This window comes from Actinocorallia aurea, from assembly GCF_054783995.1.
The window spans coordinates 1-56,236 of the sequence record NZ_BAAGPQ010000004.1 but is presented as its reverse complement, the minus strand read 5'-3'; the positions used below and the strand labels follow the sequence as shown (position 1 = coordinate 56,236).

The window sequence follows — 56,236 nt, the reverse complement described above, 5'->3', positions numbered from 1 at the left end:
CGTGTCGCCGCCGGCCGCGCTGACCACGCGGAACACCCGCAGGTCGGGGCCGTCGGCGAGGCCGGCGAGCGTGTTGCGCAGGGTGCCGTACAGGAGCAGGCTCAGCAGGTCCCAGCTGTGGCAGTGCCACAGCGAGGTGGTCGAGGGGGCCGGGGGAAGCTCGGGCGACCACAGGTGCACGCAGACGCCCGTTCCGGAGGTCCGCTCGACGGGCAGGCACAGGAACCCGAGCGGATGCAGGACCCCGTCGATCCCGCCCTCGGACGCGTCGGTGAGCACCCCGTGCGCCCAGCGCGCGATCTCCGGCGCGGAGCCCGCCTCGCACCGGCGGTGCAGCTCCGCGTAGCGCATCAGCGGTCCCGGGGGTACGGGTCGGCGGCGCGCAGCGCGCGGCGGGCGATGTCCATGACGTCCCGGTCGGTGAACGAGCGGGGCAGGGCGAGCCCGAGCGCCTGGAAGAGCCGCCGGACCTCCTCGATCGTCGGCTCGTCCGACAGCGGGGCGGCGCGGGCCTGCTCCAGCGGGACGCGGCGGGCCTGGTCGAGGCTGTTGAGCAGCTCGGCCGCGCACCAGTCGTAGGTGAACTTGCCCTTGTCGACCTTGAGGGCCGGGCCCGCGGCCTCCTCGCGGGTGATGATCACGCAGGACGCCGAGAGGTCCCAGCGGAACGTCGTCATCTGCCGGGAGAGCCCGATGACGACCTCCAGCAGCCGGAACCGCTCGGTGTACCAGCAGACGGCGAGGATCGTCGCGTAGGACTCCTTGCGGGTCCGCTCCAGGGTCCACGGCTCGGACCCCCCGGTGCTGTCGGCCCCGGCCCGGCGGAACCGGGCGTAGGTGTCGCACACGTCGCCGTCGGACGGGTCGATGATCTCCAGCCGGACGAGGAGGGTCCGGCCGCCCACGCGCGCCGAGGCCACCAGGTCGGGCAGGGTCACCGCCCTGATGTAGGTGCCGGTGCCGCCCTTGAACGTCCACCGGTCGGTGCCCTCGCGCGCGGTGGCCAGCGCCGCGGCCACCTCGGCGCCGCCGAGGACCTGGACCGCCGAGGACTCGTCCAGCGCGAGCCGGGAGCGGCGCACGAGCTGCTCGAACTCCTCGATCTGCTCCAGCCGCTCGGGCAGCACCGTCAGCCTGCCGAGGGACTCGCGGACCTCCTCCTCCACCGGGACGCGCCGGTAGCGGTCACGCAGGATGCCCGCCGACAGCAGGCCGAGGACCAGGAGGGTGGCCCCGGAGACCAGCTGTGGATCGGGGTCGTCGGTCAGCCCGATGACGGCCACGACGGCCGCGACGAGCAGCGCGATCGCGCCGTCGGCGTTCTTGACGAGCCAGAGGGCGAACCGTGCCAATGCGATCCCCGTACCTGTCGGCGGCCTGCACATCGTAAACAAAGAACCCGGGTCGGCGACAGCCTCAAGAATTCCCCAAAGAATGGCCCGGCGGTGAAGCCTGTCCTTTCTGGGGGGAATGAGCGATCTAGCGGTTCAGGACGACCACCGAGCTTCAGGGGAGCCATATATGGCGGGGGACGAGCGGGACGGGAGCGGCGGCGGCACGGGACGCGAAGAGCCCCGTCCGGGCGCGTTCCCGGGCAAGGGCGCCCCCGAGGGCTCAGGAGCCGAGGAGTCCGGCGCTTTCGGGACCGTGAGGGGGCCGAACGACCTGGGCCCTGAGGAGTCCGGCGCCTACGGCACCGAAAGGCGTGCCGCCGAGGGGGCGCGTGAAGGCGTCGCCGAAGGGGCCGCCGCGGCGGCCGGCCGGGAGGGGCGCCGGGAACCGCTCGGGACCGCGCGCGTCGACTCCGGCGCGACCGGGACCGACCGGGCCAAGGGGAACAAGGACTTCAACCCCGCGTGGCTGCTGGTCCCGGCCGCCGGCCTCATGCTCGGCGGGCTCGGCATCGCCAACATGTCCCGCGAGCCCGCCGTCCGGACCACCCCGACGGTGACGGTGACCGCCGTCGACCAGACCGTCACGGTCCCGGCCGCCCCCGCCCCGGCCACGACCGCCGCCGCCTGCCGCCTCGTTTTCACCGGGACGACCTTCGCCCCGCCCGTCGGCACGATCCGCAACTCCCGGACCGGGGTGAGCGAGAGCGCGCCCAACGGACAGGCGTACGCCGTCGTGAACACCACGATCAAGAACGACGGCGGGCAGCCGTGCTCGGCGACCGCGGGCTACCAGCGCGGCTACACCGGGCCGACCGCCTACTACGCGGGAAAGCGCAAGCTGGGCCTGCTCCTGGACGGCGGGCAGGCCCTGGAGACCGCCGTCGGCCCGGGACAGACGGTCCAGGGGTCGTACGTCTTCCAGATCCCGTCCCGGACCACTCTGAGGGAGGTGCGTCTCCGCCAGAACGGCGGCACCGACTGGACGACGGTCAAGGCTCGCTGACCGCCCGTTCCCGACCCAGCGATTTCGGAGCAGACACCATGAGCACACCGATGGACATCAAGAAACTGCTCGGCGCCCGGATGACCGGGCCCGGCGGCGAGGAACTCGGCACCGTCGAACAGATCTTCTTCGACGACGTGACGGGCAACCAGGAATGGGCGCGCCTGCGCATGGGCGGGATGCTCGGCGGCAAGGACAGGTTCGTGCCGCTGGCGGGCAGCGCCCTGTCGGGGCGCGACCTCGTGGTGCCCTATGACAAGAACCGCGTCAAGGACTCTCCCGAGTTGGCCGTGGACCGGCACATCACGCCGGAGCAGGAGGCGCGGCTGCGCAGCTACTACGGCCTCGGCACGACCACCACGACCCCGACGAGCATGTCCGGCAAGGCCACCTCGGCCGCCGCGGCGGGCGCCGCCGGGGCCGCGGGCGCGGCGGGCCGCACGAGCCGCACGAGCCGTTCGGACATCGCCCCGGGCGAGGCGAACACCAACATCGCCGGGGTCACGGGCAGCGCGCCCGGCACGTCCCGCGAGACCACGGCCCGCGACCTGGGCCGCGAGTCGGCCCGCGCCCGCGACTTCGAGGCGCGCCGGCCGGAGGAGCTGTCGCTCACCCGCTGCGAGGAGCGCATCCACTTCCGCACCGAGCAGGTGGAGATGGGCCGGGTCCGGCTGCACAAGTACGTCGACGTGGTGCCCGTGGAGGAGCGCGTCCGGCTCGTGCACGAGGAGTTCGACCTGGAGCGGGTCCCGGTGACCGAGTCGCACACGCCGGGCGCCGAGCAGATCGGCGAGGACACCGTCGAGATCGTGCTGCGGGGCCAGCGGGCCTTCGCCGTCAAGGAGACGCACGCGGTGGAGCGGGTCCGGCTGAACATCAAGCAGGTCCCCGAGGAGCGGGTCATGCGCGACGAGATCCGCCGCGAGCGGATCGAGGTCGAGCGGTTCGAGGACGGCGTGGGCCACCACGTCGGCCAGAATCCGGCCGAGACGACCCGCCGCGACTCGCCCATCGACCCGGGCGGCAGGCCCGACCGCCGGTAGGCGCGGACGGAGCAGCCGAGAAGGGGACCGGGACGGCCGCGCGGCGGCCTCCCGGTCCCCTTTCGTCCGCCCCCGGTCCGCGACCGGCGATTCTGTCGGTGGCGGGCCGTACGGTGGGGAGTGGACATGGGGGAGGTGGATCGTGGCGCACGAACTTCAGCGGAGACTCGATCTTCAGCGGATCCGCAAGCCCTTCGAGGTCGTCACCGAGATGACGCCGTCGGGGGACCAGCCGGGCGCGATCGCGGCGCTCACGCGGCGGATCGAGGCGGGTGAGAAGGACTCGGTGCTGCTGGGCGCCACCGGCACCGGCAAGACCGCCACGGTCGCCTGGCTGATCGAGAAGGTGCAGCGGCCGACCCTGGTGATGCTGCCCAACAAGACGATCGCCGCCCAGTTCGCCAACGAGCTGCGGGAGATGCTCCCGAACAACGCGATCGAGTACTTCGTGTCGTACTACGACTACTACCAGCCCGAGGCGTACGTCCCGCAGACCGACACCTACATCGAGAAGGACTCCTCGATCAACGACGAGGTGGAGCGGCTGCGCCACTCGGCGACCTCGTCCCTGGTGACCCGGCGGGACGTCGTGGTGGTCGCCTCCGTCTCGTGCATCTACGGCCTCGGCGCGCCCGAGGAGTACGTCAACCAGATGGTCAAGCTGAAGGTCGGCGAGGAGATCGAGCGGGACGCCCTGCTGCGCCGCCTGGTGGACATCCAGTACGCCCGCAACGACCTCGCCTTCACCCGCGGCACGTTCCGGGTGCGCGGCGACACCATCGAGGTGATCCCGAAGTACCAGGAGCTGGCCGTCCGGGTCGAGATGTTCGGCGACGAGATCGACAAGCTGTCCACCCTGCACCCGCTCACCGGCGAGGTCCTGGAGGAGCACGAGGAGCTCCACATCCTGCCCGCCACCCACTACGGCGCGGGCGAGGAGGGGATGCGCCTGGCGATCGAGGGGATCGAGGCCGAGCTGGCCGAGCGGCTCGCCGTCCTGGAGGGCCAGGGCAAGCTGCTGGAGGCCCAGCGGCTGCGCATGCGCACCACCTACGACCTGGAGATGCTGCGCCAGATCGGGTCCTGCTCGGGCATCGAGAACTACTCGCGGCACATGGACGGCCGCGCGCCGGGCACCGCGCCGAACACCCTGCTCGACTTCTTCCCCGAGGACTTCCTGCTGGTGGTCGACGAGTCGCACCAGACCATCCCGCAGATCGGCGCGATGTACGAGGGCGACGCCTCCCGCAAGCGCCAGCTCGTCGACCACGGCTTCCGGCTTCCCTCGGCCCTGGACAACCGCCCGCTCAAGTGGGAGGAATTCCTGGAGCGGATCGGCCAGACCGTCTACCTGTCGGCCACCCCGGGCCCGTACGAGCTGGGCCGCGTCAAGGGCGATGTCGTGGAGCAGGTGATCCGCCCGACCGGCCTGGTCGACCCGGAGATCGTCGTCAAGCCCACCAAGGGCCAGATCGACGACCTGGTGCACGAGATCAGGGTGCGCACCGAGAAGGACGAGCGCGTCCTGGTCACCACGCTCACCAAGAAGATGGCCGAGGACCTCACCGACTACCTGCTGGAGCTGGGCGTGCGCGTCCGGTACCTGCACAGCGAGGTCGACACCCTGCGCCGGATCGAGCTGCTGCGCGAGCTGCGCCAGGGCGAGTTCGACGTCCTGGTCGGCATCAACCTGCTGCGCGAGGGCCTGGACCTGCCGGAGGTGTCCCTGGTCTCCATCCTGGACGCCGACAAGGAGGGCTTCCTGCGCTCGGAGACGTCGCTGATCCAGACGATCGGGCGCGCGGCCCGCAACGTCTCCGGCGAGGTCCACATGTACGCCGACAAGATCACCCCGTCGATGGAGCGGGCGATCGACGAGACCAACCGGCGCCGGGCCAAGCAGGAGGCCTACAACGCCGAGCACGGCATCGAGCCGACGGCCCTGCGCAAGAAGATCGCCGACATCCTCGATTCGATCGTCCGCGAGGACGAGGACACCGCGGTGATGATGGGCGGCTCGGGCCGGGCCCAGTCGCGCGGCAAGGCGCCGGTGCCGGGCTTCGGCAGCCGGGCCGAGATCGGCAGGCACGCCTCCGATCTGGTCACCGACCGGCCACGTGAGGAGCTGGAGGGCCTGATCACCTCGCTCACCGACCAGATGCACCAGGCGGCCGCCGACCTCCAGTTCGAGGTCGCGGCCCGGTTGCGCGACGAGATCAAGGAGCTGAAGCGGGAGCTGCGCGATCTCAAAGAGGCCGGCATCTCCTGAGCAGCGGAATGACCAGGTTGTCGGCGAGTCGTCCGGCCGCCCCCGGGTCGGTGATCGGGTCGAGCAGGACCATCCGGTAGCCGAGGTAGGCGGGGACCGCCGAGAAGGCCAGGTCGACGTCCGCGCCCGGATCGACCTCGCCGCGCAGCACGGCACGGCCGAGGATGCGCCTGGCCACCTCGTTGCGCGGCAGGATGATCCGGCGCCGGTAGGCCCGGTTGAGGTCGGGGTCGACCGGCAGCCGGGCGGCGAGCGCGGCGAGCAGGTCGCGGTACAGGGCCTGCTCGCGCAGCAGCGCGGAGATGAAGGCGACGAGCTCCTCGCGCAGCCCCAGGTCGCCCGGGTCGGGCGGGCAGGGCAGGCACCCCGAGACCAGCGCCTCGACCAGGAGGTCGGCGGTCATCGGCCAGCGCAGCCGCAGGGCGGGCAGCGACACATCGGCGCGGTCGGCCACGGCCTCGTGGGTGAGGTCGGGGTCCGCGCGGAACGCCTCGATCACCGCGGCGTAGATCCGGCCCCGTGCGGCCGACCCCGCCGGGGTCTCCTGATTGGTCAGGATCACGCCCCCGCCTTCGCGCTCGGTTGCTCTTTCGTCACTCAGAACGGTGGAAAGTGTGGCAATACGGAGGTGGGCGCGGGGGGTGTTCTCCCGAAAAAGTTCTGACATCTCCTGCTGGGACGAAGAATCCTTCTACTGAAATGACCGCTTCAACCAGTTTTGCCCCGATCGAACCGGGCGGTCCAGCTCCGTCCCTCGCGGCCCCTGCGGCGCCGGGCGCGGACGATGAGCCGGGTCGTGACGGCCAGCAGGATCACCACGAGGATGACGCCGAGGAGCGGCGCGAGGATCGCGATGACGCTCAGGCCGAGCGAGAACACGTCCTCGGTGGTGCTGAGGACCGGCGCCGCAGTGCCCATCGTCCCGGCGTTGGCGATCGGCCGGATCGTGCTCTTGGTGCCGTGCACCGTCAGCGCCGTGAGGATGCCGACGACCCAGCCGATCCACGGCTGCTCGTGCAGCAGGCCCGCCCCCGTGCCGATCGACGCGTCGATCTTCTCCGCGGCGGTGCTGGCCGCCATGACGGCCCCGCCCGCGGCGGGCCGCACGAACGTCATCACCGTGTCGTTGACGCTGTCGACCAGCGGCACCTTGTCCAGCACGATCTCCGCGGCCAGGAGCACCCCGAGCGCCGTCAGCGCCCATCCGTTCTCCATCCACGAGAACTGCGACGGCAGCACCACCGCATCCCCGTACCGGGCGAGCACCCCCACCACGAGGATCGGGATGTAGGCGTTCAGCCCCGCCGCCCCGGCGAGCCCGAGCCCAGTCAGAAACGCAAGCATGTCTTCCCCTCCGGAGCGGGAGTTCCCCCGGCAAGGCCCGGCGGAACTCCCCTTCCGGTATTTAGGACGCACCCACCGCCCCCGCGGTGCCCACCGGCCGCCCGCCCGCGGGCGGCCGGGCCGGGAACCCTCCGAACGTGATCGGGCGCCCCCGCACCCGATCACCGCGACGCCGCAGGCGGCGCCGTCAGCGGGTGAGGGCGGACATCCGCTCGACGCTGTCCGCGAACTCCTCGACCATGTCGTAGACGACCTGCTTGGCCGGCTTCACCGTGTTCATGAGGCCGACGACCTGCCCGACGAAGTAGTTGGCGAGCTGCTTCGCCCCTTCGTTGCCGCTCTCGGCGTGCTTGACGATGTGCCGCATGGCCGCCTCGGCGACGATCATCTGCAGCGGCATCGGCAGGGCGCCGGGGGAGTCGGGGCCCTCCCACTCGGCGGTCCAGGCGGACTGGAGCTGGCGGGCGTGCTTGCCGGTGCGCGAGCGCGAGCGGATGGTGTCCTTGGCCGTCGCCGCCAGCATCTTGGCCTTGACCGTGGAGGGGGTCTCGGCCTCCTCGGTGGTGAGCCAGACCGAGCCGCACCAGACGCCGGACGCGCCCAGCGCGATCGACGCGGCGACCTGGCGGCCGGTGGCGATGCCGCCCGCGGCCAGGACGGGGATCGGCGCGACCGCGTCGACGACCTGGGGGACCAGGACCATCGTGGAGATCTCGCCGGTGTGCCCGCCGGCCTCGCCGCCCTGCGCGACGATCAGGTCGACGCCCGCGGCGACCTGCCGGGCGGCGTGCTCCACGGTCCCGACGAGCGCGGCGACGGGCACGCCCGCGGCCTTGGCCTTCTCGACCATGATGGGCGGCGGGGTGCCCAGCGCGCTGGCGATCATCCGGGTGCCGTGGCTGAGCGAGATGTCGATCAGCTCGGTCGCGCCGCTGCCCGTCACGGCCCGCGCCCCGCTGCGCGCGGCCTTGTCGGCGTTCGCGCCGCGGCCGAGTTCCGGCGCGGGGACGCCGTACTTGGCGAACAGGTTCTCCAGGAACTTCCAGTGCTCGGCGGGGATGGCCGCGAGGGGGTCGCCGCCTTCCCGCGCGGAGGAGTCGATCTTGCCGGGGACGAGCACGTCGACGCCGTAGGGGCGGCCGTTCGTCTCCCGGTCGATCCAGGCGAGTTCCTCTTCGAGCCGGTCGGGGGTGTAGGCGACCGCGCCCAGGACGCCGAGGCCGCCCGCGTTGGTGACCGCCGCGACGACGTCCCGGCAGTGGCTGAAGGCGAAGATCGGGAACTCGATCCCGAACATCTCGCACACGTCGGTCTTCATGGTGCTCCCTAGCAGGGTGGGGGGTCAGGCGGGCCGGAAGACGAGGAGGGGCTCGCCGTCGTCGGGCCGGACGAAGGCGGCCTTGAGGGCGAGGCCGGCGGCCGGGGCGGAGACGCCGTCGAGGGCGGCGCGCAGCCACGGGCCTTCGGCGAGCTCGGCGAACGCGATGTGCAGGGCCTCGCCCTCGCCGCGGGGGTGGACCTTCGCCCAGGTGACGAGGACGGCGTCGCCGGAGGCGGCGGTCCACTCCAGGGAGGAGCCGCCGCAGACGTGGCAGCCGGACGCGTCGGGGGCGTGCCAGGCCGCGCAGTCGGCGCAGCGCTTGATCACGAGCTCCTCGCGGCCGGCGGCGTCGAAGAAGGCGTCGGAGCGGCCGTCGCGGCGGATCGTGGGCTGGGTCATCGGGTCACCGTCCCGTCGGGCTGAGGATGAGGGTGCTGTGGTGGTCGAAGATGCCGCCGTTGCCGCTGACGAGGATCGTCTCGTTGCGCGCGACCTGGCGCTCGCCGCCCTGGCCGCGGGCCTGGATGATCGCCTCGGAGACCGGCGTCATGCCCCACATGTAGTAGCCGGACAGCTGGCCGCCGCCGGTGTTGGTCGGCAGCGCGCCGCCGGGGCCGAGTGCGCCGGACGCGACGAACTCGCCGCCCTCGCCCTTGGCGCAGAACCCGTAGTCCTCAAGGGTGATGAGGGTGGTGATGGTGTAGCAGTCGTAGAGCTGGCACATCTGGACGTCCGAGACGGTGATCCCGGCCATCTTCATGGCCGCCGCGCCGGACTGGACGGCCCCGGTCGTCAGGCCGAAGCCGCTGCCGCGCTCGTACCGGTTGCCGGGGTGGCCCTGACCCCAGCCGAGGATGTGCACGGCGGGCTGGGCGAGGTCGGCGGCCCGGTCGGCCGCGGTGACGATCACCGCGACCGCCCCGTTGGAGACCAGGCAGCAGTCGAGCAGGTGCAGGGGCTCGACGACCCAGCGCGACGCCTGGTGGTCGGCCAGCGTGATCGGCTCGCGCATCTGCGCGATCGGGTTCTTCGTCGCCCACGCGCGGGTGGAGACCGCGACCGCGCCGAGCTGCTCGCTGGTCGTGCCGTAGGTCTCCATGTGCCGCTGCGCGGCGAGCGCGTAGTAGGCGTTGACGGAGCGGAAGCCCTGTGCGGCGGTCATGCCGCCGTATCCGCGGAACTCGCGCGGCGCGCTGTCGTAGGCGGCCCCCGCCGACACCTTGGGCCGCAGCGGCGCGTCGGCGAAGACGCACGCGACGGCCGAGGCCGATCCGCTCTGCACCGCCATGGCCGCGTTCGCGATCATCGCGCCCGCCGTCGCGCCGAACGCGTTCATGACGGTCAGCAGCCGCAGGTCGCGCAGGCCGAGCGCGTCGGCCAGCTCGATCCCGGGCGAGCCGCCCATGCCGTGGCTGATCAGCAGCCCGTCCAGATCCTCCAGTGCCAGGCCCGCGTCCGCCGCGGCCAGCCGGACCGCGTCCGCGGCCAGCCTGCGCGCGCTGCGCCCGTACACCTTGCCCATCTCGGTCATGCCGAGACCGGCGATCGCCGCTCCCACCGAAGCCACCTCCCGCTTACTTTTGCGGACACCATACCGAACGGGATTCGGTCACGGGAGAACAAGGTGGCCGTAGTAGGACGACTTGATCGCTCTGGTAGGCCACCGGGAGTCCCCGGTGTGCTACCTTGTGCAGCGGTCGTAGCTGTACTTTCGCCTGATCGAGTGTCGATGCCCGCGGAGTTCATCTTCCGCGGGTTTTCTTCATTTACAGGGGGAGCTTTCGTGGCGACCACGGGCCCGCGCGGTGCGGGCCCGAGCGACAAACCAGGAGTGCAGTATGGCGCAGGGCACCGTCAAGTGGTTCAACGGTGAGAAGGGTTACGGCTTCATCTCCCAGGATGAGGGCGGCCCGGACGTGTTCGTCCACTTCAGTGCCATCCAGGGTTCCGGCTACCGGAACCTGGAAGAGGCCCAGCGGGTGGAGTTCGACATCACCCAGGGTCCGAAGGGTCCGCAGGCGGAGAACGTCCGCGGCCTCTGACGAGACGTGAGCCGAGGCCCCCGCGCACCGCGCGGGGGCCTCGTGCCATCTCCGGGGTCCCCAGGGGACCTCTCGGGACTCCTGCTAGCGCCCCTCAGAGGGCCGCCAGCAGCCTTTCGCTCTCCGCGGCCCAGTGGGCCAGTCCCAGCCGGACGTGGACCGCACGGGCCGCCTCGGCGTGCTCCCGGGCCAGGGAACGGTCCCCGAGCGCCGCGGCGAGTTCGGCGAGGACGCCGTGGACCGACCCCCACGAGGTGATCCCGATACCCGCGATCACCAGTTCGTCCCGGTGCGGGGCCAGCCGCCGGTAGAGCTCCGCGGGGTCGGGCGTGCCCAGCCGGGCCGCGATCCGCCCCCACACCGCGGCATGGAAGTCCTCGGTCCAGGTGCGGCGGATCTCCGTGCCCCACCGCGCCATCAGCGCCCGCGCGCCCGCCTCGTCGCCGGACTCCAGCAGCGCGAGGACCGCCGTGGGCCGGAGCGGCTCCGTCGTCTCGGCCTCGGCCAGCAGCCCGTCCAGGAGGCCTCCGGCGTCGCCCAGCGCGCGGCGGGCGGTCATGAGGCCGTTCCAGCGGCAGAACTCCAGACCGTACATCGTCGAGCCCTCCAGCAGGGAGGTGTACCGCTCCACGACCTGCTCCACCTCCGCCCAGCGGCCCTCCAGCGTCAGCGCCGCGGTCTCCGCGATCGCGGTCATCGCGTGGATGGCGCGGTCGCGCATCGCCTCGGCGAGGTCGGCGACCCGGCGCAGCTCCGCCCGGCAGCCCGGCAGGTCGCCGTCCCGGATCAGCGAGGTGGCCAGGAAGATCCGGGCGACGCACTCGGCCTGCCCGCCGAGCCCCGGGACCGCCAGCATCTCGCGCAGGGCCGCCGCGCGTTCGGCCTCCCGGCCCATCACGTAGAGGACCAGGACCTGGTTGTTGAGGGTCCGCGCCAGCAGCGCCGGATCGCCGAGGCGGCGCGCGATCGCCACCGCCTCGGCCGCCAGCGCCTCCCCGTCGGCGCGGTCGGGCCCGTAGTGCAGCTCCAGGGCGAGGGTGCCGAGCAGCTCGGCGCGCCGCGCGTCGGGCAGCGGCCCGGCCAGCAGCTCCCGCAGCAGCGCCACGATCCGGGCGTCGACCTCCCCGTAGGCGCGGAACATCCACTGGCTGTGCCCGCCGAACACCGCCAGGGCGCGGATCAGGGTGTCCCGGTCGCCGGCCTCCGACGCCAGGTCGATCGCGGTCTCCAGCGACGCCCGGGCCCCCGCCACGTCGCCGCGCGCATGGTGCGCCAGCCCCAGCTCCACCAGCAGCCCGCGCCGCCGCTCGGGGTCGGCCGAGCCGAGCGCGTCCAGCGCCCGCTCCCAGTGCCCGGCGGCCTCGTGGTGGGCGTGCTGGGCGGCGGCCTGCCGGGCGGCGGCCGAGGCGTACTCGACGGCCTTGGCCGCGCCGCCCACGGGCGCCGCCATGCCGTAGTGGTGGGCCAGGGCGGGCAGCCGTACGGCCCGGTCGAGGCCGGGCGCCGCCTCGACGGCGGCGCCCGCCCCCAGGTGCGCCCGCGCCCGCTCCAGGCGGCTCAGCCCCGAGTACAGCGCGTCCCGGACGAGGGGGTGCGCGAAGGCGTAGTCGAAGCCGTCCGGAAGCTCGGTGAGCAGCCCCACCGCGACCGCGGGCTCCAGCCGGGACAGCACGTCGGGCACCTGCGCGCCCGACACCGCCGACAGCATCTCGGGCCCGAACTCGCGGCCCAGCACCGAGGCGGTGCGCAGCAGCGCGCCGGTCCCCTCGGGCAGCCGCGCGACCCGCCGGGAGATGACTTCGCGGACGCCCGGCGGAACCCGCAGTCCGAGGCCCCGCTCGGCCGCGGGCAGCCGCAGCAGCTCGCCCAGGTAGAAGGGGTTGCCGCCGGTGCGCTCGTGCAGCCGGGCGGCGAGGCGCGGCCCGCCGGGGTTTCCGGTCCGCTCAAGGTAGGCGCCGACCTCCGCGACGGTCAGCGGCGGTACGTCGAGGCGGGTCACGCCCTGCTCGCGGGCGAGCGCGCCGAGGGCGTCGGTGAGCTGTTCGGGCGCCCCGCCCGGCTCGGGCCGCAGCGTCGCGACGACGAGCACCGGCCTGCGGTGCAGCTCGGCGGCGGCGAAGGTGAGCAGGCGCAGCGACGAGGCGTCGGCCCAGTGCAGGTCGTCCAGCACCAGCAGCCGCGGCTCGGGGCCGCCGGTGAGCGCCTCCAGCGCGGCCGAGTGCAGGGCGAACGGGGACATCCCTCCCGCGCCCTGTCCGAGCAGGAGGTCGGCGCCGGGCACGCCGAGGTCGCGCAGCACCTGGAGCCACGGCCAGAACGGGGGCGCGCCGGTGTCCTCCGCGCAGCGGCCCCAGGCCGTCCGGACGCCGAGTGCCGCGGCCTCTTCGGCGACGGCCCGGGCGAGCCGGGTCTTGCCGACGCCCGCCTCGCCCGCGAGGAGGAGCAGCCCGCCCCGGCCGGCCCGCGCCGCGGCGAGCAGCGCCGCGCCCGTGTCGCGTTCCGGGCCGCGGCCGACCAGTCCGTCCGAAGGGCCGGGCCCGGCCTCCGCCGGGCGGGTGGGGGCGTTTGCCGGAGAGGCGGGGGCGGGCGAGGCGGGGGCGGGCGAGGCGGGGGCGGGCGGGGCGTCGAGCTCGGGTGACTGCTCGAACACGGCGCGCTCCAGCGCGCGCAGCTCGGGGCCGGGCTCCAGCCCCAGCTCGTCGGCGAGCAGGGCCCGCACCCGGCGCAGCGCGCCGAGCGCCTCGGCCTGCCGCCGGGAGCGGTACAGCGCGAGGACCAGCAGCCCCCACATGCGCTCGCGGTAGGGGTGCGCGTCCACGAGCTGCTCCAGGTCCGCGACGCAGGACGCGGCGTCGCCGAGCGCCAGGCGCGCCTCGGCCCGGTCCTCCAGCGCGGCGGCCCGCAGCTCGCCGAGCCGGGCCCGGACGGGCTGGGCGAAGCCGAACCCGGCGAACTCCGCGAGCGGGTCGCCCTGCCACAGCGCCAGCGCCCTGTCCAGGTCGGCCAGGGCCGCCGCGTGGTCGCCGCCGCGCAGCGCCCGGCGCGCGTCCTCGGCGTGCGCGGCGAACCGGGCCAGGTCGACCTGACCGGGCCGGACCGCCAGCAGGTAGCCGGGCTCGCGGGTGAGCAGGAGCCGCGGCGGGGTGCGCGGCGGCCGGTCGGGCTCCAGCGCCCGGCGCAGCTGGGAGAGGTACGCCTGGAGCGTCCCCGTCGCGCTCGCCGGGGCCTCGCCCGCCCACAGCTCGGCGATGAGCCGGTCGACCGGGACCGCGCGCCCCGGATCGACCGCGAGCATCGCCAGGACCGCCCGCTGTTTGGGCGCACCGACCTCGACGGGCCTGCCCGCGCCGTCGATCACCTCCAGCGCGCCGAACAGGCGCACCGCCATCTCCGCCATCGCCCCTCGCCACCGCAGCAGAACGTCCGACCTCCGGTTGGACGTCATGCGCTCGACCCCGGGTTCTCGTGTCTTTCCAGACTTCCGCAATTCGCCCACAAGTCGGCGACAAATCCCGCACAAGTGGCGGGTCCCAGAGTGGGGCACGCGCCGCGATCGCGGCGCACGGGGAGAGGGCACGGCGACCGCCTGCCCCTCGGCGACGGGCCGCACGGGCGGCCCCGGGAACATGAGGACGGATATGACGGGGAACGACGCGCTCGGACGGGACCTGCGCACGGCGGTGCGGGGCCGGGTGCTGGCGCCGGGGGACGAGGACTTCGCGCGCGCGGCGCTCGGCTGGTCGGTCGGGGTGCCGCAGCGGCCGGCGGCCGTGGTGGAGGTCGCCGACGCGGCCGACGCCGCCGCGCTGGTCGCCTTTGCCCGTGCCGCGGGCCTGGCGCTGGCCGCCCAGCCGAGCGGCCACGGCGCGACCACCGCGCTGGACGGGACGGTGGTCGTGCGCACCGGGGCCCTGGACGGCATCGAGATCGACCCGGAGGCGCGCACGGCCCGGGTCGGCGCGGGCGTGCGGACCGGCGCGCTGCTGGAGGCGGCGGGCGCGCACGGGCTCACCTTCGCGGCGGGCAGCTCCCCGGTCGTGACGGTCGCGGGCTACACGCTCGGCGGCGGCCTCGGCTGGTACGGCCGCAGCCGGGGCCCGGCCTCGGCGTCGGTCCTGGCGCTGGAGATCGTGGACGCGGACGGACGGGCCCGGCGGATCACCGCGGACACGGACCCCGACCTGTTCTGGGCGCTGTGCGGGGGAGGCGGCGACCACGCCCTGGTGACCGCGCTGGAGGTCGCGTTGTTCCCGGCGCCCGGGCTGTACGGCGGCCGGATCGTGTGGCCCGCCGACAGGGCCCCCGAGGTGCTGGAGGCGTTCGCCAAGGCGGCGGCCTCGGCCCCCGAGGAGCTCAGCGTGTGGTGCTCCCTCATGCAGTTCCCGCCGTTCCCCGAGCTGCCCGAGCCGCTGCGCGGCCTGTCGGCGGTCGTCGTGGACGCCGCCCACCTCGGCGCGGCGGAAGAGGGCAGGGCGCTCCTCGCGGCGTTCGACGCGGTCGGCGGCGCGGTCTTCGACACCCGCGGCCCGCTGCCTCCGGCGGCGCTCGGGAGCATCTGCGCCGAGCCCGTCGACCCGATGCCGTCGCTGCACCGCGCCGAACTGGTGACCGACCTGGAGGCCGCCTCCGCCGTCCTGCGGGACCTGGCGGCGGCCGGGACGGTCCACCCGCTGGTCTTCGTGCAGCTGCGCCACCTCGGCGGCGCCTACACCCGGGAGGGCTCCGGCGCGCGCGGCCCGATCACCGCGCCGTACCTGCTGTCGATGATGGGCGTCGCACCGGGCGCGGAGGTGGCCGAGGGCGTCCGCGCGCGCATCGCGGCCGTCGTGGCGGCCATGGCGCCCTGCACCACGGGGGAGAAGCCGTACACCTTCCTCGCGGGCGGCGAGCGGGCCGCTGACGCGTTCCCGCCCGCCACCGTCGAGCGCCTGCGCACGGTCAAGCGCGCGCACGACCCGGAAGGGGTCTTCCGGAGCAATTTCCCCGTGCTGGACTGACGCCTCGACGGGCGGACGGGTGCGCGGTCCCGTCCGCCCGCCCGGGGATCAGGTGCGGAACGGGCCGGTGACGCAGTAGGTGATGCCGCCCGAGGAGGAGCCGGTCGTGCCGCGCTGCGAGGAGAAGTAGAGGCGGTTGCCGGCCGGGTTGAACGCCGGGCCGGTGATCTCCGACGACGACTGCCCGGTGATCCGCAGGAACACCGAGATCTTGTCGTCCGGGGTGATCATGTTGATCTCCATGTTGCCGCCGTCCTCGGCGACGTACAGGTCCCCGGAGGAAGACCCGGTGATGTTGTCCACGCCCGTCAGGGTCGGGGTACCGGTGACGAGGCCGTCGTCGTAGGCGAGTTCGTAGGTGTTGGTGAGCAGGTTGAGCTGCCACACCCGGTTGTCGCCCTTGGTGGTGAACCAGACCGTGTCGTTCGCGTACCAGCAGCCTTCGCCGCCGTTGAAGGACTTGGAGCCCGAGACCTGCGTCCGGGTGGTGGTGGGGGAGCCGTCGGGGTCGGGGATGTTCGTCCAGGTGAAGGAGCCGGACGTGGCGGTCCCGGCGACCAGCACCTGGAGGGTGCCCGCCGACAGGTCCCCCCACGTGGTCGGGACGAACCGGTAGAACCGGCCGTTGGTCTCGTCCTCCGTCAGGTAGATCACCTGGCGGACGGGGTCGGCCGCGGCGGCCTCGTGCTTGAAGCGGCCCATCGCCGGGCGCGCGACGGCCGTGCCGCCGAACGGGTAGGTCTCCCAGACCCGGCCGAGGCTGATCTCCTCGCACGACAGCCACGTGTTCCACGGGGTCTTGCCGCCCGCGCAGTTGGTGCTGGTGCCCGACAGGATCCGCGACGCGGCCGTCACGTTGCCGGAGGAGTCGAACTTGATGATGGAGGCGCCGCCGGAGCTCACCTCGGAGTTGGAGGTGTAGATCCAGCCGGTCCCGTCGGCGAAGCACGCGCCGCCGTCGGGCGCCTGATGCCAGGTGTAGGAGGTGCCGGACACGACCTGGCCGGTCCGGGCGACGACCTGGCTGGTGAACCCGGAGGGCAGTTGGATGCCGTTGGCGTCGGCGGCCAGAAGGGCGCCGTAGGGGGAGGTCGCGTTCTGCGCGGGCGCGGCGAGCGCGCCCCGCATCAGCGTGCCGGAGAAGGCGGCGGTTCCGGCGGCGAGCACGCTCGTCCGCATGAAGAGACGACGGTCCATCGGGGGTCTCCCTGTGAGAGAAAGGACTGTGCGCCCTCGGTTCTCTCCGCGCCCGGCGACGCGGAGGCCGCCCCCGGATGGCCGTCAGATGTCGATCACATGGCAGACATTTTCCGCATAGTGCGAAAGGGATGTCATTTTTGTGCGAAACGGTCGGTCGCCTCGATGAGGCGGTGCAGGATGCCCGGCTCGTCGAAGGCGTGGCCCGCGCCGTCGACCAGGTGGAACTCGGCCTCCGGCCAGGCCTGGTGCAGGTCCCAGGCGGTCGCGGCGGGCGTGCACATGTCGTACCGGCCCTGGACGATCACCGCCGGGATGTGCCGGATCTTGTCGATGTTCTCCAGAATCCACTCGTCCGACGAGAAGAACCCGCCGTTGGTGAAGTAGTGGTTCTCGATCCTGGCGAACGTGACGGCGTAGTCGGGGTCGGCGAACTGGCCGACGTGCTCGGCGTCGGGCAGCAGCGTGATCGTCGCGCCCTCCCAGGTGGCCCACGCCAGCGCCGCCGGGACCCGGACCGCCGGGTCGGGGTCGTTCAGCCGCTCGTGGAACGCCTCCAGGAGGTTCTCCCGCTCCTCTTCCGGGATCGGCGCGACGTACTTCTCCCACAGGTCGGGGAAGATCAGCGATGCGCCGTACTCGTAGAACCAGAACAGCTCGAATGGGCGCAGCATGAAGATCCCGCGCAGGACCAGCTCCGAGGTCCGCTCGGGGTGGCTGATCGCGTACGAGAGCGCCAGGCAGCTGCCCCAGGAACCGCCGAAGACCAGCCACTTCTCGATGCCGAGGTGCTCGCGCAGCCTCTCCATGTCGGCCACGAGGTTCCACGTGGTGTTGGCCTCCAGCGACACCTCGGGATCGGCCGCCGACGGCAGGCTCCGTCCGCAGTTGCGCTGGTCGAACAGCACGATGCGGTAGCGCTCGGGGTCGAACTGGCGGCGGTGGGCGGGCGTGCAGCCGCCGCCGGGACCGCCGTGCAGCATGACCACGGGCTTGCCCTGGGGATTGCCGCACACCTCCCAGTAGATCTCGTCGCCCTCCGGGGTCGGAAGGGTTCCGGAGTCATACGGTTCGATCGGCGGATACAGGGTGCGCGGCTCCATGATCTGACATTCTGTCAGCAGAGCCGAACAGCCGTGACGGTGCCCGTATGGTGGGACGGGGGAGACAGACCTGTTGCCCGGTCGTAGAGTCTCTCTCTAACGACGTCGTGATGATCCTCTGATGGAGTCTTTACCGTGAGTGACCTCAACGGAACAGGCGGCCAGCGCCCCGCTCAGCCAGGCGGCCTGTCCTGGTCGCCTTCCCCCGCGCAGGCGCCCCGGGAACTCCTCACCGCGCCGCCGCTGCCCGCGCCGGTGGGCAAGTCCCAGCCCCCGACCGATCCGACCCTGGCCGCAGGCTGGGATCTCGTCGACCGGCTGAAGCAGATGGCCGAGCTGCTCGGCGAGGCGCTCTCGGCCGGCGAGCGCCGCATCACCGACGTGCAGACCGAGGCCCAGGCCCAGCTCGCCGCCGCGCAGAGCGAGCGGGAGAAGTCCCAGCGCGACGCGGCCACCGCGTGGTCCGAGGTGCAGCGCACCCGCACCCGCGCCGAGGGCGCAGAGCGGCGCGTCACCGAGACCGAGGCCGCGATGCGGCAGCTCGTCACCCAGCACGACAACATGCAGTCCGCCCGCGACGACGCCCTGCGCGCGGTCGAGGAGACCTCCAACGCCCGGCGGGCCGCCGAGGAGCGGATCGCCGAGCTGTCCCGGGCGATCGAGACGGTCCGCGCCGAGCTCGCCTCGGTCCGCGCCGCCCTCGCCGACGCCGAGAAGACCTCCAAGGCGCTCCAGGTCGCCGCCGGCAACGCCGCGCAGGAGGCCGACGAGGCCCGGCGCCAGGCCGGCGAGGCGGGCCGCCAGGCCGCCGAGGCCGCCCGCCAGGCCGAGGACGCCCGCCGCCGCGCCGACGCCGCCGAGAGCGAGCGCGCCAACGCGATGGAGACCGCCGCCCAGGCGCTGGAGCAGGCCAAGATCTCCGAGGCCGCCCGCGAGGCCGCCACGCAGGACAAGGCCCGCGCCGAGTCCGAGGCGACCCTGGCGCTGTCGCGCTCGGAGCAGCTCACCCGGGAGCGCGACGGCGCGATGAGCGCCGTCCGCCAGATCGCCACCGAGCGTGACGACGCCCTGGCCAAGATCAAGGAGCGGGACGCCTGGGTCGACCAGCTGGCCGAGGCCGTCACCGAGCAGCGCGCCCAGCTCGGTGCGCTCTCCCAGGAGCGCGACGCGGCCCGCAACGCCGCCGACCAGGCCCGCAGCCTCATCGACGAGCTCACCAGGCAGCTCCGCGTGATCATGCCGTCCTCGCCCCTGCACAACCACGCGGCCCTGTCGGAGGTCGGCATCACCGGTGCCACCATGACCGACCGCAACGGCTTCCCCGGCTAGCCGAACCACGTCGGAAAGAACGCCCCGGCCCTTGCGGCCAGGGCGTTCTCGGCGTCTCAGGGGGCTTGGGCCGCGGGCCCGGGAGCCCCGTCGCGACGCCGCGGCCTCACGCGACTGTTATCCTGGTACCCCGTGGACAGGTGGTCTTCCACCTGGTCGGCACCGCCAGAGCGGTGGGCGCAGCCCGCACCGCCGGCCCACCGCAAACCGCCGCACAACGACCACGGGAGTTCTTTTGCGCCTCGCAGATTCCTCGCGCACGACCAAGCACCTCTTCGTCACCGGCGGCGTCGCCTCCAGCCTCGGCAAGGGCCTGACGGCCTCCAGCCTGGGACGCCTGCTCACGCTGCGCGGCCTGCGGGTGACGATGCAGAAGCTCGACCCGTACCTCAACGTGGACCCCGGGACGATGAACCCGTTCCAGCACGGTGAGGTCTTCGTCACCGACGACGGGGCCGAGACCGACCTCGACATCGGCCACTACGAGCGCTTCCTCGACACCGAGCTGCACGGCAGCGCGAACGTCACCACGGGCCAGGTCTACTCGAACGTGATCGCCAAGGAGCGCCGCGGCGAGTACCTCGGCGACACCGTCCAGGTGATCCCGCACATCACCAACGAGATCAAGGACCGCATCCGCGGCATGGCGGGCCCCGACGTCGACGTGGTGATCACCGAGGTCGGCGGCACCGTCGGCGACATCGAGTCGTTGCCGTTCCTGGAGGCCGTCCGCCAGATCCGGCACGAGATCGGCCGCGACAACGTCTTCTTCCTGCACGTGTCGCTGCTGCCCTACATCGGCCCGTCCGGCGAGCTGAAGACCAAGCCGACCCAGCACTCCGTCGCCGCCCTGCGCAGCATCGGCATCCAGCCCGACGCGATCGTGCTGCGCTCGGACCGCCCGGTCTCGCAGAGCATCAAGCACAAGATCAGCCTCATGTGCGACGTGGACCGCGACGCCGTCGTCTCCTGCGTGGACGCCCCCTCGATCTACGACATCCCGAAGGTCCTGCACGCCGAGGGCCTCGACGCCTACGTCGTCCGCCGCCTCGACCTGCCGTTCCGCGACGTCGACTGGGGCGTGTGGGACGACCTCCTGCGCCGCGTGCGCGAGCCGAAGCACCAGGTCGAGATCGCCATGGTCGGCAAGTACATCGACCTGCCCGACGCCTACCTGTCGGTCACCGAGGCGCTGCGCCACGGCGGCTTCGCCAACGAGGCCCATGTCAAGATCCGCTGGGTCAAGTCCGACGACTGCCAGACCCCCGAGGGGGCCAAGGCCCAGCTCGACGGCGTCGACGGCGTCCTCATCCCGGGCGGTTTCGGCGTCCGCGGCATCGAGGGCAAGCTCGGCGCGATCCGGCACGCCCGCGAGACCAAGCTGCCGACCCTCGGCATCTGCCTGGGCCTGCAGTGCATGGTCATCGAGGCGGCCCGCGACCTCGCCGGCATCACCGACGCCGACAGCGCCGAGTTCGACGAGCACACCAAGCACCCTGTCGTCTCCACGATGGCCGACCAGCTCGACGTCATCTCCGGCGAGCGCGACCTCGGCGGCACCATGCGGCTCGGCCTGTACGCGGCCGACCTCGCCGAGGGCTCGATCGTGCGCGAGCTGTACGACGACGCCCCGCGCGTCTCCGAGCGGCACCGCCACCGCTTCGAGGTCAACAACGCCTACCGCGAGGACCTGGAGAAGGCGGGACTGGTCTTCAGCGGCCTGTCGCCCGACGGCCGGCTCGTCGAGTACGTCGAGCTGCCGCGCGACGTCCACCCCTTCTACGTGGCCACCCAGGCGCACCCGGAGTTCCGCTCCCGCCCGACCCGCGCGCACCCGCTGTTCGCCGGGCTGATCGCGGCGGCGCTCGACCGCCGCGCCTGATCAGGGGGAAGATGATCCGCATGGATCTGCGCGACATCCCCGAGCGGTGGCCCACCGTCGGGTCCACCGAGCACTTCAAGGGCCGGATCATCACCGTCGTCGAGGACGAGGTGGTGATGCCCGGCGCGGACGGCCCCGAGACGGTGCGGCGCGAGTTCGTGACGCACCCGGGGGCCGTCGGCACCCTCGCCCTGGACGGCCAGGGCAGGGTCCTGCTCCTGCGGCAGTACCGCCACCCCACCGGCCACCTCCTGTGGGAGGTGCCCGCGGGGCTGCGCGACGTCGACGGCGAGCCGATGTGGCGCACCGCCGAGCGCGAGCTGCTGGAGGAGGCGGGGTACCGCGCGGAGACGTGGCACACGCTCGTCGACACCTTCCAGACGCCGGGCATGAGCGACGAGCGGGTGCGGGTGTTCCTCGCCCGCGACCTCGCCGAGGTGCCCGCCGCGGAGATCGACTTCGTGCGCGTGCACGAGGAGGCCGACATGCCGCTGGCGTGGGTGCCGCTGGACGAGGCGGTCGCGGCGGTGCTCGGCGGCCGGGTGCACAACGCCTTGGCCGTCTCGGCGATCCTCGCGCTGCACGCCGCCCGGGCGCGCGGGTTCGCCGACCTGCGCGACCGGGACGCCCCGTTCGGCCCGCCGGCCGAGACCCCCGACCCCTGACCCCAGACGCCGCCCGACGCGGCCTGACGCCGCCCGACGCCGCCCCGGCGGGTAAAGAGTCCCCGGACCCGCCTCGGCGGCGACGGCGCAGGTCTACACTCGGGTGACGGACCGAGATCCGCGCGAGGCGTACGCCCCGGCGCACACCGGCGCCGCACTGCGCGGCCCCCGTGACTCCCGCGAGTCGTGTTGCCGCTGCCTCCCGTGGCGTCTTAGGCTCGCGACGACGACGGCGTGTCCGCGCCGTCGGGGAGGTTTGAACCTGATGCCAGACGCAGGCGCGGAAAGCGTGCTCTCAGCGGCGATCGCCACCGAGCCCGGAGGCGCGCTGGGTCCGACCCGACGGCCCGTCCCGACGTTCCCCGACCCGGAGCCGCTGGCCGAGCACGGCCCGGCCCGCATCGTGGCGATCTGCAATCAGAAGGGCGGCGTCGGGAAGACGACGACGACCATCAACCTCGGCGCGGCGCTCGCCGAGCAGGGCCGCCGCGTCCTGCTCGTCGACTTCGACCCGCAGGGCGCCCTTTCGGTCGGCCTCGGCCAGGGCGACCCGCGCCAGCTGGACGTCACCGTCCACAACATGCTGCTGGAGTCCGACACCGAGTGGGACGACATCCTGCTGGAGACGACGGTCGAGGGCATGCACCTGCTGCCGTCGAACATCGACCTGTCGGGCGCCGAAGTCCAGCTCGTGCACGAGGTCGGCCGCGAGTACATCCTGTCGGGCAAGCTGAAGTCGGCCGTCGAGCACTACGACTACGTGCTCATCGACTGCCAGCCGTCCCTCGGCCTGCTCACCATCAACGCCCTCGCCGCCGCCCAGGGCGTCATCGTGCCGCTGGAGTGCGAGTACTTCGCGATGCGGGGTGTGGCGCTGCTCATGGAGACCATCGAGAAGGTCCAGCAGCGGATCAACCCGACCCTGGTGATCGACGGCTTCCTCGGCACCATGTACGACTCGCGCACCCTGCACACCCGCGAGGTCCTCCAGCGGATCGTCCAGGCGTTCGGCGACAAGGTCTTCCATACCGTGATCAACCGGACGGTCCGCTTCCCCGACGCCACGGTCATGGGCGAGCCGATCACCACCTTCGACCCCTCCTCGATGGGCGCCAGCCACTACCGTGAGCTGGCCAAGGAGGTCATCCACCGCTGGCAGCAGCTGACCTAGCCGATGCCGACCTCCACTAGGCTCGCAGCCGTGGAGGAAGTGCAGAAGGAAGAGGAGACCGGCAAGGGCTTCCAGGTTCACCTGGACGTCTTCTCCGGTCCTTTCGACCTGCTCCTCGGCCTGATCGCCAAGCACAAGCTGGACATCACCGAGGTCGCCCTCCACAAGGTCACCGACGAGTTCATCGCCCATATCCGCACCATGGGCCGCGAGTGGGACCTCGACCAGGCGTCGCACTTCCTGCTCGTCGCCGCGACCCTCCTCGACCTCAAGGCGGCCCGGCTGCTGCCGTCCGGCGAGGTCGACGACGAAGAGGACCTCGCCCTCCTGGAGGCGCGCGACCTGCTGTTCGCGCGGCTGCTCCAGTACCGGGCCTACAAGTCCGTCGCGAAGGCGTTCGAGGCGCGGATGGCCGAGGAGTCGCGCCGCTTCCCGCGCCTGGTGCCGATGGAGCCGCGGTTCGCGAACCTGCTGCCCGAGGTGCTGCTCGGGCTCGGCCCCGCCGAGTTCGCCGCCCTGGCCACCCGGACCTTCCAGCCCAAACCCGCCCCGCCGGGTGTTTCGGTCACGCACATGTACACGCCGCAGGCGAGCGTGGAGGAACAGGGCGCTATCCTTGTGGCGATGCTGCGGCGCCTGCGGAAGGCCACTTTCCGGACGCTGACCGCCGATTGCGCCGGCACCTTCGAGGTCGTCGCCCGCTTCCTGGCCCTCCTCACGCTGTACCGCGAGAAGGCCGTGATGTTCGAGCAGATCGAACCCCTGGGCGAGCTGCACGTCACGTGGACCGGAAGCGAGGAAGGCGACATCGCGCTCGGCGACGAGTTCGAGGGCGCGCCTCCGGCACCGGATCAAGTGCCAGCCGACCCAGAAGCCCCAGATGACCCAGACGACCCAGGAGACAGGCCATGAGCGTCCCCATGGAGGACCTGCCGCCCCTCAAGGCGTCCCTTGAGGCGGTCCTCATGGTCGTCGACGAGCCGGTCGCCGAGATCACCCTCGCGCAGCTCCTCGAAGTGCCCACCGCGCAGGTCGCGGCGGCGCTGGCCGAACTCGCCGGGGAATACCGCGCGCAGGGCCGGGGGTTCGAGTTGAGGGAGATCGCGGGAGGCTGGCGGTTCTACACAGCCGAGTTCTGCGCCCCCGTGGTCGAGCGGTTCGTCACCGAAGGGCAGCAGACCCGCATCACCCAGGCGGCCCTGGAGACCCTCTCGGTCATCGCCTACCGCCAGCCCGTCAGCCGGGCGCGCGTCTCGGCGATCCGCGGCGTCAACAGCGACGGCGTCATCCGGACGCTCACGCTGCGCGGCCTGATCGAGGAGGCGGGGCACGACCCCGAGTCCCAGGCCACCCTTTACCGCACCACGGGCTACTTCCTGGAACGGCTCGGACTGCGCTCCCTGGAGGAGCTGCCCGAGCTCGCGCCGCACCTGCCCGAAGAGATCACCGACATCGAGGACGTCTCAGCATGAACACCACCGCCGACGCCGCAGACGGCGAGGGCGTCCGCCTTCAGAAGGTCCTCGCCGACGCGGGGATCGGCTCGCGCCGGGCCTGCGAGCAGATCATCTCCGCGGGCCGCGTCAAGGTCAACGGCAGGACCGTGAGCTGGTTCGGCGAGCGCGTCGACCCCCGCAAGGACGAGATCCAGGTCGACGGCCGCCAGATCGAGACGTGGAACGAGTTCCGCTACTACGCGGTCAACAAGCCGCTCGGCGTCGAGAGCACCATGGCCAAGGGCACGGGCAACCGCACCCTCATCGACTTCGTCGAGGACCTGACCGAGCGGATCTACCACGTCGGCCGCCTCGACACCGACACCGAGGGCCTGCTGCTGCTCACCAACGACGGCGAGCTGGCGCACCGGCTGACCCACCCGTCCTACGGCGTCACCAAGACCTACCTCGCCGACGTGCCCGCGCCGATCCCGCGCGACCTCGGACGGCGCCTTCGCGCGGGCGTCGTGCTGGACGACGGGCCCGTCCAGGTCGACGGGTTCAGCCTCGTCGAGCAGACCGGAAGGCGCGCCCTCGTCGAGGTCGTCCTGCACGAGGGGCGCAAGCACATCGTCCGGCGGCTGCTGAAGCAGGTCGGGTTCCCCGTGCGGCGCCTCGCGCGCACCGGCTTCGGCCCGATCCAGCTCGGCAAGCTCAAGCCGGGCGGGGTCCGCCAGCTGACGGAGAAGGAAGTGGCGGCGCTCTACAAGGCCGTGGGCCTGTAGCCCCCGAGCGCTGCGGTTTTTGTTGAGTCCAGGAGGAGAAGTGGCAGTACGCGCCCTGCGGGGAGCCATCCAGGTGGACGCCGACGACCGGGACCAGATCCTTGAGGCGACCACCGAGCTGGTGGCCGAGGTGATGTCCCGCAACGAGCTGACCACCGACGACGTCATCAGCGTGATCTTCACGTGCACCCCCGACCTGACCTCGGAGTTCCCCGCGCTGGCCGCGCGCAAGCTCGGGTTCAGCGAGGTCCCGCTGATCTGCGCCACCGAGATCGCCAAGCCGGGCGCGCTGCCGCTGGTGATCCGGCTCATGGCGCACATCGAGACCGACAAGCCGCGCTCGGCGATGCAGCACGTGTACCTGCGCGGCGCGACCGCGCTGCGCGTCGACATCGCCCAGTAGCGGCCCTCCACCCCGTAAGGTCCTTCCGTGAAGCAGAACCCGCGCGTCGTCGTGATCGGCACCGGCCTCATCGGCACCTCGGTGGCGCTCGCCCTCGCCGGCCGCGGCGCCGAGGTGCTGCTGTCGGACTCCGACACCGCCTCGCTGGCCATGGCCGTCGAACTGGGGGCGGGCACCCCGCTCAGCGAGGACTCCGGCGGCCCCGCCGACATCGCCGTCCTGGCGGTGCCCCCGGCGTCGGTCGCCCGGGTCCTGGCCGAAGCCCAGAAGGAAGGGCTGGCCCGGTACTACACCGACGTCGCCAGCGTGAAGGCCAGGCCCGTCATGGACGCCATCGAACTCGGCTGCGACCTGGGCGGGTACGTCCCAGGGCACCCGCTGGCCGGGCGCGAGCGCTCCGGCCCGGCCGCCGCCCGCGCCGACCTGTTCCTCGGCCGCCCCTGGGCGCTGTGCCCGACCCCGGCGACCGACCCGGCGGCCCTGGAGGCCGTCACGGAACTGGCCCGCGCCTGCGGCGCCGAGGTCCAGATCATCGACCCCGTCGAGCACGACAAGGCCGTCGCGCTGGTCAGCCACGGGCCGCACGTCGTGTCCGCGGCCGTCGCCGCCCGGCTGGAGCAGGCCCCCGACGTCGCCCTTGACCTCGCCGGCACCGGCGTGCGCGACGTCACCCGGATCGCCGCCAGCGACCCGGCCCTGTGGGTCGGCATCCTCACCGCCAACGCCGAACCCGTCGCCGAGGTCCTCGACGCCGTCGCCGCCGACCTCGCCCTGGCCGCGGCCATGCTGCGCGCGTCGTCGAGCGCGGGCCCGGACGTCGCCGAGGTGATCATGGCGAAGGTCGGCGACCTGCTCGGCCGCGGCAACACCGGACGCAGCCGGATCCCCGGCAAGCACGGCGGCACCCCGGTGACCGACGCGCTCGTCCAGGTCGTCATCCCCGACCGCCCCGGCGAACTCGCCCGGATCTTCGAGGCCGCCGGCGACGCCGGGGTCAACATCGAGGACGTGTCGATCGAGCACTCGCCCGGCCTGCCGGTCGGTGTGGCGGAACTCTCCGTCAAGCCCGAAGCGGCCGAGACCCTGGCGCTGGCCCTGCGCGAGCGCGGCTGGTCCGTGCCCGTACTTCCCTAGAAACCCCCGCGAAAGAGTTGAAGCACATGACGCTGATCATCGCCATGGACGGCCCGTCCGGCTCCGGCAAGTCCAGCGCGGCCAAGGGAACGGCCCGCGTCCTCGGGTACCGTTATCTGGACACCGGCGCCATGTACCGAGCCGTCACCTGGTGGATGCTCGACCAGGGCGTCGATGTCGAGGACGCGGCGACGGTCGCGCTGCGCGCCCCCGAGGTCTCCCTGGAGATCAGCACCGACCCCGATGCCCCCGGCATCGCCGTCGGCGGGCAGGACGTCACCGAGGCCATCCGCTCCGCGGAGGTCACCGGTGCCGTCAGCGCGGTGAGCCGGGTGCCGGAGGTGCGCGGGCTGCTGGTCCGTCTCCAGCGTGAGATCATGGCCGCCGGGGCCATCGTGGCCGAGGGCCGCGACATCGGCACCGTGGTCGCGCCGGACGCCCCCGTCAAGGTCTTCCTCACCGCCAGCGAGGAGGCCAGGGCCCAGCGCCGGGCCAAGGAGATCGCCGACCCGTCGGTCTCGGTCGAGGCCACGCAGGCCGACCAGGCACGACGGGACAAACTGGACTCCACCCGCGCCACGTCCCCCCTGACCAAGGCCGACGACGCCGTGGAGATCGACTCGACCGAGCTGGGGCTCGCCGAGGTGATCGACGCGGTGGTGCGGCTCGTGAAAGAGCGCGCCTAGCACCGGATGAGAAGTCCTCCGGCGCGGGCGGGACGCAACCGAAGAGGACATCATGACCGAGCAGGGCTTTTTCCCTGGAGACGACGCGTCGGAAGACGAGTTCGAGACCTACGACCCCGATGAGTTCGACCCGGCCGACTACGAGGAGATCGACGAGGCCGAGGAGGCCGAGCCCGCGCGGCTGCCGATCGTCGCCGTCGTCGGCCGCCCGAACGTCGGCAAGTCGACCCTGGTGAACCGGATCATCGGCCGCCGCGAGGCGGTCGTGGAGGACGTCCCCGGCGTCACCCGCGACCGCGTCTCCTACAAGGCGAACTGGAACGGCCGCGAGTTCACCGTCGTGGACACCGGCGGCTGGCTGCCCGACTCGCGCGGCCTGGCCGCCGCGATCGCCGAGCAGGCCAAGCTCGCCGTCGAACTCGCCGACGTGGTGCTGTTCGTGGTCGACGCGAACGTCGGCGCCACCGACATCGACGAGGCCGTCGTGGAGATCCTGCGCCGCGCCAAGAAGCCCGTCGTGCTGGCCGCCAACAAGGCCGACGACACCCGCACCGAGCTGGAGGCCACCGCGCTGTGGAGCCTCGGCGTCGGCGAGCCGATGCCCGTCTCGGCGCTGCACGGCCGCTCCAGCGGCGACCTGCTCGACCGGGTCCTGGAGTCGCTGCCCGAGCCCGCGCCGCGCGAGCGCCTCGGCGAGGCCCCCGGCGGCCCGCGCCGGGTGGCGCTGATGGGCCGCCCGAACGTCGGCAAGTCGAGCCTGCTGAACAAGCTCGCCAAGGAGAACCGGGCCGTCGTCGACTCCGTCGCCGGCACCACCCGTGACCCGATCGACGAGCTGATCGACCTCGGCGGTAAGACCTGGCGCTTCATCGACACCGCGGGCATCCGCAAGCGGCACCGCGAGAACCAGGGCGCCGACTTCTACGCGATCCTGCGCACCCAGTCGGCCCTGGAGCGCTCGGAGGTCGCCGTCGTCCTGGTGGACGCCAGCGAGCCCCTCGCCGAGCAGGACCTGCGCATCATCAACACGATCGTGGACGCGGGCCGCGCCCTCGTCCTGGCCTACAACAAGTGGGACCTCGTCGACGAGGAGCGCCGCTTCTACCTCGACCGCGAGATCGAACGCCAGCTCGTCGGCGCCCGCTGGGCCCCCCGGGTGAACATCTCGGCGAAGACCGGCCGCCACGTCGAGAAGCTCGTCCCCGCCATCGAGACCGCCCTCGACTCCTGGGGCTACCGCGTCCCCACGGGCAAGCTCAACCAGTTCTTCACCGACCTGGTCTCCAGCCACCCGCACCCGATCCGCGGCGGCAAGCAGCCCAAGGTCCTGTTCGCCACCCAGGCCGGCACCCGCCCGCCCCGCTTCGTCCTGTTCACCAGCGGCTTCCTCGAGCCCGGGTACCGCCGCTTCATCGAACGCCGCATCCGCGAGGAGTTCGGCTTCGAAGGCTCCCCGGTGACCGTCACCATGAAGATCCGCGAAAAGAAGAAGGACCGCGACCGCCGCTTCAGCCGCAAGCGCTGACCCCGCTCCGCCGAAGGCCGCCCCCCGGGGCGGCCTTCGCCGTCCACCGGGTTGCGGCGACCCGCCCCGGCGCGGTGGACTGGGCCGATGAGTGATCGCCGGGGAGTGCTGTACGTGATCGTCTGCGCGGCGGGGTCGGCCGCCAAGGCGCCTGATCTGCTGCGGCAGGCCAGGGGGAGGGGCTGGGACGTCTGCGTCGTGGCCACCCCCGCCGCGGTGGAGTTCCTCGACGTGGCCGGCGTCGAGGAGATCATCGGGCGGCCGGTGTACAGTCGGTACCGCAGGCCCGACGAGCCCCGCAGGATGCCGGACCCGGACGCGGTCATCGCGGCCCCGGCCACCTACGACACCGTCAACAAGTGGGCGCAGGGGATCGCCGACAACTACGCGCTGGGGCTGCTCGCCGAATGGGCGCCGGAGGTCCCCACGGCGGTCCTGCCGTTCGTGAACACCAGGCTCGCGGCCAACCCCGTCTTCGGGTCGTCGCTGGCGTATCTGCGGGCGATGGGCGTCCGGGTGGTCTACGGGCCGGGGGAGTTCGAGCCGGATCCGCCGCGCGGCCCCTGGGCGGAGCCGCCGTGGCACCTCGTCCTCGACGCCGTCGAACGCGGCCGGATCTGAGCTGGATCCGGTACGTATGCATTGGTGCTATCCTTGGACACTGACCGGCTTGGGTTCCGATGGGGCCTGAGCGCGCAAGTGGAGACTGCTCCCACCTGGTCGGCCCCTGGGGCTGATGGGTTATCGGTTCGGCGCAGGAATGCGCTGCGTTGCTTCCGTGTTGCATCGCATACTCTGGGATGTGTGCACGGAGGTCTACCGATGGTGGCCTCGCATGCGCGTCGTGCGGGGCTTATCTCATTTTCGGGGGCTCCTGCGACAGGTTCCATCCACGTAGTGAAGGCCCCGGGAGGTCCCATCAGCGCCGAAACGCGTTTCACCGAACCGCGCATCAACGATCGCATTCGCGTGCCGGAAGTCCGGCTCGTCGGGCCCAATGGCGAGCAGGTGGGCATCGTCCCCATCGCCAAGGCGCTCGACCTTGCCCGCGAGTCCGACCTCGACCTCGTCGAGGTCGCGCCGACCGCGCGGCCTCCCGTGGCCAAGCTCATGGACTACGGCAAGTTCAAGTACGAGTCCGCGATGAAGGCGCGTGAGGCGCGGCGCAACCAGGCGCACACGATCATCAAGGAGATCAAGCTCCGCCCGAAGATCGACCCGCACGACTACGAGACCAAGAAGGGTCACGTCGTTCGGTTCCTCAAGGGCGGGGACAAGGTCAAGGTGACGATCATGTTCCGCGGTCGCGAGCAGTCCAGGCCGGAGCTCGGCTACCGGCTGCTGCAGCGGCTCGCCCAGGACGTCGATGACCTGGGGTTCGTCGAGTCGAACCCCAAGCAGGACGGCCGGAACATGATCATGGTGATCGGGCCGCACAAGAAGAAGGCGGAGGCCAAGGCCGAGCAGGCCGAAGCCCGCGCCCAGCGCAACGCGTCGCGCGACGACGCCGACGAGGCGGAGTACGCAGCCCCCGCGGAGACCGCGGAAGCTGCCGAGACCGCAGAACTCGCGGAGACCGCGGAAGCCGCGGAGACCGCGGAAGTCGAGCCGGAGGCACCCGCGGAGGAATCCGCGCCTCAGGAGCCCGGCTCCGAGTGAGACCCGCCCGACCGGGGGTCCGCTGGAAGGCAGACCCCCGGTCGGGATGTACGCGAGAAAGCTGACCAGGCGTGCATCTTTCCCCTGCACGTCCGGTCAGTCACGCCTAGAAGAAAGAGGGAGACGGCCGCCATGCCGAAGACCAAGACCCACAGCGGTGCCAAGAAGCGCTTCAAGCTGACCGGCTCCGGCAAGGTGGTGCGCCGCCGCGCCAACAAGAACCACCTGCTGGAGCACAAGCCCACCAAGCGCACCCGTCGCCTGAGCGGCAACGCCGTGGTCTCCGCCGCGGACACCCCCATGATCAAGAAGCTGCTCCGCAAGTAGCGGACGCCTCCAAACACCCACGACACCGGTAGGGCCATGTCGGGCCCTGCCCCCACGAAGGAGTCAGTCACGTGGCACGCGTGAAGCGGGCGGTCAACGCCGCCAAGAAGCGTCGGGTCGTCCTGGAGCGTTCGAGCGGCTACCGCGGCCAGCGGTCGCGCCTGTACCGCAAGGCCAAGGAGCAGCAGCTCCACTCCATGACCTATGCCTTCCGGGACCGCAAGGACCGCAAGGGCCAGTTCCGCCGCCTGTGGATCCAGCGCATCAACGCCGCGGTCCGCCTGAACGGGATGACCTACAACCGGTTCATCCAGGGCTTGAAGATCGCGGAGATCGAGGTCGACCGCCGCATGCTCGCCGAGCTCGCGGTGAACGACGCCGACGCCTTCGCGGCGCTGGTGAAGGTCGCCAAGAACGCCCTCCCGGCCGAAGCCTGAGGACGCTGAGATGGCGGGCCTCGTCGAGCTGACCAGTGTCCGATCCCCTCGGGTGAAGTCCGCTCGCAGGCTCGCCAAGCGGGCCTTCCGGCAGCAGGACCGCAGGTTCCTGGCCGAAGGCCCGCAGGCGGTGCGCGAAGCGCTCGCCCTGGAGACGGCCTCCGGCACCGGCCTCGTGGAGCTGTACGCCACGGCCGAGGCCGCCTCCCGCCACGCCGACCTGGTGGACCTCGCCCTCAAGGCGAACGTCCCGGTGCTGCGCGTGAGCGGCGAGGTCATGGCCGAACTCGCCCAGACCGTCACCCCGCAGGGGCTGCTGGCGGTCTGCGCCTTCCTGGACGTACCCCTGGAGCGCGCCCTCTCCGACGCTCCGAAACTGGTGACCGTCCTGTCCCACGTGCGCGACCCCGGCAACGCCGGCACGGTCCTGCGCGCCTCCGACGCCGCCGGCGCGGCCTCGGTGATCTTCACGGACGCGTCCGTGGACCCCTACAACGGCAAGTGCGTCCGGGCGTCCGCGGGCAGTCTCTTCCATCTCCCGGTCGTGACCGGACCCCGCTACACCACCCTCATCCCGGCGCTGAAGGAGGCGGGACTGACGGTCCTGGCCGCCGACGGGGCCGGCGAGCACACCCTGGACGACCTGGCGGACGACGGCTCTCTGGCGCGTCCGACGGCGTGGGTGTTCGGCAACGAGGCGTGGGGCCTGCCCGAGGAGATCAGGGCGCTGGCGGACGACGTCGTCCGCGTCCCGATCCACGGCAAGGCCGAAAGCCTCAATCTGGCCACCGCAGCCGCCGTCTGTCTCTACGCTTCGGCACGGGCGCAGCGTCCCGCGCGCCAGAGCCGGCCTTGACTGAGTTCTCCTGACCACTCAGTCAGGGACGGAGGGTTGCGCGCGGACCCGGCCGGTTGCGGACCATGGCGCTCCGATGTCCGGATCGCCGGTACTGCGAGGATGACCATGAAGGCCCGGCCCGGGTGCGGGCGCGCGGCCGATCCCATTGGCCTACGAGAGGGAGTACATGCTCCGCCGACCGAGGTCCGAGCCGATGCGCTCAGGCGCCCTGCGCTGCCACGGAGCCGCGGACGACCGGGCGCTGCGCGCCGAACTGGTGGACGGCCGCGACGGGACCGCCGTGGTGCGGGTCGCGGGTGAGATCGACCTGAGATCAGCCCGCACACTGCGCGACCACATGTCCGGCGTGCTCCAGGCGGGTTTCACCTCGATCGTCATCGACTTCCGGGCCGTCACCTTCTGCGACGCCTCCGGGCTGAACGCGCTGGTGGCCCTGGCCAACCGCACCGCCGGCCACGGCGGCGGCGTCTGGCTCTACGGGGTGCGCCCCGCGCAGCGCCGCCTGTTCGAGATCACGGGGCTGGACCGGCGCCTGCCGATCGCCGAAGGTGTCGAGGACGCCCTTACCCTGGCCGCCTCGGGAGGCGGCCACCACCCCGGCGAAAGGCCGGAAAACCCTTATTCGTAAGGGGTTTCGCGCTCCCAAGACCCCCTCGCACGCGGCTAAGCTTGCGGCTGACGGCCGGGCGGGCCGCCTGCGGAGGGGGCCTTTTCATTGAACGGGGACGGGCGGATCACGGCGGTGGGGGGCCGGAGCCCGCGAGGCGTGCCCTCCTTCGGGGATGAACTGCCCGACGGCCTGCTCATCGCCGACGCGGGCGGGCTGGTCGTGGTGTTCAACCGGAGGGCCGAGGAGATCACCGGCCTGCGGCGCGACGCCGTCATCGGGCGGGCCGCGACCGACGTGCTGCCGCTGCACGACGCCGAGGGCCGCGACTGGTGGAAGGCCGTCGACCCCTACCGGGGCCTGTCGATCCGCACGAGGCACCCCGAATGCGGCCTGTACCTCCTGGACGGACGCGAGGTGCTCGTCACCGCGTCGTACCTGCGCGACAGGCTGCGCCGCCCGCAGCGCTTCATCCTGTCGCTGCGCGACGCCGCGGCCCGCGCCCGCAGCGAGCGGCACAGGGCCGACCTCGTCTCGACCGTCGCGCACGAGCTGCGCTCGCCGCTCACGTCCGTCAAGGGCTTCACCGCGACCCTGCTCGCGAAGTGGCACAGGTTCAACGACGACCAGAAGCTCGTCATGCTGGAGACCGTCAACGCCGACGCCGACCGGGTCACCCGGCTGATCACCGAGCTGCTCGACGTCTCCCGGATCGAGGCCGGCCGGCTGGAGATGCGTCGCCAGGTCGTCGACATCGTGGCCACCGCCCGCGAGGTGATCACCCGCAGGGTCGCGGCCGGCGACGCCGCGAACCGCTTCCGCCTCGATGTCCGGGGCACCCTCCCCGAGCTGTGGCTTGACCCGGACAAAGTCCACCAGATCCTCGGCAACCTCGTGGAAAACGCCGTGCGGCACGGTGCTGGTACTGTCACTATCGTGGTAGAGCCGGATACCGGGAGGGAGGGGGCAGCCGTGGAGCGGGTCGCAGTGTCCGTGCGCGACGAAGGCGAAGGCATCCCCCCCGAGGCGGCCCAGCGCGTCTTCCGCCAGTTCTGGCGCGGCAACCGCCGGCGCGGCACCGGTCTCGGCCTCTACATCGTGAAGGGCCTCGTTGAGGCGCACGGCGGCGCGATCGCCGTCCAGCGCGCGCCGGGCGGCGGCGCCGAATTCCGATTTACCCTGCCCGCCGGCAGCCCAGCGCACTAGCGCGAGGCGGCTCGGGCGGGCTTCCCAGGGTCCTTTCGCGCGCGCCGAGCGCAGCCCGCCGGACAGCGCGTGGCCACTAAACTCGACGGGATTCCCGTCTAGGAGACGTTGAGACCACATGTCTGCACCCAATAAGTCTTTCGACCCGGTGGAGGTCGCGGCGCTGGCGCCCGAGGCCCTCGACGCCGCGCGCGACGCCGCGATCGCCGCCTTCGCCGCGGCGACGACGCTGGAGGAGCTGAAGGAGGCGCGCCTCGCCCACCAGGGCGACCGCTCCCCGCTGGCCCTGGCCAACCGCGAGATCGGCGCGCTGCCGCCGCACGCCAAAGCCGACGCCGGCAAGCGCATCGGCGCGGCCCGCGGCGCCGTCGGGCAGGCCCTGAAGGCCCGCCAGGAGGAGCTGGAGGCCGAGCGGGACGCCCGCGTCCTGGTCGAGGAGACCGTCGACGTCACCCTCCCGTGGGACCGCGCCCCGCGCGGTGCCCGGCACCCGCTCACCACGATGGCCGAGCGCATGGCCGACGTGTTCGTCTCCATGGGCTTCGAGATCGCCGAAGGCCCGGAGATCGAGGCCGAGTGGTTCAACTTCGACGCCCTGAACTTCCCGCCCGACCACCCGGCGCGGGCCATGCAGGACACCTTCTTCGTCGAGTCCGAGGACTCCGGAATGGTCCTGCGCACGCACACCTCGCCCGTTCAGGTGCGCGCCCTGCTGGAGCGCGAGCTGCCGGTGTACGTGGTCGCCCCCGGCACCACCTTCCGCACCGACGAGCTGGACGCCACGCACAGCCCGGTCTTCCACCAGCTGGAGGGCCTGGCGATCGACGAGGGCCTGACCATGGCCGACCTCAAGGGCGCGATCTCCGCGTTCGTGAACGGCCTGTTCGGCGACCCGCTGCCGGTCCGGCTGCGCCCGTCGTTCTTCCCCTTCACCGAGCCGTCGGCCGAGGTCGACATGCAGTGCTTCGTGTGCCACGGCGCGTCCGTGGGCGACCCCGACGCGCCCTGCCGCACCTGCTCCTCGGAGGGCTGGATCGAGATCGGCGGCTGCGGCATGGTCAACCCGCGGGTGCTGGTCGCCGCCGGGATCGACCCGGAGCGCTACAGCGGCTGGGCGTTCGGCCTCGGCGTCGAGCGCACCCTGATGTTCCGCCACGGCGTGGAGGACATGCACGACATGGTCGAGGGTGACGTCCGGTTCACCCTTCCGTTCGGGATGGAGATCTGATGCGGGCCCCGCTTTCCTGGCTGCGCGAGTACGCGGCCCTGCCCGCCGAGGTGACCGGCCGCGAGCTGGCCGCGAAGCTGATCGCCGCGGGCCTGGAGGTCGAGACGGTCGAGGCGGCCGACATCACCGGCCCGATCGTCACCGGCAAGGTGCTGGCGATCGAGGAGCTGACGGAGTTCAAGAAGCCGATCCGCTGGTGCCAGGTCGACGTCGGCAACCCCGAGCCGCAGAACCTGATCTGCGGCGCTCGCAACTTCGCCGTCGGGGACACCGTCGTCGTGGTGCTGCCGGGCGCGGTCCTGCCGGGCGGGTTCGCCGTGGGCAAGCGCAAGACCTACGGCAAGCTGTCCGAGGGCATGATCTGCTCGCTGCGCGAACTCGGCATCGGCGACGACCACGACGGCATCCTCATCCTCCCCGAGGACACCGGCGTCGGCCATGACGCGATCGAGCTGCTGGGCCTGGCCGACGAGGTCCTGGACATCGCCGTCACCCCCGACCGCGGCTACGCCCTGTCCATCCGCGGCGTCGCGCGCGAGGCGGCCACCGCCTACGACGTGGCGTACACGGACCCGGCCGCGCTGGAGATCCCGTCCGGCGAGGGCCCGTCCTACCCGGCCTCCATCGAGGCGACGGACGCCTGCGACAGGTTCGTGCTGCGCCAGGTGCGCGGGTTCGACCCCGCCGCCGAGTCCCCGCTGTGGCTGCGCACCCGGCTGTTCCGCGCCGGAATCCGCCCGGTGTCGCTCGCGGTGGACGTCACCAACTACGTCATGCTGGAGCTCGGCCAGCCGCTGCACGCGTTCGACGCGGCCAAGCTGACCGGCGAGATCGTCGTGCGCCGCGCGCGGGCGGGGGAGTCCCTGGAGACCCTCGACCACGTCAAGCGCACCCTCGACCCCGGCGACCTCATGATCACCGACGATTCGGGCGTCATCTCGATCGCGGGCGCCATGGGCGGCCTGCACACCGAGATCGACGCGACCAGCACCGACCTGGTCATCGAGGCCGCCCACTTCGACGCGATCTCCGTCGCCCGCACCGTCCGCCGCCACAAGCTGCACAGCGAGGCGTCCTACCGGTTCGAGCGCGGCGTCGACCGGGAGCTGCCGCTCGCCGCGTCACTGCGCGCGGTCCGGCTGCTCGCCGAGCTGGGCGGGGCCGAGGTCCTGCCGGGCGCCACGGTCGCCGAGGCGCCCGTCGCCCCGGTGACGATCACGATCCCGGTGGCGCACCCGGCCCGCGTCGCGGGCGTGGACTACTCCCGCGAGACGGTCGTGCGGCGGCTGGAGCAGGTCGGCTGCACCGTGGAGGGCACCGACCCGATCACGGTCACGCCCGCCTCCTGGCGGCCCGACCTCACCGACCCCAACGACCTCGCCGAAGAGGTCATCCGCCTGGAGGGCTACGACGCGATCCCCGAGCGGGCGCCCCGCCCGTCCGCGGGCCGCGGGCTCACCCCGGGGCAGCGGCTGCGCCGCAGGGTCGGCCGGGTCCTCGCGGCGACCGGCCACACCGAGGTGCTGAGCTACCCGTTCACCTCCGCCAAGGACTGGGACGACCTCCAGCTGCCCGCCGACGACGCGCGGCGCAAGGCGCTGCGCCTGGCCAACCCGCTGTCGGAGGACGAGCCGCTGCTGCGCACGACGCTGCTGCCCGGCCTCATGCGCTCGGCCGCCCGCAACATCGGCCGCGGCCAGAGCGACCTCGCCCTGTTCGAGTCGGGCCTGGTGTACCGGCCCAAGGACGGCGCGGGCAAGGTCCCGGGCTACGGCGTCGACAAGGCGCCGACGGCCGAGCAGCTCGCCGCGATCGAGGCGGCCCTGCCGGACCAGCCGCACCGGGTCGCGGTGCTGCTCACCGGAGCGGCCGAGCCGGCCGGCTGGTGGGGCGGCGGACGTCCCGCGGGCTGGCAGGACGCGATCGAGGCGGCCCGGCTCATCGCCCGCGAGGCGGGCGTCGAGCTCACGGTCACCGCGGACCGGCACGCGCCCTGGCACCCGGGCCGCTGCGCCGCCCTGCACGTCGGCGACGTGCTCGTCGGCCACGCGGGCGAGCTGCACCCGCGCGTCGTCCAGGCCTACGGCCTGCCGCCGCGCGCCGCGGCCGCCGAACTGGAGCTCGACCGCCTCCTGGGCGGAGCCGCTCCGAAGGCTCCGCACGTGTCCACCTACCCGGTGGCCACGCGCGACGTCGCCCTCGTGGTCTCCGCCGGAACCCCGGCGGCGGCCGTCGAGGCGGCCCTCGTCGAGGGCGCGGGCGACCTCCTGGAGTCCGTCCGGCTGTTCGACGTCTACACCGGGGACCAGCTCGCCGAGGGCAGCAAGTCCCTCGCCTACGCGCTGCGCTTCCGCGCCCCGGACCGCACCCTGACGGCCGACGAGGCCTCCGCCGCCCGCGACGCCGCCGTCACCCTGGCGGCCGAGCGGACCGGCGCCGTCCTGCGCGGCTGACCCGCACGACCCGAAGGCCCGGCCCCCTCCTCGACGAGGAAGGGACCGGGCCTTCGGCGTGGTTCCGGCCTTGGTGTGCGGGGCGCATGGCGAGGGCCCGGCGGCGCACGCGCGGAGCGCTCGTGACGGCGCGCGCCGTCAGGAGGTCTTCGTCAAGGAGAAGGCCTCGCCTTCCCTGGTGAGGAGGTAGGGGCCGTTGGCGTAGGCCGCGCCTTCACGGGAGGCGGCGGTGCCCTTGGCGGTGGTGTAGACGAGGGACTCGTCCATGGTGGAGTAGGCGATGACGTCGTCTCCGGCGGTGAGGACGGCCTCGCCCTCGGGGAGGGCGTCCGGGACGGTCCGGGGGGCCCAGGTCTCGGTGTCGTAGACGGTCAGGGAGCCCTCGCCGGAGACGGCGAACGTGCCTTCCGCGGCCGCGTAGAGGCTCTCCTTCGTGGCGCCGGGGAGCTCGTGCGGCTCGGCGTCGCCGGTCTCCATGTTGACGCGGTCGACGCCCTGCGCGGTGCCGTCCTGCTGGAGGACGTAGACGAACGGGTAGGAGAAGGCCGCGGCGTAGCCCTCGGAGAGGGGGGCGGGCTCGTCGGCGCAGCCGCGCGCGCTCCACACCCGGCCGCCGGGGCTGCGGTCGGTCCACACCACGACGCCCTCGTCGACGTGGAAGCCGACGCCGGCGCGCCGGGCGACGCCGGTCGTGCCGAGCTGCACGGGGTCGCCTTCGGCGTCCTGGCACATGAGCTGGAAGCCGTCGTCGGTGCGCTCGGGCCAGACCGTCACCTCGGCGGACCCGGCGGCCGAGTACAGGCCGTCGGCCTTCGCGACGGGGACGGGCGCGGTGAGCAGGCCGCTGAGGTCGGTGCGCCACAGGGTGCGGTCGCTGCGCCCGTTCGGGCCGACGCCCATGCCGAGGACCGTGCCGTCGGAGCCGATGCCGAAGACGGTGAGGGTCTTGCCGGTGGGCAGGTTCCGGTCGAAGCCGCCCGAGGTGCCGGCGGAGGTCCAGCCGGTGACGTCGTCGGGGTCGGTCTCGCCGAGGGAGAGGTCGGGGGAGGCGCCTCCTCCCGAGCCGCCGTTCCGGGTGCCGGGCTCGGCGCTGCCGATCGCGATGGGGGCGGGGGTCGTGCCGTCGTCGGCGCCCGGCAGCAGCGACGGGAGGGCGAGCCCGCCCGCGACGACCAGGGAGGCCCCGGCGACGGTCCCGGCCGTGCGGCGGCGGCGCCGCACCACGACCTGGTGGTTCACCCGGCCGAGGACGCGCGCCCGTGCCTCCTCGGAGGGCTCGGCGCCGTCCAGGGACTGGAGCCGGCTCGCGACGAGCCGCTCAAGATCTTCCACGTCGGTCCTCCATGAGTGCCCGCTCGGGATCGTCCAGCATCCCGGCGCGCAGTTTGGCCAGGGCCCGGGAGGCCTGGCTCTTCACGGTGCCGCGCGAGCAGCCGAGGGCCCGCGCGGTCTCCTCCTCGCTGAGCTGCTCGAAGTACCGCAGGACGAGAACGGCCCGCATCCTCGGGGGCAGCGACTGGAGCGCCGCGTCGAGGCCGTCGACCTCGTGGACCCGGTCGAGGCCGGGGTCGTCCGCGGCGGTCTCGGGCACGCCGGGGACGAGGTGCTCGAGCTTGGGCCTGCGCCACCGGTTGGCCATGATGCGCGCCATCGTCGTGCGCACGTAGCCCTCCGGATCGTCTTTGCGCCGAACCCGGCTCCAGGCGACGCCGGTACGGGTGAGGGCCTCCTGGACGAGGTCCTCGGCGTCGTGCTGGTTGCCGGTGAGGACATACGCGTAGCGGTAGAGCGCCGGGAAGCGGTTCGCGACGAAGTCCTCGAACTGGCGGTCCGACTCCCCGCTCCGCATGAATGCCCCTCCCCTCTCAAGACACCCGCAAAGCCCCATTGGTTGCACGGAAACCGTGCGGGTCGTCCCGAATCCTCCCATGTCCACATGGTGAGAGGTTCCTTGATCCGGCTTGAATAGTCATCCGCACCAGTGCATACTTTTCCTATCAAGGAGTGAGGAGCGGGATCATGGGGTACCGGGCTGCGGTGGCGGGCGCGAGCGGCTACGCGGGCGGTGAGCTGCTGCGCATCCTGGCCGCGCACCCCGAGTTCGAGATCGGCGCGCTCACCGCGGGCGGCAACGCGGGGCAGCCCCTCGGTGCGCTTCAGCCGCATCTGAGGTCCCTGGCGGGCCGGATCCTGGAGGAGACCACCCCTGCGACCCTAGCGGGCCACGACGTGGTCTTCCTCGCCCTCCCGCACGGCGCCTCCGGCCCCCTGGCCGCACAGCTCGGCGAGGACGTGCTGGTCGTCGACTGCGGCGCGGACTTCCGCCTCGACGAGGCGGGGGAGTGGGAGCACTTCTACGGCTCGCCCCACGCCGGCACCTGGCCGTACGGGCTCCCGGAGCTGCCCGGCCAGCGCGCCCTCCTCACCGGGACCAAGCGGATCGCCGTCCCCGGCTGCTACCCGACCGTCTCGTCCCTGGCGATGGTGCCCGCCTTCACCGCGGGCCTCGCCGAGCCGGACGTCGTCGTCGTGGCGGCCTCGGGCACGTCCGGCGCGGGCAAGGCCCCCAAGACCAACCTGCTCGGCAGCGAGGTCATGGGCGCGGTGTCGGCCTATGGCGTCGGCGGCGTCCACCGGCACACCCCCGAGATCATCCAGAACCTCTCCAAGGCCGCGGGCGAGGACGTCATGGTGTCGTTCACCCCGACCCTCGCCCCGATGAGCCGCGGCATCCTCGCCACCTGCACCGCCAAGGCCAAGCCGGGCGTCACCTACGCCGCTCTTCGAGAGGCGTACGACGCCGCGTACGACGCCGAGCCCTTCGTTGATCTCCTGCCCGAGGGCCAGTGGCCGTCCACGGCGATGACCCTGGGCGCCAACACCGCGCTCATGCAGGTCGCCCTGGACGAGCGGTCCCGACGAATCGTGGTGGTCGCCGCGATCGACAACCTCACCAAGGGGACCGCCGGAGGCGCCGTGCAGTCGGCCAACCTCGCGCTCGGCATCCCCGAGGAGACCGGGCTGACCACCTTCGCCATCGCACCCTGAACCTCCCCACCTCGACAGCAGAGAGAGGGCGCATGAGCGTCACCGCACCATTGGGCTTCCGGGCCTCAGGGGTAGCCGCGGGAATCAAGGACAACGGAGACCGCGACCTCGCCCTGGTCGTCAACGACGGGCCGTCCCGCGCGGCCGCGGCGGTCTTCACCGCCAACCGCGTCAAGGCGGCCCCGATCCTGTGGAGCCGGGAGGTCGTCTCCGGCGGCCGCGTCCGGGCCGTCGTCCTCAACTCGGGCGGAGCCAACGCCTGCACCGGCGCCCCCGGCTTCCAGGACACCCACGCCACCGCCGAGAAGGTCGGCGAGGTCCTCGCCGACTCCGCGGGCGAGGTCGTCGTCTGCTCCACCGGGCTCATCGGCGTCCGCTTGCCCATGGACGCGCTGCTCTCCGGCGTCGACGCCGCCGCCGCCGAACTCACCCGCGACGGCGGCCTCAACGCCGCCGACGCCATCCGCACCACCGACACCGTCGCCAAGATCTCCTTCCGGCGCGGCGAAGGCGGCTACATGATCGGCGGCATGGCCAAGGGCGCGGGCATGCTCGCCCCCTCGCTGGCCACGATGCTCGTCGTCCTCACCACCGACGCCGACCTGCCCGCCGACGCCCTGGACCGCTGCCTGCGCGCCGCCACGTCGCACAGCTTCGAGCGGCTCGACGCCGACGGCTGCATGTCCACCAACGACACGGTCCTGCTCATGGCCAGCGGCGCGACCGGCGTGGTGCCGGGCGAGGCGGAGTTCACCGCGAAGCTCACCGAGGTCTGCCTCGACCTCACCCGCCAGCTCCTGGTCGACGCCGAAGGCGCCTCCAAGGCCATCGCGATCGAGGTCGTCGGGGCCGAATCCGTCGCCGACGCCGTCACCGTGGGCCGCTCCATCGCCCGCAACAACCTGCTCAAGTGCGCGATCAAGGGCGAGGACCCCAACTGGGGCCGGGTCCTGTCGGCCGTCGGCACCACCGACGCCGTCTTCGAGCCCGACCGCCTCAACGTCGCCATCAACGGCGTCTGGGTGTGCCGGAGCGGAGCGGTGGGCGAGGACCGCGACAAGGTGGACCTGCGCCCCCGGGACGTGGCCATCACCGTGGACCTGTCAGCCGGCAGGCACTCCGCGACCGTCTGGACGACCGACCTCACCGAGGAGTACGTCCACGAGAACTCGGCGTACAGCTCATGAACCGCAAAGAAGCCCTCACCAAGGCCGGCGTCCTGATCGAAGCCCTCCCCTGGCTGGAGCGGTTCCACGGCAGGACCGTCGTCGTCAAGTACGGCGGCAACGCCATGACCGACGAGGCGCTGCGCGAGTCGTTCGCCAGCGACATCGTCTTCCTGCGCCTCGCCGGCCTGCGCCCCGTCGTCGTGCACGGCGGCGGACCCCAGATCAACGCGGCGCTCGACAGGTTCGGGATCGCCTCCCACTTCACCGCGGGCCTGCGGGTCACCACGCCCGAGGCGATGGACGTCGTGCGGATGGTCCTCACCGGCCAGGTCAACCGCGAGGTCGTCGGCCTGATCAACGCGCACGGCCCCTACGCCGTCGGCATGTCCGGCGAGGACGCGCACCTGTTGACCGCCGAGAAGCTGCACGCGATCGTCGACGGGGAGCCCGTCGACATCGGGCAGGTCGGCGAGATCGTCAAGGTCGACCCGGGCGCGGTGCAGAGCCTGCTGAACGACGGCCGCATCCCCGTGATCTCCTCGGTCGCGCGCGGCGTCGGCGGCGAGATCTTCAACGTCAACGCCGACACCGCAGCCGCCGCGCTGGCCGCGGCGCTGGGCGCGGAGAAGCTGATCGTCCTCACCGACGTCGAGGGCCTGTACGCCGACTGGCCGAACAGCGACGAGGTGATCCGGCAGCTGACCGCCGCCGAACTGGAGGAGCTGATGCCGGACCTGTCGTCCGGCATGGTCCCCAAGATGGGCGCGTGCCTGCACGCGGTGTCCAACGGAGTGCCCCAGGCGCACGTCCTCGACGGCCGCGTCCCGCACTCGCTCCTGCTGGAAGTGTTCACCGATGAAGGAGTCGGAACAATGGTGGTGCCGTCATGACGTGGCAGGACGACTTCAAGGCCGCCTTCATGCCCAACCGCCCGGTGCCCCCGGCGCTGCTGACGCACGGCAAGGGCAGCACGGTGTGGGACGCAGGCGGCAACGCCCTCCTCGACATGTTCGCGGGCATCGCCGTCTCCTCGCTCGGCCACGCCCACCCGGCGCTGGTCGCGGCGGTCTCCGCGCAGGTCGCCAAGATCGCGCACGTCGGCCCGCTGCTGACGTCCGAGCCCGAGATCCGGCTCGCCACGCGGCTGCTCGGCCTGATCGGCGCGCCCGGCAAGGTGTTCTTCTGCAACTCGGGCACCGAGGCCAACGACGCGGCCTTCAAGCTGATCCGCAAGCACGGCGGGCCCGACAAGTACATCGTCGCCATGGAGAACGGCTTCCACGGCAGGACCATGGGCGCCCTGGCCATGACCGGCAAGAAGGCCATCCGCGAGCCGTTCGGCCCGTTCGGGGCGGACGTCCGGTTCATCCCCTTCGGTGACGTGGACGCGCTCAAGGCCGCCGTCACCGACCAGTGCGCCGCGGTCATCCTGGAGACCACCCAGGGCGAGGCGGGCGTCATCCCGGCCCCCGAGGGCTACCTGACGGCCGCCCGGCAGATCTGCGACGCCGCCGGCGCCCTCCTCGTTCTCGACGAGATCCAGAGCGGCATCGGCAGGACCGGCACCTGGTTCGCCCACCAGCACGAGGGCGTGCTCCCCGACATCCTCACCCTCGCCAAGGGCCTGGGCGGAGGCATCCCGATCGGCCTGACCATCGGCCTCGGCAAGGCCGCCGACCTCTTCGCGCCCGGGGACCACGGCGGCACCTTCGGCGGCAACCCCGTCGCGGCCGCGGCGGCCCTGGCCGTCCTGGACACCATTGAGGCCGAAGGGCTCCTCGCCCACGCGGCCGAGATCGGCGACCTGCTCGCCTCCGGGATCACCGCCCTGGACCACCCGCTGCTGAAGGGCGTCCGCGGCTCGGGCCTCTGGCTCGGCGTCCTGCTCACCGAACCCGTCGCCGCCCAGGTGCGCGACGCGGCGCAGAAGGCGGGATTCCTGGTCAACAACGTCCAGGCCGACGCGATCCGGCTGGCCCCGCCGCTGATCCTCACCGCCGAGGAGGCGCAGTCGTTCGTCGACGCGCTCCCGGCGATCCTGGACGGAGCGAAGGCATGACCCGGCACTTCCTGCGCGACGACGACCTCACCCCCGCCGAGCAGGCCGAGGTCCTCGACCTCGCGATCGCGATGAAGGCCGACCGGTACGGCCGCAAGCCGCTCGCCGGCCCGAAGTCCGTGGCCGTCCTGTTCGACAAGGCCTCCACCCGGACCCGGTTGTCGTTCGCCGCGGGCATCGCCGAACTCGGCGGCAACCCCCTGGTGATCGACGCGGGCACCAGCCAGCTCGGCCGCGGCGAGACCATCGCCGACACCGCCCGCGTCCTCGACCGGATCTGCGCCGCGATCGTCTGGCGGACCTTCGGCCAGGAGCGGATCGAGGAGATGGCCCACGCCTCGGCCGTCCCCGTCGTCAACGCCCTCACCGACGAGTTCCACCCCTGCCAGATCCTCGCCGACCTGCTCACCGTCAAGGAGCACAAGGGCGGCCTCGCAGGGCTGACCCTCACCTACCTCGGCGACGGCGCCAACAACATGGCCCACTCCTACCTGCTCGGCGGAGCCACCGCCGGCATGCACGTCCGCGTGGCGGGGCCCGAAGGCCACCTGCCCGACCCGGACGTGTGGCGGCGCGCCGAAGAGATCGCCAAGGCCACCGGCGGCTCCGTGGAGATCCTCACCGAAGCCCGCGCCGCCGCCACCGGCGCGGACGTCCTGGCCACCGACACGTGGGTGTCCATGGGCCAGGAAGGCAAGGACACCTCCAAGTACGAGCCCTACGCCCTCACCGAGGAACTCGTCTCCCTCGCTGCCCGCGAGGTGGCCGTCCTGCACTGCCTCCCGGCCTACCGGGACAAGGAGATCGCCTCCACCGTCCTCGACGGGCCGCACAGCGTGGTCTGGGACGAGGCGGAGAACCGCCTGCACGCCCAGAAGGCCCTGCTCACCTGGCTCCTGGAGCGGTAGCGATGACCACCCCGATGACGAAGACGGCGCGGCAGGCCCGCGTCCTGGAACTGTTGACCCGGCACAAGGTCCACAGCCAGGGCGAGCTCGCCAAGCTCCTCGCCGACGACGGCCTGGAGGTCACCCAGGCCACCGTCTCGCGCGACCTCGTCGAGATCGGGGCGGTCCGGCTGCGGGCCGACGACGGCAGCCTCATCTACGCGGTCCCCGGGGAGGGCGGCGAACGCATCAGGCTCGCCCGCACGGGCAACGCCGAGACCTTCGCGTCCCGGCTCGCCCGGCTGGCCCAGGAACTCCTGGTCTCCGCGCAGGCCTCGGCCAACCTCGTCATCGTGCGGACGCCTCCGGGCGCGGCGCAGTACCTGGCGTCGGCGATCGACCACGCCGAATGGCCGTCGGTCCTCGGCACGGTCGCGGGAGACGACTCGATCCTCGTCATCTCCCGCGACCCGCTCGGCGGCGAGGCCCTGGCCGCCCGACTCCTCGCGCTGACCGAGCGACGAGGCCAGGGGTCGGAGGACCCCGGCCCCCGCGAGGACCATTCATGAACCAGGGAGGAGAAGAACGATGACCGAACGCGTCGTCCTGGCGTACTCGGGGGGCCTCGACACATCCGTCGCGATCCCCTTCCTCGCCGACAAGATGGGCGCCGAGGTCGTCGCCGTCGCGGTCGACTGCGGCCAAGGCGGCGAGGACATGGACGCCATCCGCCGCCGCGCGCTGGACTGCGGCGCCGTGGAATCCGTCGTGGTGGACGCCAAGGAGGAGTTCGCCCAGGACTTCTGCTTCCCCGCGATCCGCGCCAACGCCCTCTACATGGACCGCTACCCGCTGGTCTCGGCGCTGTCCCGGCCGCTGATCGTCAAGCACCTGGCGGCCGCGGCCGCGGAGTTCGGCGGCACCCACGTCGCCCACGGCTGCACCGGCAAGGGCAACGACCAGGTCCGCTTCGAGGCGGGCCTCGCCGCCCTCAATCCCGAGCTGAAGTGCGTCGCGCCCGCCCGGGACTACGCCTGGACCCGCGACAAGGCCATCGCCTTCGCCGAGGAGAACGGCCTGCCCATCGAGGTGTCGGGCAAGAAGCCGTACTCGATCGACCAGAACCTGTGGGGCCGCGCCGTCGAGACGGGCTTCCTGGAGGACATCTGGAACGCCCCGGTCGAGGACCTGTACGCCTACACGGCCGACCCCTCGGTGCCGCGCGAGGCCGACGAACTCGTCGTCACCTTCACCGGTGGCGTGCCCGTCGCCATCGACGGACGGGCGCTGACCCCGTTCCAGATCATCGACGAGCTGAACAGGCGCGCGGGCGCCCAGGGCGTCGGCAGGCTCGACATGGTCGAGGACCGGCTCGTCGGCATCAAGTCCCGCGAGGTCTACGAGGCCCCGGCCGCGATCGCGCTGCTGGCCGCCCACCAGGAGCTGGAGAACGTCACCGTCGAGCGCGACCTAGCGCGCTTCAAGCGGTCGGTCGACCAGCGCTGGGGCGAACTCGTGTACGACGGCCTGTGGTTCTCCCCGCTGAAGAGCGCGCTGGAGGCCTTCATCGCCGAGGCGCAGGCCCACGTGAACGGCGAGGTCCGGCTCACGCTGCACGGCGGCCGCGCCGTCGTCACCGGGCGCCGCAGCTCCTCGTCGCTGTACGACTACGACCTGGCGACCTACGACACCGGCGACACGTTCGACCAGAGCCTCGCCAGGGGCTTCGTCGAGCTGTGGGGCCTGCCCAGCAGGATCGCCGCAGTCCGCGACCGCAAGGACGCCTGAGCCCGCTCGGGGGAGACCGGCCGCCGGCCGGACTTTCCCGAGGTTATCCACAGGGCCGCTCCGGAGCACTGCGCCGGAGCGGTACAACTGTGTCCTGAGCGCCCGCCGCCGCGGCGGGCCGCGTACCCACGACCTTCGGAGAGATCACAGTGAGCAAGGCACCGACCCGGCTTTGGGGCGGACGGTTCGAAGGCGGGCCGTCGGACGCGCTGGCACGCCTGTCCGTGAGCGTCCAGTTCGACTGGCGGCTCGCGCCGTACGACCTGATGGGGTCGCGCGCCCACGCCCGGGTGCTGAACCGCGCGGGCCTGCTCGACGCCGACGAGCTGGAGCGCATGCTCGGCGCCATCGACGACCTCGAGGGCGCCTGCGCCTCCGGCGAGTTCCGCCCGACCGTCGCCGACGAGGACGTGCACACCGCCCTGGAGCGCGGCCTGCTGGAGCGCCTCGGCTCCCTCGGCGGCAAGCTGCGCGCCGGCCGCTCCCGCAACGACCAGGTCGCCACCGACCTGCGCCTGTACCTGCGCGACCACGCCCGCCGCGTCGTGTCGCGCCTGGTGGAGCTGCAGGCCGCCCTCATCGGCCAGGCCGAGGCCAACATGGGCGTCGCCTGCCCCGGCATGACCCACCTGCAGCACGCCCAGCCCGTGCTGTTCTCCCACCAGCTCCTCGCGCACGTCCACGCGATCGGCCGCGACATCGACCGCCTGCGCGACTGGGACAAGCGCGCCGCGGTCTCCCCACTCGGCTCCGGCGCCCTCGCCGGATCGTCGCTGCCGCTCGACCCGCAGGCCGTCGCCGCCGACCTCGGCTTCGACTCCGCCGCCGCCAACTCCATGGACGCCGTCAGCGACCGCGACTTCGTCGCTGAGTTCCTGTTCGCCGCGGCACTCGCCGGGGTGCACCTGTCGCGCCTCGGCGAAGAGGTCTGCCTGTGGGCCTCCCAGGAGTTCCGCTGGATCGAGATGGACGACACCTACGCCACCGGGTCGTCGATCATGCCGCAGAAGAAGAACCCCGACGTCGCCGAGCTCGCGCGCGGCAAGGCCGGCCGCCTCATCGGCCACCTGGTCGGGCTGCTCACCACCCTCAAGGGCCTGCCGCTCACCTACAACCGCGACCTCCAGGAAGACAAGGAGGGCGCCTTCGACGCCGTCGAGACCCTCCTGCTGGTGCTGCCCGCCATGTCCGGCCTCATCGCCACCATGCGCGTCAACACCGAGCGGCTGGAGGAGCTGGCCCCGCAGGGCTTCGCCCTCGCCACCGACCTCGCCGAGCTGCTGGTGCGCCGGGGCGTCGTGTTCCGCGACGCGCACGAGGTCGTCGGCCACCTCGTCGTGTGGTGCCAGGTCAACGACAAGGACTTCGGCGACCTCACCGACGAGGAACTGGCGAAGGTGTCCCCGCACCTCACCCCGGACGTCCGCGAGGTGCTGAACGTGCCGGGCGCGATCGCGTCCCGCAAGGCGCACGGCGGCACCGCGCCAGACCGGGTCGCCGAGCAGATCGTCGCGCTGAAGGCGTTCGGCGACGACGCCGCCGCCTGGGCGTCGGCCTCCTAAAACCGGTGCCCGCTCATGCTTCCGGCACCCGGGCGCTTTGAGATCCCGGCTTCGCCGGGTCGCCCATGTACCGGAAGGGGCGCGGACGGACCTTCCGCCCGCCCGCGCCCTCCCCTTCGGTGCGCCCCGTGCCCTCCGGCCCTCCGCAGGAGGAGAATGCGGGCATGGCGCGCATCGTTGTGGAACTCCACATCCCGGTCTATGCCGATGGCTCCTCCGAATACCTGGAGGACATCGAGGCCTTCCTGTCCGACCTTGAGGAGACCGGCGAGATAGACATCGAGGCCGATCCCGAGGAGCACCCCGACGCCCACGTCTTCTTCCTCGCCGGCCCCGACGCCGACATCCTCCTCACCGCTGCCTCCCAGGCCGCCGAAACCCCCGGAACCCCCTCCGGCGCCTACGCGGTCGTCACCCCGGAGAACCGGCACGTCCCGCTGCCCTGGACGTCGTGATCCGAGGCCGCCGCGCCCGGCGAATCCGTTACCGAGATGCTCCCTCGCGCGCCTTCTGCGAAGATCGTCCGAACCGGTAGCTTTCCCACTCCTGATGGACGAGTGAACGGTTCGATGCATGTCTCGGAAAGTGCTGGGCGCGGTCGCCGCGGTGTCGGTCGCGGTCTGCGGGGCGGCGGTCCCCGCCTCCGCCGCGGCGAAGTGCGCGGTCGGGAAGTGGCGGCTCACCGCGGAGAACAACGACTTCTTCGGGGAAGCCGGCGAAGAGGGGTTCTACGAGGGCAGGACGACCGGCCTCGCCGGCCAGATCATGCGGATCTCCGGCGACCGGGTCTCGTTCGACTTCGCCAAGGCGAAGCCGGAGACGACCGTCTACACCGGGGAGATCGCGGAAACCTACCGCAGCACCTACACCGGCGGCCTGAAGGCGAGGGTGAAGATCACCGGTTCGGCGAAGGGCGAGCTCACCCCCTACCGCAAGACCGCCACCGGCAGCGCGAAGGCGGCGGTCGTGCGGCTCAAGCCGGTGAGGGAGGAGCTCGGCTCCTACCGGCTCCAGAAGATCGTCCGCGAGGGGATCCACGAGTCCGCACTCCCGTTCTGGTACTCCTACACGTGCACCAGGACGACGCTGAAGTTCACCCGGAGCAACAGCTTCCAGACCGAGGAGGGCTTCGTCACCGGCACCTACCGCCTCACCTACAAGCGTGTCTGACGGCCGCCTTTGGCGGGGCCGCGTCCCAGGTGCGCGATCGGTTCGTGGCGGTTGGCGGGGGAGGACTCCAGCGGCTCCCACGGGACGGAGAAGGGTAAGCCGGCGATCGCGTCGACGGCTTCGGAGATCCCGGCCACGGTGCCCCCGCAGCTTCGCCTGACCTCCCTGCGATCCTGGGTGGGGAAAGCCGCATAACGGGCATCTCATTCGCCGGGAGGGGCACCCGGAGGCTCGTCGCGAAGGGCCCAGGCGGGCAGCGTCGCGCGCATCCCGGCGAGTTCCCGGACCAGCGCGTCGCGGTTCCGGGCCGACTTGATCCACGCGGGCAGGCGCTCGACCATGCTCATCGGCGAGCTCCGCGGGGTGCCTCGCTCGCGCAGGCGGGCCCCGACATAGGCCTCCAGCACGCCGAGGTGCCGGGCGTTGTACGCCCAGAGCAGCTCGCCGCGGAAGTCGGCGCGCAACCACAGGCCCAGCCTGAAGCACGGGTCGACCGGCGCCCCGTACACGAGCGTCCGGCCGGGCGCCTCCTTCACCGCCGCGCAGCCGGGACACGTCAGCCTCCGCCCGCCGATGGACACGACGGCGCACCCCCCGCACCCGGGGCAGCCCACCAGGACGGCGTCGGCGAACGCGTAGATGCGCTCGCGTCCATCCCGGTACCGCTCACCCATGCCCGCTACGCGTCCTGATCGCCGCGCGCATCGGGCCCGTCACAGCTCCTGGGCGCGCATGTTGCGGGGCAGCTTCACGACGGTCACGAAGAACTCGTCGATCTTGTGGATCGCGGCGATGAACTGGTCGAAGTCGACCGGCTTGGTGACGTAGGCGTTGGCGTGCAGATGGTAGCTGCGCAGGATGTCCTCCTCGGCCGACGACGTCGTCAGGATGACCACGGGGATGGCGGCGAGCTCCGGACTCGTCTTGATCTGCTCCAGCACCTCCCGTCCGTCGCGCTTGGGCAGGTTCAGGTCCAGCAGGATCAGGTCGGGGCGGACGGCGTCGGCGTACTCGCCCTGGCGGAACAGGTAGTCCAGCGCCTCGGCCCCGTCGCGGACGACGTGCAGCCGGTTGCCGATCTTGTTGGTCTCGAACGCCTCGCGGGTCATCAGCTCGTCGCCGGGGTCGTCCTCGACGAGCAGGACCTCGATGGGCTCGATCTCGGGTACGGTCACGGAGTCGCCTCCTTGGCGGTGGGGTCCTCTTCGCCGGCGGGCGCGGGGACGTGGACGGCATCGTCGGAGAGGGTGAACCACACCCGGCTGCCCTCGGCGAGGTCGGTGTCCAGCCAGATGGTCCCGCCGTGGTACTCGACGATCTTCTTGCACAGGGCGAGCCCGATTCCGGTGCCCACGTAGGCGTCGCGCGTGTGCAGCCGCTGGAAGATCACGAAGACCTTCTCGGCGTACTCGGCGGGGATGCCGATGCCGTTGTCGGTGACGCTGAACCGCCACTGCCCCGGCCCCAGCTCCTCGCACTCCAGCCGGATGAGCGGATCGGTGCCCGGGCTGCGGAACTTGATCGCGTTGCCGATGAGGTTCTGCCACAGCATCGACAGCAGGGTCGGGTCGCCGGTCAGCGTCGGCAGCTCCGCCGGCCGCTCGATGACCGCCCCGGACTCCGCCACCGCGTCGCCCAGGTTCGCCAGCGCCCGGTCCACCGCCGCGTCGAGGGAGAACTCCCGCCGGTGGCTGTCCATCCGGCCGACGCGCGAGAACGTCAGCAGGTCGCTGATCAGCACCTGCATCCGCTTGGCGCCGTCGGTGGCGAACTCGATGTACTGGCGGCCCCGCTCATCGAGCTGGTCGTGGTAGCGCCGCTCCAGCATCTGGCAGAACGAGGCGACCTTGCGCAGCGGTTCCTGCAGGTCGTGGCTGGCCACGTAGGCGAACTGCTCGAGCTCGGCGTTGGAGCGGCGCAGCTCGACCGCCTGGGCGTCGAGGTCGGCCGCCTGCTGCACGAGCAGCTCCTCCCGCTCGGTCGCCGCCCGCAGCTCCTTGACGATCCTGGCGCGCATCGCCTCGACGGTCTGCGCGACCTCCCTCAGGTCCGCCGGACCGTGCGCGGGGATCGGCGTGCTGAAGTCCTCGTCGGCCGCGTGCCGGGACGCCATCCGCAGCTTCGACAGCGGCCGGACCACGGTCACGTGCAGCAGGAGCGCCAGCATGATCCCGACGACGAAGATGACGACGACCACGCCGAACAGCGTCGCGTCGCGGGCCGTGCGGGAGTCCTCGAGGTCGGCGCGCGCCGTGTCGCGGGCCTTCTCCAGATTCGCGCCCTGCACGATCCAGGCCTGCCGGACGGCGTCGAACGCCGCCTTGCCCTTGGCGCTGTCCTGGCCGCGTGACGGCTCGGTGCCGTCGTTGATGCGGCCGAGGAGCGGCTCGGCGTAGTCCTGCCGCCAGGCGTCGGCGGCCCGCACCACGGCCTCCAGGTCCGCGCGCGGCCCCGGCTCCTCGCGCAGCAGCCGCCGCAGCTCGGCCGTGGCCTCCCGCTCCAGATCCTGGCCGGAGTCGTAGGGTTCGAGGAACCGCGCGTCGCCCGTCAGCGCGTAGCCGCGGATGCCGGTCTCCTGGTTCAGCAGCGCCGACTGCAGGCGGGCCGCCTCGATCCGCGCGGGCATGATCTGGTCGGACAGGTGGTTGCTCACATCGGTCGTGCGCTCCAGCATCGACTGGACGACGAGGGCGGCGACCACGACCAGCAGGCCGAGCAGGCCCAGCGCGATGCCGAAGAGCGCGGGGGCGGTCAGTCCGCGCGGGCGGATGGTGCGCCTGCTCACGAAAGGCTCCGTCTCAGGTAGAGGACCGCGACGTCGTCGGCGAGGCCGCCGTAGGGCGCCGACGCCTCCTCCGAACCGGTGATCAGTGCGTCCACGAACGCGGCGCTGCCGAGTCCGGCGCTGCCGCGGGCGACCTCCAGGAGGCCGGAGATGTCGAGCCTGCCGCCGTCCTCGGAGACGCGGCCCTCGAACAGGCCGTCGGTGAACAGCACGAGCCCCGTCTTGTCGTCGACCGGGACGGTGTGCTCGGTCCACGTGTCGAGGCCGGGGACCATGCCGAGCGCCAGCCCGCCCTCAGGCTCGTACCACGCGACCTCGCCGGGTTCGTGCAGGAGGAGGCCGTGGTGGCCGGCCCGTGACACCAGGGCCGAGGACGCCCCGGCGGGCAGCGTCACCGTGGTCGCCGTGACGAACGTCTCGGGTTCCTCGCGCTCCGCGTCGAGGATCTCCTCCAGCAGGCCGAGCAGCCGCGTGCCGCGCACGCCCGAAAGGATCAGTGACCGCCACGCGACCCGGAGGCACACCCCCAAGGCAGCCTCGGCCGCTCCGTGCCCCGACACGTCGCCGATCACCGCGTGCACGCCGTCGTCGGCCTCCACCACGTCGAAGAAGTCGCCGCCGAGCAGCGAATGGGCGCGGCCGGGCCGGTACCGGCTGACGACCTCGACCCGCGGGTCCGTCACCAGCGGGCGTGGTAGCAGACCGCGCTCCAGCCGGGCGTTCTCCTCGGCCCTGATCCGCTGGACCTGCAACTGGGCCGCGGCCTGCTGGACCTGGCGCCGCTGGACCGCGTACCGGATGATCCGGCCGAGCACGTCGGCGTCGACCTGGCCCTTGGCGATGTAGTCCTGGGCGCCCGCGGCGACCGCGGCAAGGCCCGCGTTGGCCTCCGACAGGCCGGTCAGCACCACCACCGCGGCGCCGGGGGCCGTCTCCAGCAGCCGTGTGACCGCGCTCACGCCCTGGGCGTCGCCCAGATGCAGGTCGAGCAGGACGCAGTCGGGCTCGTCCGGTCCGCGGAGCCACTCGCGCGCCTCGGCGAGCGACCGCACCCAGGTGAGCCGCGCGGCCATGCCGCACTCCTCGAGGAGGTCCTCCACGAGGACCGCGTCGCCGCGGTCGTCCTCGACCAGCAGCACCTCGACGGTGCTCGGGGGCTCCAGCAGCTCAGGCACCGCCTCACCGCGCGGCGCGCCCACGGACACCGAGCCGTGCTCGGGGGCCATCGGCAGTCCTTCCTCTTAGGGACGAGACCTTTCCGCGCCGCCTCACCCGTCCACAGCCGAACAGTCCTTCGAAGACGACCCCAGCGAGCTTACGGGATGAACCCCCACACCCCGTCCCAAAGCCCATCGCCGCACACTCCCGGCACCCCACAGGAACGGGCCGCCCGGGTCGATCCACATCGTACTTGTCCCACCACTTCCACATCCGCGAAGAAGGAGAAGCCGCAAAGGTGGGAGATCCAACCGGGCGGGGACGGGTGAAGTACCGCCTGAGGCGCTCGGGTGCGGTGACGGCGGCTGCGCGGCCGTAGCGGGGTCGGTGCCGCTCCCGGGATTCGAACCCGGAACCTCCGCGTTCTGAGCGCGGCGCCTCTGCCGTTGGGCTAGAGCAGCGAAGTGCGTCCGGCCGGAGTCGAACCGGCAACGTCCACGTCCTCAACGTGGTCCCTCTGCCTGTTGGGGTACGGACGCGCGGCATCGCGGGGGACGCCGGAAGGGGGAGTGCGAGGCGGCGCCGGAGGCGGGCTCAGGCTGCGGGAAGCAGCAGCGGGAGGGCCTTGCACAGGGTCGGGAGAACGGACACCTCGGCTCCTCTCTTCGCTGGTCGGCGGGCTCTTCGCTCGCGCCGTACCCCGAAGGTAGATCAGCGGCCGCGGGCGGGCAACGGGTTTTCCGGTGCCCCGCAGAGGGGCCGCATAGAGTGCGGGGAACGAGCCGGGAGGGGAGCTGTGGGGCGGATGCCGCTGGAGCGGGGGTTCTTCGACCGGGAGGTCACGGAGGTCGCGCGGAGCCTGCTCGGGTGCGTCCTCACCCGGACGACGGACGAAGGAGCCGTGGCCGTCAGGCTCACCGAGGTGGAGGCCTACGCGGGAGGAGAGGATCCGGCTTCGCACTCCTACCGGGGCAGGACGCCCAGGAACGCCGTCATGTGGGGGGAGCCCGGTCACTGCTACGTGTACTTCACCTACGGGATGCACTTCTGCATGAACCTTGTGTGCGGCCCGGAGGGGATGGCCGCCGCGGTGTTGCTGCGGGCCGGTGAAGTCGTCGAAGGGCAGGAGTTGGCTTTGCGGCGGCGTCCCAAGTCGTCGGTCCGCGACCTCGCCCGCGGGCCCGCCAGGCTCTGCCAGGCGCTCGCCGTAGGCCGGGAACAGAACGGGCTGGACGTTTGCGCCCCCGGAGAGCTGGTGATCAGTGCGGGGGACGGCGGAGGCCGGGGAGCCGTGCGATCCGGGCCCCGCGTAGGGGTGTCCTCCGCCCACGACACGCCCTGGAGGTTCTGGCTGGAGGACGAGGCGAGCGTCTCGATCTACCGGCGCCACACACCGCGGACCCGTGCGCGCTGATAAGGATTACCACCGGGGCTCCCGCATCGGGCACCCTGGACCCGCAAGGGACCGGTTCGAGAAGAGAATGGAAGACCGTTGACCGACATCGTGGACGAGCTGCAGTGGCGAGGCCTCCTGGCCCAGACCACCGACCTCGAGGAGCTGCGCGAAGCCCTCTCGGCCGGGCCCGTCACGTATTACTGCGGCTTCGACCCCACCGCGCCGAGCCTGCACGTCGGCAACCTCGTCCAGCTGCTCACCATGCGCCGGATCCAGGAGGCGGGCCACAAGCCGCTCGCGCTCGTCGGCGGGGCCACCGGCCTCATCGGCGACCCCAGCGGACGCTCCGCCGAACGGCAGCTGAACTCCCAGGAAGTGGTCGAGGGCTGGGTCGAGCGGATCCAGGGCCAGGTGTCGCGGTTCCTGTCCTTCGAGGGCGAGAACGCCGCGCGGATGGTCAACAACCTCGACTGGACCGGCGGGATGTCGGTGATCGACTTCCTGCGGGACATCGGCAAGCACTTCCCGGTGAACAAGATGCTCAGCAGGGAGGTCGTCGCCTCGCGGCTGGAGACGGGCCTGTCCTACACGGAGTTCTCCTACCAGATGCTCCAGAGCATGGACTTCCTTGAGCTGCACCGCCGCTACGGCTGCGTCCTGCAGAGCGGAGGCAGCGACCAGTGGGGGAACCTCACGGCGGGCGCCGATCTCATCCGCAGGGTCACCGGGAACCATGTGCACGCGATCTCCACGCCGCTCCTGACGAAGCCGGACGGCACCAAGTACGGCAAGACGGCGGGCGGGGCCATCTGGCTCGACCCGGAGCTGACCTCGCCGTACGCGTTCTTCCAGTACTGGGTGAACGTCGAGGACGGCGAGGTGGGCAAGCTGCTGCGGACCTTCACCTTCCGGTCCCGAGACGAGATCGAGGAGCTGGAGAAGCAGTCCGCGGAACGGCCGGCCGCCCGCATCGGGCAGCGCGCCCTGGCCGAGGAACTGACGACGCTCGTGCACGGGGCGGAGGAGACCGCGAAGGTCATCGCCGCGTCGGCGGCCCTGTTCGGGCAGGGCGGCTTGGACGAGTTGGACGAGACGACCCTCACGGCGGCTCTTGCCGAGACGCCCAAGGCGGAGGTCCCGGCGGGTGAGCTGCCTTCGGTGGCCGATCTCCTGGTCGCGTCGGGGCTCTGCGCGAGCAAGTCCGAGGCCCGCAGGACGATCAAGCAGGGCGGCGCGTACGTGAACAACGTGAAGGTCGACGCGGAGGAGGCCGTCCCGGCCGCCGCGGATCTGCTGCACGGCAGGTTCCTGGTCCTGCGCCGCGGCAAGCGCACGCTCGGCAGCGTCGTCGTGGGCTGACCTGCGCTTTCCGGTGATGCGCCGTTAATGGCCCGTTCCTCTCCTCCGTGAGGAACGGGCCATTTCCATGTTCCGGCCAAGGAATGGGAGATCCGGGTCACATCCGGTTTGGTCTGGAGCGCTCCCGGGCATCCAGATCCGTACGAACAGGGCGATGAGCAGGCGTTTCACCCGGATGTAACGCCGATTTGACGTTGTCGGGGGCTCGCCGTAATGTTCTACCTGCCCCGAGGGGAGCAGGACGCGGAAGCGGCCGGCCCCGGGGACGAAACCTCTCGAACTTCATGGCTCACCCGGAGATGCGCGAAGCACTCCGAGGGACTGGTAAGCTCGAGAAACCGCCGAGAACG

At 72.2% G+C, this 56,236-nt stretch carries 53 protein-coding genes and 2 tRNA genes (1 of these 55 cut by a window edge); 37 read left to right on the top strand and 18 right to left on the bottom strand.

The window, feature by feature from the left end:
* Positions 1-351, bottom strand: partial view of a hypothetical protein gene (locus tag ACYVOM_RS07165; protein ID WP_460302440.1) — the 5' portion only. It extends 288 nt beyond the left edge of the window; only the first 351 of its 639 coding nucleotides appear in the window; the start codon lies at positions 349-351; the stop codon falls past the left edge of the window.
* The gene (locus ACYVOM_RS07160; RefSeq protein ID WP_460302439.1) at positions 351-1,352 is read right to left on the bottom strand and encodes a hypothetical protein; all 1,002 of its coding nucleotides are present in this window, start codon (positions 1,350-1,352) and stop codon (positions 351-353) included. The genes ACYVOM_RS07165 and ACYVOM_RS07160 overlap by 1 nt, the downstream gene beginning before the upstream one ends.
* Before the next feature lie 169 nt (positions 1,353-1,521).
* Between ACYVOM_RS07160 and ACYVOM_RS07155 the strand changes: the two genes are divergently transcribed.
* The 3 genes from ACYVOM_RS07155 (at position 1,522) to uvrB (ending at position 5,709) form a co-directional block, all read left to right on the top strand.
* Positions 1,522-2,397, top strand: a complete 876-nt coding sequence (locus ACYVOM_RS07155) for a DUF4352 domain-containing protein (RefSeq protein WP_460302438.1) — start codon at positions 1,522-1,524, stop codon at positions 2,395-2,397.
* Positions 2,398-2,435: 38 nt separating this feature from the next.
* Entirely contained in the window at positions 2,436-3,440 is a 1,005-nt protein-coding gene (locus ACYVOM_RS07150) for a YsnF/AvaK domain-containing protein (protein WP_460302437.1), read from the top strand.
* 211 nt (positions 3,441-3,651) lie between these two features.
* On the top strand, positions 3,652-5,709 hold the full coding sequence (gene uvrB / locus ACYVOM_RS07145; protein WP_460302615.1) for an excinuclease ABC subunit UvrB: 2,058 nt from the start codon (positions 3,652-3,654) through the stop codon (positions 5,707-5,709).
* Here uvrB and ACYVOM_RS07140 read toward each other — a convergent pair.
* From ACYVOM_RS07140 to ACYVOM_RS07120, 5 genes are all read right to left on the bottom strand, one after another.
* Entirely contained in the window at positions 5,687-6,271 is a 585-nt protein-coding gene (locus tag ACYVOM_RS07140) for a TetR-like C-terminal domain-containing protein (RefSeq protein WP_460302436.1), read from the bottom strand. The genes uvrB and ACYVOM_RS07140 overlap by 23 nt on opposite strands.
* Before the next feature lie 146 nt (positions 6,272-6,417).
* A complete protein-coding gene (locus tag ACYVOM_RS07135) occupies positions 6,418-7,053 on the bottom strand; it encodes a DUF4126 domain-containing protein (protein ID WP_460302435.1) in 636 nt (211 codons plus the stop codon).
* Positions 7,054-7,240: 187 nt separating this feature from the next.
* Positions 7,241-8,371: an NAD(P)H-dependent flavin oxidoreductase gene (locus ACYVOM_RS07130; protein WP_460302434.1), complete on the bottom strand. Its 1,131-nt coding sequence runs from the start codon at positions 8,369-8,371 to the stop codon at positions 7,241-7,243.
* Between the two features lie 24 nt (positions 8,372-8,395).
* A complete protein-coding gene (locus ACYVOM_RS07125; protein ID WP_460302433.1) occupies positions 8,396-8,773 on the bottom strand; it encodes a Zn-ribbon domain-containing OB-fold protein in 378 nt (125 codons plus the stop codon).
* A 4-nt stretch (positions 8,774-8,777) separates the two neighbouring features.
* Positions 8,778-9,932, bottom strand: coding sequence for a thiolase family protein (locus ACYVOM_RS07120; protein ID WP_460302432.1), 1,155 nt, complete (start codon positions 9,930-9,932; stop codon positions 8,778-8,780).
* 280 nt (positions 9,933-10,212) lie between these two features.
* On the opposite strand from ACYVOM_RS07120, the gene ACYVOM_RS07115 reads away from it, so the two are divergent.
* Entirely contained in the window at positions 10,213-10,416 is a 204-nt protein-coding gene (locus tag ACYVOM_RS07115) for a cold-shock protein (protein WP_123663657.1), read from the top strand.
* Between the two features lie 94 nt (positions 10,417-10,510).
* On the opposite strand, the gene ACYVOM_RS07110 is transcribed toward ACYVOM_RS07115, so the two are convergent.
* Positions 10,511-13,861, bottom strand: coding sequence for a BTAD domain-containing putative transcriptional regulator (locus ACYVOM_RS07110; RefSeq protein WP_460302431.1), 3,351 nt, complete (start codon positions 13,859-13,861; stop codon positions 10,511-10,513).
* Positions 13,862-14,054: 193 nt separating this feature from the next.
* Between ACYVOM_RS07110 and ACYVOM_RS07105 the strand changes: the two genes are divergently transcribed.
* Positions 14,055-15,413: an FAD-binding oxidoreductase gene (locus ACYVOM_RS07105; protein WP_460302430.1), complete on the top strand. Its 1,359-nt coding sequence runs from the start codon at positions 14,055-14,057 to the stop codon at positions 15,411-15,413.
* 48 nt (positions 15,414-15,461) lie between these two features.
* On the opposite strand, the gene ACYVOM_RS07100 is transcribed toward ACYVOM_RS07105, so the two are convergent.
* Both ACYVOM_RS07100 and pip read right to left on the bottom strand, forming a co-directional pair.
* Positions 15,462-16,610: an alkaline phosphatase PhoX gene (locus ACYVOM_RS07100; RefSeq protein ID WP_460302429.1), complete on the bottom strand. Its 1,149-nt coding sequence runs from the start codon at positions 16,608-16,610 to the stop codon at positions 15,462-15,464.
* Positions 16,611-16,744: 134 nt separating this feature from the next.
* Positions 16,745-17,713 carry a prolyl aminopeptidase gene (gene pip / locus ACYVOM_RS07095; RefSeq protein ID WP_460302428.1) on the bottom strand — a complete coding sequence of 323 codons (969 nt, stop codon included), beginning with the start codon at positions 17,711-17,713 and terminating at the stop codon, positions 16,745-16,747.
* 135 nt (positions 17,714-17,848) lie between these two features.
* On the opposite strand from pip, the gene ACYVOM_RS07090 reads away from it, so the two are divergent.
* The 20 genes from ACYVOM_RS07090 to pheT all read left to right on the top strand — a co-directional run bounded on the left by ACYVOM_RS07090 (position 17,849) and on the right by pheT (position 37,505).
* Positions 17,849-19,042, top strand: coding sequence for a hypothetical protein (locus ACYVOM_RS07090; protein WP_460302427.1), 1,194 nt, complete (start codon positions 17,849-17,851; stop codon positions 19,040-19,042).
* A 235-nt stretch (positions 19,043-19,277) separates the two neighbouring features.
* Entirely contained in the window at positions 19,278-20,924 is a 1,647-nt protein-coding gene (locus tag ACYVOM_RS07085; protein WP_460302426.1) for a CTP synthase, read from the top strand.
* A 20-nt stretch (positions 20,925-20,944) separates the two neighbouring features.
* The gene (locus ACYVOM_RS07080; RefSeq protein ID WP_460302425.1) at positions 20,945-21,589 is read left to right on the top strand and encodes an NUDIX domain-containing protein; all 645 of its coding nucleotides are present in this window, start codon (positions 20,945-20,947) and stop codon (positions 21,587-21,589) included.
* Positions 21,590-21,854: 265 nt separating this feature from the next.
* The gene (locus ACYVOM_RS07075; RefSeq protein WP_460302424.1) at positions 21,855-22,760 is read left to right on the top strand and encodes a ParA family protein; all 906 of its coding nucleotides are present in this window, start codon (positions 21,855-21,857) and stop codon (positions 22,758-22,760) included.
* Positions 22,761-22,763: 3 nt separating this feature from the next.
* Positions 22,764-23,672 (top strand): segregation and condensation protein A, encoded by a 909-nt coding sequence (locus ACYVOM_RS07070; RefSeq protein ID WP_460302423.1) that lies wholly within the window; start codon positions 22,764-22,766, stop codon positions 23,670-23,672.
* The gene (gene scpB, locus ACYVOM_RS07065) at positions 23,669-24,232 is read left to right on the top strand and encodes an SMC-Scp complex subunit ScpB (RefSeq protein WP_460302422.1); all 564 of its coding nucleotides are present in this window, start codon (positions 23,669-23,671) and stop codon (positions 24,230-24,232) included. Before ACYVOM_RS07070 ends, scpB begins: the two co-directional genes overlap by 4 nt.
* Complete coding sequence (locus ACYVOM_RS07060) at positions 24,229-24,981, top strand: pseudouridine synthase (RefSeq protein WP_460302421.1); 753 nt, start codon at positions 24,229-24,231, stop codon at positions 24,979-24,981. The genes scpB and ACYVOM_RS07060 overlap by 4 nt, the downstream gene beginning before the upstream one ends.
* 40 nt (positions 24,982-25,021) lie before the next feature.
* Positions 25,022-25,384: a chorismate mutase gene (aroH, locus tag ACYVOM_RS07055; RefSeq protein WP_460302420.1), complete on the top strand. Its 363-nt coding sequence runs from the start codon at positions 25,022-25,024 to the stop codon at positions 25,382-25,384.
* A gap of 27 nt (positions 25,385-25,411) precedes the next feature.
* A complete protein-coding gene (locus ACYVOM_RS07050; protein ID WP_460302419.1) occupies positions 25,412-26,518 on the top strand; it encodes a prephenate dehydrogenase in 1,107 nt (368 codons plus the stop codon).
* 26 nt (positions 26,519-26,544) lie between these two features.
* Positions 26,545-27,204, top strand: coding sequence for a (d)CMP kinase (gene cmk, locus ACYVOM_RS07045; protein WP_460302418.1), 660 nt, complete (start codon positions 26,545-26,547; stop codon positions 27,202-27,204).
* 52 nt (positions 27,205-27,256) lie between these two features.
* Positions 27,257-28,729: a ribosome biogenesis GTPase Der gene (gene der / locus ACYVOM_RS07040; RefSeq protein ID WP_460302417.1), complete on the top strand. Its 1,473-nt coding sequence runs from the start codon at positions 27,257-27,259 to the stop codon at positions 28,727-28,729.
* 87 nt (positions 28,730-28,816) lie between these two features.
* Positions 28,817-29,350 (top strand): flavoprotein, encoded by a 534-nt coding sequence (locus ACYVOM_RS07035; protein WP_460302416.1) that lies wholly within the window; start codon positions 28,817-28,819, stop codon positions 29,348-29,350.
* 276 nt (positions 29,351-29,626) lie between these two features.
* The gene (gene infC / locus ACYVOM_RS07030) at positions 29,627-30,388 is read left to right on the top strand and encodes a translation initiation factor IF-3 (protein WP_460302415.1); all 762 of its coding nucleotides are present in this window, start codon (positions 29,627-29,629) and stop codon (positions 30,386-30,388) included.
* A gap of 132 nt (positions 30,389-30,520) precedes the next feature.
* Complete coding sequence (gene rpmI, locus ACYVOM_RS07025; RefSeq protein ID WP_460302414.1) at positions 30,521-30,715, top strand: 50S ribosomal protein L35; 195 nt, start codon at positions 30,521-30,523, stop codon at positions 30,713-30,715.
* A gap of 71 nt (positions 30,716-30,786) precedes the next feature.
* On the top strand, positions 30,787-31,152 hold the full coding sequence (gene rplT, locus ACYVOM_RS07020) for a 50S ribosomal protein L20 (RefSeq protein WP_460302413.1): 366 nt from the start codon (positions 30,787-30,789) through the stop codon (positions 31,150-31,152).
* Positions 31,153-31,162: 10 nt separating this feature from the next.
* Positions 31,163-32,008 (top strand): TrmH family RNA methyltransferase, encoded by an 846-nt coding sequence (locus ACYVOM_RS07015; RefSeq protein ID WP_460302412.1) that lies wholly within the window; start codon positions 31,163-31,165, stop codon positions 32,006-32,008.
* Positions 32,009-32,204: 196 nt separating this feature from the next.
* Positions 32,205-32,639 (top strand): STAS domain-containing protein, encoded by a 435-nt coding sequence (locus ACYVOM_RS07010; RefSeq protein ID WP_460302411.1) that lies wholly within the window; start codon positions 32,205-32,207, stop codon positions 32,637-32,639.
* A gap of 138 nt (positions 32,640-32,777) precedes the next feature.
* Positions 32,778-33,824: a sensor histidine kinase gene (locus ACYVOM_RS07005; protein WP_460302410.1), complete on the top strand. Its 1,047-nt coding sequence runs from the start codon at positions 32,778-32,780 to the stop codon at positions 33,822-33,824.
* 118 nt (positions 33,825-33,942) lie between these two features.
* Positions 33,943-35,052, top strand: coding sequence for a phenylalanine--tRNA ligase subunit alpha (gene pheS / locus ACYVOM_RS07000; RefSeq protein ID WP_460302409.1), 1,110 nt, complete (start codon positions 33,943-33,945; stop codon positions 35,050-35,052).
* Positions 35,052-37,505, top strand: a complete 2,454-nt coding sequence (pheT, locus tag ACYVOM_RS06995; protein ID WP_460302408.1) for a phenylalanine--tRNA ligase subunit beta — start codon at positions 35,052-35,054, stop codon at positions 37,503-37,505. Before pheS ends, pheT begins: the two co-directional genes overlap by 1 nt.
* 138 nt (positions 37,506-37,643) lie before the next feature.
* Here the strand turns inward: pheT and ACYVOM_RS06990 are convergent, their stop codons facing one another.
* Both ACYVOM_RS06990 and ACYVOM_RS06985 read right to left on the bottom strand, forming a co-directional pair.
* Entirely contained in the window at positions 37,644-38,837 is a 1,194-nt protein-coding gene (locus ACYVOM_RS06990; protein WP_460302407.1) for a hypothetical protein, read from the bottom strand.
* Positions 38,824-39,354, bottom strand: coding sequence for a SigE family RNA polymerase sigma factor (locus tag ACYVOM_RS06985; RefSeq protein ID WP_460302406.1), 531 nt, complete (start codon positions 39,352-39,354; stop codon positions 38,824-38,826). Before ACYVOM_RS06985 ends, ACYVOM_RS06990 begins: the two co-directional genes overlap by 14 nt.
* Positions 39,355-39,524: 170 nt before the next feature.
* Here ACYVOM_RS06985 and argC point away from each other — a divergent pair, with 170 nt between their 5' ends.
* The 10 genes from argC (at position 39,525) to ACYVOM_RS06935 (ending at position 49,188) form a co-directional block, all read left to right on the top strand.
* On the top strand, positions 39,525-40,553 hold the full coding sequence (gene argC / locus ACYVOM_RS06980) for an N-acetyl-gamma-glutamyl-phosphate reductase (protein WP_460302405.1): 1,029 nt from the start codon (positions 39,525-39,527) through the stop codon (positions 40,551-40,553).
* A 32-nt stretch (positions 40,554-40,585) separates the two neighbouring features.
* Positions 40,586-41,740, top strand: a complete 1,155-nt coding sequence (gene argJ / locus ACYVOM_RS06975; protein ID WP_460302404.1) for a bifunctional glutamate N-acetyltransferase/amino-acid acetyltransferase ArgJ — start codon at positions 40,586-40,588, stop codon at positions 41,738-41,740.
* Positions 41,737-42,612 carry an acetylglutamate kinase gene (gene argB / locus ACYVOM_RS06970; RefSeq protein WP_460302403.1) on the top strand — a complete coding sequence of 292 codons (876 nt, stop codon included), beginning with the start codon at positions 41,737-41,739 and terminating at the stop codon, positions 42,610-42,612. The genes argJ and argB overlap by 4 nt, the downstream gene beginning before the upstream one ends.
* Positions 42,609-43,781, top strand: coding sequence for an acetylornithine transaminase (locus ACYVOM_RS06965; protein ID WP_460302402.1), 1,173 nt, complete (start codon positions 42,609-42,611; stop codon positions 43,779-43,781). Before argB ends, ACYVOM_RS06965 begins: the two co-directional genes overlap by 4 nt.
* The gene (argF, locus tag ACYVOM_RS06960; RefSeq protein ID WP_460302401.1) at positions 43,778-44,689 is read left to right on the top strand and encodes an ornithine carbamoyltransferase; all 912 of its coding nucleotides are present in this window, start codon (positions 43,778-43,780) and stop codon (positions 44,687-44,689) included. The genes ACYVOM_RS06965 and argF overlap by 4 nt, the downstream gene beginning before the upstream one ends.
* Positions 44,690-44,691: 2 nt before the next feature.
* The gene (locus ACYVOM_RS06955) at positions 44,692-45,237 is read left to right on the top strand and encodes an arginine repressor (protein WP_460302400.1); all 546 of its coding nucleotides are present in this window, start codon (positions 44,692-44,694) and stop codon (positions 45,235-45,237) included.
* Positions 45,238-45,256: 19 nt separating this feature from the next.
* On the top strand, positions 45,257-46,456 hold the full coding sequence (locus ACYVOM_RS06950; protein WP_460302399.1) for an argininosuccinate synthase: 1,200 nt from the start codon (positions 45,257-45,259) through the stop codon (positions 46,454-46,456).
* Between the two features lie 149 nt (positions 46,457-46,605).
* On the top strand, positions 46,606-48,018 hold the full coding sequence (gene argH, locus ACYVOM_RS06945) for an argininosuccinate lyase (protein WP_460302398.1): 1,413 nt from the start codon (positions 46,606-46,608) through the stop codon (positions 48,016-48,018).
* 164 nt (positions 48,019-48,182) lie between these two features.
* Positions 48,183-48,473 carry a hypothetical protein gene (locus ACYVOM_RS06940; RefSeq protein WP_460302397.1) on the top strand — a complete coding sequence of 97 codons (291 nt, stop codon included), beginning with the start codon at positions 48,183-48,185 and terminating at the stop codon, positions 48,471-48,473.
* Between the two features lie 118 nt (positions 48,474-48,591).
* Positions 48,592-49,188, top strand: coding sequence for a hypothetical protein (locus ACYVOM_RS06935; RefSeq protein ID WP_460302396.1), 597 nt, complete (start codon positions 48,592-48,594; stop codon positions 49,186-49,188).
* A gap of 203 nt (positions 49,189-49,391) precedes the next feature.
* Here ACYVOM_RS06935 and ACYVOM_RS06930 read toward each other — a convergent pair whose 3' ends face one another.
* From ACYVOM_RS06930 to ACYVOM_RS06905, 6 genes are all read right to left on the bottom strand, one after another.
* The gene (locus ACYVOM_RS06930; protein ID WP_460302395.1) at positions 49,392-49,862 is read right to left on the bottom strand and encodes a hypothetical protein; all 471 of its coding nucleotides are present in this window, start codon (positions 49,860-49,862) and stop codon (positions 49,392-49,394) included.
* Positions 49,863-49,901: 39 nt separating this feature from the next.
* Positions 49,902-50,297 (bottom strand): response regulator, encoded by a 396-nt coding sequence (locus tag ACYVOM_RS06925; RefSeq protein ID WP_460302614.1) that lies wholly within the window; start codon positions 50,295-50,297, stop codon positions 49,902-49,904.
* Between the two features lie 62 nt (positions 50,298-50,359).
* Positions 50,360-51,973 carry a sensor histidine kinase gene (locus ACYVOM_RS06920; protein WP_460302394.1) on the bottom strand — a complete coding sequence of 538 codons (1,614 nt, stop codon included), beginning with the start codon at positions 51,971-51,973 and terminating at the stop codon, positions 50,360-50,362.
* Positions 51,970-53,199, bottom strand: a complete 1,230-nt coding sequence (locus tag ACYVOM_RS06915; protein ID WP_460302393.1) for a PP2C family protein-serine/threonine phosphatase — start codon at positions 53,197-53,199, stop codon at positions 51,970-51,972. The genes ACYVOM_RS06920 and ACYVOM_RS06915 overlap by 4 nt, the downstream gene beginning before the upstream one ends.
* A 320-nt stretch (positions 53,200-53,519) precedes the next feature.
* Positions 53,520-53,592 (bottom strand) — tRNA-Leu (locus tag ACYVOM_RS06910).
* A gap of 4 nt (positions 53,593-53,596) precedes the next feature.
* Positions 53,597-53,670: transfer RNA gene (locus ACYVOM_RS06905), tRNA-Leu, on the bottom strand.
* A gap of 266 nt (positions 53,671-53,936) precedes the next feature.
* Between ACYVOM_RS06905 and ACYVOM_RS06900 the strand changes: the two genes are divergently transcribed.
* Together ACYVOM_RS06900 and tyrS are read left to right on the top strand one after the other, a co-directional pair.
* Complete coding sequence (locus ACYVOM_RS06900) at positions 53,937-54,545, top strand: DNA-3-methyladenine glycosylase (RefSeq protein ID WP_460302392.1); 609 nt, start codon at positions 53,937-53,939, stop codon at positions 54,543-54,545.
* A 78-nt stretch (positions 54,546-54,623) separates the two neighbouring features.
* Positions 54,624-55,886 carry a tyrosine--tRNA ligase gene (gene tyrS / locus ACYVOM_RS06895; protein ID WP_460302391.1) on the top strand — a complete coding sequence of 421 codons (1,263 nt, stop codon included), beginning with the start codon at positions 54,624-54,626 and terminating at the stop codon, positions 55,884-55,886.
* Positions 55,887-56,236 lie beyond the last annotated feature (350 nt).

Bases quoted from the DNA above. Each gene is read 5' to 3' on its own strand.
- scpB (WP_460302422.1), top strand. From the start codon at position 23,669: ATGAGCGTCCCCATGGAGGACCTGCCGCCCCTCAAGGCGTCCCTTGAG.
- argC (WP_460302405.1), top strand. From the start codon at position 39,525: ATGGGGTACCGGGCTGCGGTGGCGGGCGCGAGCGGCTACGCGGGCGGT.
- der (WP_460302417.1), top strand. From the start codon at position 27,257: ATGACCGAGCAGGGCTTTTTCCCTGGAGACGACGCGTCGGAAGACGAG.
- ACYVOM_RS07135 (WP_460302435.1), bottom strand. From the start codon at position 7,053: ATGCTTGCGTTTCTGACTGGGCTCGGGCTCGCCGGGGCGGCGGGGCTG.
- ACYVOM_RS07070 (WP_460302423.1), top strand. From the start codon at position 22,764: ATGCCGACCTCCACTAGGCTCGCAGCCGTGGAGGAAGTGCAGAAGGAA.
- pip (WP_460302428.1), bottom strand. From the start codon at position 17,713: ATGGAGCCGCGCACCCTGTATCCGCCGATCGAACCGTATGACTCCGGA.
- ACYVOM_RS07015 (WP_460302412.1), top strand. From the start codon at position 31,163: ATGGCGGGCCTCGTCGAGCTGACCAGTGTCCGATCCCCTCGGGTGAAG.
- ACYVOM_RS06915 (WP_460302393.1), bottom strand. From the start codon at position 53,199: ATGGCCCCCGAGCACGGCTCGGTGTCCGTGGGCGCGCCGCGCGGTGAG.
- ACYVOM_RS07075 (WP_460302424.1), top strand. From the start codon at position 21,855: ATGCCAGACGCAGGCGCGGAAAGCGTGCTCTCAGCGGCGATCGCCACC.
- ACYVOM_RS07010 (WP_460302411.1), top strand. From the start codon at position 32,205: ATGCGCTCAGGCGCCCTGCGCTGCCACGGAGCCGCGGACGACCGGGCG.
- argF (WP_460302401.1), top strand. From the start codon at position 43,778: ATGACCCGGCACTTCCTGCGCGACGACGACCTCACCCCCGCCGAGCAG.
- ACYVOM_RS06925 (WP_460302614.1), bottom strand. From the start codon at position 50,297: ATGACCCGCGAGGCGTTCGAGACCAACAAGATCGGCAACCGGCTGCAC.
- cmk (WP_460302418.1), top strand. From the start codon at position 26,545: ATGACGCTGATCATCGCCATGGACGGCCCGTCCGGCTCCGGCAAGTCC.
- ACYVOM_RS06985 (WP_460302406.1), bottom strand. From the start codon at position 39,354: ATGCGGAGCGGGGAGTCGGACCGCCAGTTCGAGGACTTCGTCGCGAAC.
- ACYVOM_RS07080 (WP_460302425.1), top strand. From the start codon at position 20,945: ATGGATCTGCGCGACATCCCCGAGCGGTGGCCCACCGTCGGGTCCACC.
- ACYVOM_RS06940 (WP_460302397.1), top strand. From the start codon at position 48,183: ATGGCGCGCATCGTTGTGGAACTCCACATCCCGGTCTATGCCGATGGC.
- ACYVOM_RS07100 (WP_460302429.1), bottom strand. From the start codon at position 16,610: ATGGACCGTCGTCTCTTCATGCGGACGAGCGTGCTCGCCGCCGGAACC.
- ACYVOM_RS07150 (WP_460302437.1), top strand. From the start codon at position 2,436: ATGAGCACACCGATGGACATCAAGAAACTGCTCGGCGCCCGGATGACC.
- argB (WP_460302403.1), top strand. From the start codon at position 41,737: ATGAACCGCAAAGAAGCCCTCACCAAGGCCGGCGTCCTGATCGAAGCC.
- ACYVOM_RS06930 (WP_460302395.1), bottom strand. From the start codon at position 49,862: ATGGGTGAGCGGTACCGGGATGGACGCGAGCGCATCTACGCGTTCGCC.
- uvrB (WP_460302615.1), top strand. From the start codon at position 3,652: ATGACGCCGTCGGGGGACCAGCCGGGCGCGATCGCGGCGCTCACGCGG.
- rpmI (WP_460302414.1), top strand. From the start codon at position 30,521: ATGCCGAAGACCAAGACCCACAGCGGTGCCAAGAAGCGCTTCAAGCTG.
- ACYVOM_RS07125 (WP_460302433.1), bottom strand. From the start codon at position 8,773: ATGACCCAGCCCACGATCCGCCGCGACGGCCGCTCCGACGCCTTCTTC.
- pheT (WP_460302408.1), top strand. From the start codon at position 35,052: ATGCGGGCCCCGCTTTCCTGGCTGCGCGAGTACGCGGCCCTGCCCGCC.
- ACYVOM_RS07035 (WP_460302416.1), top strand. From the start codon at position 28,817: ATGAGTGATCGCCGGGGAGTGCTGTACGTGATCGTCTGCGCGGCGGGG.
- ACYVOM_RS07110 (WP_460302431.1), bottom strand. From the start codon at position 13,861: ATGACGTCCAACCGGAGGTCGGACGTTCTGCTGCGGTGGCGAGGGGCG.
- ACYVOM_RS07105 (WP_460302430.1), top strand. From the start codon at position 14,055: ATGACGGGGAACGACGCGCTCGGACGGGACCTGCGCACGGCGGTGCGG.
- ACYVOM_RS07115 (WP_123663657.1), top strand. From the start codon at position 10,213: ATGGCGCAGGGCACCGTCAAGTGGTTCAACGGTGAGAAGGGTTACGGC.
- ACYVOM_RS07155 (WP_460302438.1), top strand. From the start codon at position 1,522: ATGGCGGGGGACGAGCGGGACGGGAGCGGCGGCGGCACGGGACGCGAA.
- argJ (WP_460302404.1), top strand. From the start codon at position 40,586: ATGAGCGTCACCGCACCATTGGGCTTCCGGGCCTCAGGGGTAGCCGCG.
- ACYVOM_RS07060 (WP_460302421.1), top strand. From the start codon at position 24,229: ATGAACACCACCGCCGACGCCGCAGACGGCGAGGGCGTCCGCCTTCAG.
- ACYVOM_RS06900 (WP_460302392.1), top strand. From the start codon at position 53,937: ATGCCGCTGGAGCGGGGGTTCTTCGACCGGGAGGTCACGGAGGTCGCG.
- ACYVOM_RS06965 (WP_460302402.1), top strand. From the start codon at position 42,609: ATGACGTGGCAGGACGACTTCAAGGCCGCCTTCATGCCCAACCGCCCG.
- ACYVOM_RS06955 (WP_460302400.1), top strand. From the start codon at position 44,692: ATGACCACCCCGATGACGAAGACGGCGCGGCAGGCCCGCGTCCTGGAA.
- ACYVOM_RS07130 (WP_460302434.1), bottom strand. From the start codon at position 8,371: ATGAAGACCGACGTGTGCGAGATGTTCGGGATCGAGTTCCCGATCTTC.
- pheS (WP_460302409.1), top strand. From the start codon at position 33,943: ATGTCTGCACCCAATAAGTCTTTCGACCCGGTGGAGGTCGCGGCGCTG.
- ACYVOM_RS06935 (WP_460302396.1), top strand. From the start codon at position 48,592: ATGTCTCGGAAAGTGCTGGGCGCGGTCGCCGCGGTGTCGGTCGCGGTC.
- ACYVOM_RS06950 (WP_460302399.1), top strand. From the start codon at position 45,257: ATGACCGAACGCGTCGTCCTGGCGTACTCGGGGGGCCTCGACACATCC.